The following is a 54730-nucleotide window of genomic DNA, read 5'->3' on the forward strand; positions in this document are numbered from 1 at the left end:
CTCACACCGCGCCTGTTGGCGTATTCAAAACCGCCGGGGCTCTAGTCGCCGCTGGATGAAAGTTCAGTGGCAGGTCACCTGCGCCCAATAGCTGACATAGGGGTCCAGCAGTGCACATGCGTAATTATACTTTGTTATGGCGTTTGAGGTAGCTGACGGTAGCGTCAATTAGTCTGCTCAAGGTTTCCACACCAGAGGAGGTGTTAAACGCATGATCCATGGCAGCCTCCCAAACAATGTGCTCGCCTCGATGAGCTGCGGCGAACTTTTTCGCCGTACCATGTGGTATGACGTCGTCAACCGTACCCTCTGCAATAAAAGCGGGTCCGGCATATTGAGACAGCTCTGTAAGAGGATCGAAACCCGAGACTTCTACGAAGAATGGCTGCCCCAAAGTCACGGACGCTCCCCAAGGCAAGGTCAGCGTCGTTGGTTCCGGGCTGTTCAGGCCATAGAGATAGGCATTTTTGCCGACCAAACCGGGGAAAGACACCTTAGGTTCTCCCACGGCGGCCCAAAGTGCCACCCCTGATGGCCGGTTAGTTCGACCAGCAGCGGCTGCTGCAACCAGTCCGCCCTGGCTCCAGCCGAGTAGGATGACCTCGCCATTTCCAAGATCGGGCTGGGTGGCGATAAATCCATCGCTGCCAAACAATCATCAATCTGCGTGGAATTGCTAGATCCTTCGATGGAACCATCACTGTCTCCCCAGCCATGAAAGTCTATTCGAAGCGAAGAGTGGCCGAGATCAGCCAACCTGGCAGCGACGTATTCAAATATCCCCATTCCTAGAGAGGGGATCGCGAGTTCATTTCGAGTACCGCCGAAACCGTGAAGGAGCAAAAACGTTGAGTTTTTGTGGCCTTTCGCATCACGAACTGTTCCAACGATGGTATGCGCACCAGATTTGAATGAAACTATTTTCTCTACTGCCACTGGATTCATCCTCCGTAATCTGAGTGAGGAACAGGCTAGAGAACCCCGCAGCAACTAGGCGGGGTGTTGGTGAGCGAACTAACTACTGCTCATCACAACTGCACCACCCGAAGGCAGTGCGAACAATGCACTGAACAAATGCTTTCTCATCCATACAAGCAACTTCCATTTTGAAGGCTCAAGAGTCAATAAGCCTCAGTCTGAGATGTCTTCCTTAATTGTCCGCGAGACGAAAGTCGTCGTTCGGCTGCCACCCCATCGCGGAGACTTGCAAAGCGGTCTTGACAATCAGCTTCGGGCCGAGAGGCGTCTGCCGCTCAGCGCCAGAAGCGGACTTTGCGAGCACCACGAAACGATCTATTAAAGTTGGATAATGCGCTTATCTGATATCATCATCGCGACCCTCGCCATCGCACTTTCTGCAACATGGGCAGACGACGCTCAATCGTCTCGCCAAAGCTTCGTCGTACCGACAGGTAGCGGTGGAGTTCTGGTCGAAAGCTTCGGAGATTGCGCAAGGGCGGTTTGCCCCGCTGCTGTGATCTTGAGCGGCAGCAAGGGCTTCGGCGCACCCGTTTACAACGACATCGGGCAGACGTTCCAGGCGGCGGGTTTAAGCGCCTATCTCGTTCATGTCCTTTCGCAGGCGGACCTTGACGCTATCGCTGCCGCGGACAGCGCGAAAGCACGCCTCGCGTATTACGCAAAGCGGTTGCCGGACTGGACTTCCAGCGTTCATCGGGTGATTTCCCATCTTGACGGACAACCGCGCCACGGCGGCAGGGTTGGCGTCCTCGGAATCTCCCTTGGCGCGCAGATCGCTTCAGCGGCGTCCGTTGGGCGAACCGATGTCGACGCTCTGGTGCTGGTCGATGGTGGGTTCCCAAATGGCTATTCCCACACTGCACACTCATTTCCGCCCTTGCATTTGATTTGGGGCAGTGCCGACCGGACCTTTCCTTTGTCTATTGGGCGGGAGTTGCAACGGAAGGCGCAACGCCTTGGCAGGCCTGCTAGCCTTGATGTTTATGAGGGAGGCGCACACGACTTCTTCCTGAGATCAAGAACCTGGAACGCTGATACAGCTCACCAGAGCGCCGCCAATTTTCTGTCGTCGACTTTGTTGCAACGATGACCTCTTAGGGCCGCAAGCGGACCGTAGCTGTGTCAGCCGCATCAGGCGTATGTTTCGCTTGAAAGGAAGGCTTCGACCCGCTGGATAACTTGCCAAGGCAGAGCGGACCAGCTCACCCGTGCACGATCGTTCAAGACGCGGCGTCATCTGCTGTGTCACAACAATTTCGCGGCTGCCGTAATTTCGCTTCTTCTTCGCGGTCGAACAATGAGGAATCACTGATGAAATCAATCAATCTCGCTGAGAAACTCAACCAGTTTTCGAGCCACTGGGACCCTCACGTCATCGCGGACTACAACGAAAATGACGTGATGGTTGTCCGGTTTATTGGTGAATATCCTTTCCACAAGCATGACACGACTGATGACTTCTTCTACGTCCTCGAGGGTGAAATGGAAATGGATATTGAAGGAGAGCCGCCTCGCACCGTCAAAGCTGGCGAATTGTTTATCGTTCCTAAAGGTGTTGTGCATCGTCCTCGGGCCAGAAATGAAGTCAAAGTGCTCCTGATCGAACCGAAAGGCGAACCAAATTCGGGTGACTCAGATCGTGAACCAGGTCCCAAGCCGCGCATCTGACAGGTCTGCTTTGAGCCAAGAGCGGAAAACGTTTCCGCTCTACACTTCCATACCGGTCGTTCACGCCACCCGCAGTCGCTCCTGAAAGTTGCCGGTCTGGTGTTCGAGCGGTCACGCCCGGACCGCGAGGATTGGTGACTTCGGCATGATATAACGCCAATCCTTGCGCCTTGGGAAAACCCAATTGCCTCGCAAGCATCCGTGGGACGAGCGTTTCGCACCAGTCGTTTTGGCATCGGTGCGCCTGTCCCCATCGACTTCCGCATTTCGCAGCGGTGTAATGACGACAGGTGGTTCACTTCACGTTTTGAATTGAGCGGTCACCGAAAATGAGTTCCCATCCGGTGACTATGCGGTCATGTCTTCGTTCAGATCGTATGAGCCATTGCTCGACGATACGCGAAGCAAAGAGTTGACAGTATGGAAAATCCGGTTGCACTGAATCGCCTTTCCGAAAACACGGTCTTCCGTGAGGGCGATGTTTTTGTACTCTTCGGCGAACTGTTCGGTCGCGGATATGCCACCGGCTTGCTAGACGAAGCCAGACGGGCTGGAATGGAGATTGTGGGGATCACCGTCGGGCGGCGCGACGAGAATAACGCGCTGCGGCCGCTCGACACCGAGGAACTGTCTTTGGCGGAGGCCCGGCTGGGCGGCAGGATCATCAACATCCCTCTTATGGCGGGATTCGATCTCGATGCGCCCGCAGGCGGCCCAACTCCCACCGATCTCCTGGCAACAATGACGCTTGAGAGCTGGCAACATGACAAGCTCGACTGGGATTATGTCGGGCAATGCCGCGACATCGCCACTGAACGTTTCAAGGCGTCGCTTTCGAAGGTCATGACCGTTCTTGACGGAATGATCGCAGATGGCCGCAATGTTTTCTTCGCGCACACAATGGCTGGCGGCATTCCGAAGGCGAAGGCATTCCTGGTCGTCGCCAATCGCATCTACAAGGGAACCGGCACTCGCCACATGTCGTCACAGACCCTGCTCGACAGCGACATGGGAAAACTCATTCTGCAGAATTTTGAAGACGTCTCAGCAAACACCTTTCGCCATCTCATTGATTTCAGCACGGCGATCCGCGAGCGCGTCGAAGCCTCGGGCGGACAAGTGCGATATACGGCCTATGGTTATCACGGATCGGCGGTCCTGATCGACGGGAGCTATCGTTGGCAGACCTATACCAACTACACCCAGGGATATGCGAAGATGCGGCTTGAAGGTATCGCGGAGGATGCCTGGTCGAAAGGGATCACGGCAACCGTCTACAATTGCCCTGAAATCCGCACCAATTCGTCCGATGTGTTCACGGGTATCGAGCTGCCCCTGATCCCGTTGCTGCTTGCGTTAAAGAAGGAAAACGGGAGCGAATGGGCCGATAAACAGTGGGAGGCCTGCGAGACGCTGCTGGTGGATGGCTTAACCATGAAGGATGTTTTCAGGAAGATCACCGACATGCAGGCCAGCGAGGTCATGCGTCCGTTCTATGACTTTTCGGCATGGCCCATGGCAAACAGCCAGGCACAGGCCGATCTGACCATTGGCACGTCAAACGAGATCACCCGGATGCATCGGGATGGCAAGGTGATGATCAGTGACCTTCTCAGCAGTCTCGTTGTGACGGCGACAGGGGAGCTGATCTTTGGTGAATCGTCGGAACCCGCGGGTCCCGTACTGTGGCTCAACCACGATATTGTGGCCCGGCGACTGAACGCTTCACATCCGCCTTCAAGATCTTCTGCGCCGCTTGTCGCGCAGGGGAAGGAATTCTCACACCTTGAGACGGCGTGACGGCTTCCGAGCCTGGCTTCGAAGCCGGTTGTTTTGGCCACGGAGCGACAAAATCCTGTTACAGGAACTGACCTCCAGTGAGGTCATGTGAGCGAAAGCGGCCCATATCGGAGAGCGGATGTGGCTTGCGGCGAGGCCCCCCGTCGCCTGTGCGCCGACAGGAGACATGGTGGCTGCCGCTCATGGGTCAGCTTCCGCAAACAGCCTCTCAGTCAGGAAATCGATGAAGACGCGTAGCCTCGGCGCAACGAACCGCGCCGATGGCCAAAGTATCGAGAAATGGCCAGGTGCCGCCAGGCTCTCGCTCAGCACCGTTTCCAGCAGACCATCGCGAATGGCGTCGGCAGCCAGGAATTCGGGCATATATGCGAGCCCCATGCCATCAATCGCGGCGGCTCTGATCGCCTCCATGTTTCCACATGTGAGCGCAACCGACATGTTTTGCAGGCGATCGCTTCCGTCTTTGAGACGCCATTCCTGGAACTTGCCCGATGTCGGAAACCGAAAACGTAACGCCTCGTGCTTTCGCAGATCGTCAGAATGTGAAGGTTTTCCCATTCGCCTGAAGTAATCCGGCGATCCGCAGACCAGGAAGCGAAATGGCCCCAGTCGTCTGGCCATCAGGCTGGAGTCGCGCAGGTCACCGCTGCGAATGGCCACATCAAATCCACCTTCGATCAGATTGACCTGCCTGTCATTGAAATCGAGCTCAAGATCGATACGTGGATAGCGTTTGCGAAATTCGGGGAGAACAGGAAGGAGAAAGCGGTAGCCGATTGTTGGCAGTGTCACATACAAACTGCCACTTGGCGAATCGCGATCAGCCTTGACCGCCTCATGCGTGTCGCGCAGGTCAGCCAGTATGGCTCGATAACGCTCGAACAACATCGCGCCTTCTTCCGTCAGCGAGACTTGCCGTGTTGTTCTCTGAAAAAGCCGTACATTCAGGGAGGCTTCCAGTCGACCAACGCTTTTTCCAACCGCAGACGGGGATAGCCCGAGACTCTGGCCAGCCTTGGCAAAGTTCAGGCGTTCCGCCACCCGGACGAAAGCCGCGATTTCGCTCAATTTATCCATTCACGCAGATTAGAGAATTTTGGTCCGCAATGAAACGACAAAAAGAGGAATTATCGACCCATACGCTTTTGCTGCAGGCTTGGCCAACACGGTGCCCGATCACCGGCGGCATTTTTTGCACTGGAGCTTCCATGACCGATATATCCCGAAAAACACCGACCTCCCGCCACTCGGTACTGGCGGCAGTTTGTCTGGCAGCGTTGACGTTGCCTCTCAGCTTCTCCGCTGGCGCAGTCGCAACACCCGCAATCGCGCAAGACCTCGGCGGCTCGCCTGAGGCTTTGACCTGGATAACGAACGCTTTCATGCTGACGTTCGGCAGTCTGCTCATGGCTGCAGGCGCTCTGGCCGACAAATTTGGAAGACGTCGTGTCTTTCTGACCGGCTTGTTGGTCTTCGTCGGATTTTCATGCGCCCTTGGGTTGGCGAATGCGGTCTGGCTCATAGACACTCTCCGCGCGTGTCAGGGTGTGGGAGCAGCCGCAGCCCTGGCAGGCGGGACTGCCGCCCTTGCCCAGGAGTTCGACGGCCACGCCAGAACAAGAGCCTTTGGTCTGCTTGGAACAACGTTCGGCGTAGGTCTTGCATTGGGTCCACTCGTCACAGGAGTCCTGATCGAGACCGTGGGATGGCGCTCGATATTCCTCGCCGGAGGACTGATCGGCCTCCTGGCGCTTGTCCTCGGACCGCCGCGTATGCGCGAAACGGTCGACCCCGAAGCGGCACGCCTCGATTGGATGGGTACGGCTTGCTTCACCCTGATGCTGACGCTGTTCACCGTCGCGATGATAGAATTGCCTTCCCTCGACGCGGCCGAACTTGCGATCTTGAGCTTGGGATTCGTCATCTCGCTGGCAGCGTTTATCCTCGTTGAAATCCGGGCCCCTCGGCCGATGCTGGACTTGTCCCTCTTCCGGTATCCACGTTTCATCGGTGTGCAACTGTTCCCTGTGGCCACCTGCGCTTGCTTCGTCGTTCTGCTTGTCATTATCCCGCTGCGCCTCATTGGCGTTGAAAAGTACGACGTGATCACGGCGGGCGTCCTGATGCTTGGCTTGTCAGCCCCGATGTTGATTATGCCTTTCATAGCAACAATATTGGCCCGCCAGATATCGCCAGGCATCCTTTCTGCCACCGGTCTCCTGATCGCTGCCGCCGGCCTTGTCTGGCTCGCCGACATCGCCGGAAACGCCGGAAGTCTGCTTGTTCTGCCAATGATTATGATCGGCATCGGTGCTGGACTGCCATGGGGACTGATGGATGGCTTGTCAGTCAGTGTCGTGCCCGTGGAGCGCGCAGGAATGGCAACCGGCATATTCAGCACCGTGCGGGTTGCCGGAGAGGGTATCGCTCTCGCGATTGTTAGCGCGACGTTGTCCGGGCTCGTCGCGACAGAGCTTGGTCGAGCGACGGGGCTGTCGTCCGAGGTTTTGAAAGATATAGGACAGCGGCTAGCCGTCGGCGACCTTGTTTCGGCGGGTGCTTTATCTCCGGAAATACGAACGAGCAATCTGCAGGATGCTTATCAGGCTGCGTTCACGACGCTGTGCTGGTGGCTTGCCGCCATAACATCGATTTGTGCCATCGCGATCGCTGTTCTATTGCCCAGACGTCCCGGTATCACGGGTAATGTGGCCCAACAGGAGGCAGCAAGGTTTGAAGGCGGTTCGTCGAAGTAGGCTATCTTGTCCCGAACGGACTACAGCGGAAAGGATGTCCGCTTCGCGCCTTTATTTCTGTCATCCATCTTGCTGCCACCCCTAATCAGAAGCGGACATCCGTTAGAGCAAGCTGATCAGTTCCGGTGGAGGCGAAAAATGGATCGTAACTGTTTCTGCCTCAGATCGTGCTAGCCTTCGGGTTGTCGCTCGCAAGCAGGCGTGCCATCGCGTCGGTGATGGTGAGGTCGTCATAGGGCTTCGAAAAGTAGCGGCTTCCAACCGGCAACATGCTTTCTTCGACAATGGCCGCACCGGATGCGACGATCAGCTTCAGTGGTGGCCATCGGTCGCGGATGTAGTGGGACAGCTTGATACCGTCCATCGTTCCTGGCATCTGGACATCGGTAAACACGAGATCGATGTCATCTCGTGCTTCAAGGATGCGGATCGCCTCGTCGGCGTCGCCAGCTTCCAGCGCTTGATAACCCGCCGACAGGACGAGATCGACTGCGCTCATACGTATTAGTGGACTGTCTTCCACGATCAGGACGACCGGTTTGCCATTCTTCATTATTCACTCCCTGTATGAGTATGGCTGCAAAAACGCGCCGCAGGGCTTCGGGGGCCGGTTCGTTTCTTAAGCCGCCGGCGAAACTTCGGTCAGCAGACCGGGCGTTTGCCTGCGGGTGACCGTCACCACCGTGCCCGGGTCAGCGTCAGTCAGCGTGATCTCGCCTTCGAGGTTCTTCACGAGTGCTTCCACGATGCCGGTGCCCAAGCGTGCCTTAGGCGCGTCGCTGCCGACTGGCATTCCAATTCCATTATCCGTAATTGAAAGCGTCCAGTCTTGACCCGAGGATTGATAGTCGATCTCGATCAACCCGGTTCGCTCATCGGTAAAGGCGTGCTTGAGGGCATTGATCACGAGTTCTGTGACGATGAGACCCAAGCTGATGGACACATCTGCAGGGACCGAGCTGTCATCCACCGTCACCCGGATCGATAACCTCTCGGGGTCCGCGATCATCGATGCACCGAGACTTTGGCAGAGCTGCGTAAGATAGGTACGCAGCTCGACGTTTCCGCCGGCAGATGTTGAAAGTTGTCGTTGCAGCGCTGCGATCGACATGATGCGGTGGCGGGCGTCATGCAGATGCCCACGTGCCTCTTCCGATTGAACGCGGCGGGCGCTTTGCATCAGCACGCTGGCAATGATCTGCAGGCTGTTGGCAACCCGGTGTTGGACCTCCTGCAGAAGGATGGCCTTGTCGCGAACCAGGTCGTCTTTCAGACGAGCCTCCGCGCGCATGTCGGTGACGTCGGTTATGGCGACAAGCAGGCGAATATGCTCGAGGTCGCCGTCGTCGAGCGTTCGCGCGTTGATAATCAACTGTCGCGTTTTCTGGTCCGGTCGCTTCAGGTCGATCTCATAGGCATCGATGTTGGCACTGCCGGTGACGGTCGCCGTCAACAGGGACTCGAGCTTGGCCATTGCCCATTCGCCGTGCCCGAGTTCTGCGAGACGCTTGCCTCTTACGGAGGCCGGGGGGATCTCGAATGCCCGGCAGAAGGATGCACTCGCTGCGATGATCTTCAGATCATCGGACAGGAATAGCAACGGTTCGTTGGATGACATCACCATGGCAAGTGTGCTTGGCGCTTCGAAATGCACGATCGGTGTCTGTGACATAATGAGGCCCTCATGGGCCGAAGACTCACGGCGCAAGTCATGACTCGGCAGGAGTGTGGGACAAGGCGCTGAAAGCCATGTCCGACATGAGCACTGTAACAGATATCATTCGTGGAGCTGCATTAATTCTGCCGGGCGGGTCTGAGCGCGTTTAACTGAATTTGCAATGGCTCATTGGGGCGTTTACTGGTAAGCGGTTAGCCGATGGCGTCAGGCTTGAAGTTCCATGGCATAAGTGCCTCGAGTTCGGATACTGGCCAGCCTTTCGCGATGCGGGTCAAGGTCTGGGAAAGCCATTCGAGCGGATCGACTTTGTTCATATGTGAACCTTCCCCCCAACGCGGAGAGCGACGGGGGCAACGGAGTGATCCACATGGGACTTTTAAATATCATCCGTCGGATGGCGCTGCGCGAGAAGCAGTCGATCCGCGAGATCAGCCGGCACTTTGTTTTCCTTCGAATTGTTTGTTCACACCGGGAGAGGCCGGCTCGTTGAAACAACTGGAGGCTTCAAAGCTGTTCCATGTGATTGGAGTCTTTTTGTTGTACGCGGACGCTCTCACAATGCGCGGCGAAGCAGTACCGTCACCTATCGGAACAACCGCCGCAGGCCATATTCTTTGAACCTGTCATAAGGTGCAAAGCTGTCCTCCGCCTTCATGCGGACCAGGGCACCTTCGTAGGCTTCGATCAGGAAGGCAGCGGCCGCATCAGCCGTGACACCAGGAGCCAGCGCATCGGCATCCTCGGCCTCGCGAAGAACTCCGCGCAGGTTGGACTCCCAAAGTGCAAAGCATTTTTGCAGTGCCATGCGAAGCGCCGGGCTGCGAGTGGCAAGGGTCTGCGCCACAACGCCATAGAGGCAGCCACCGAGCGGCTGCTCGCGACGCAACTCCTGCTCCAGCGTGGCGAAGTAAGTTTCCAACCGCTGTCGAGGGCGTTGCGTCTGATCAGTCAGAAGGATAACCAGAGTCTGGCGATAGTGTTCGGAATAGGCGTCCAGCACGGCACAGGCGAATGCCTCCTTGCTGGGGAAGAAATGATAAAAGGACCCCTTCGGCACGCCGGCCTCGGCCAGGATCGGACCGATACCTACACCATCGTAGCCGTTCGCCAGCAGGGCTTTTAGCCCCACCTTGATCAGCTCTTTACGCGTTTCGTTTTCTACCATACAGTTCAGAGTAGACCGGTCGTCTAGCGCGGTCAAGACCGGACTGGATGACAGGAGAGCAACATGGACGCCAGTGTAAGTGAGGACCGAATGGATGCGGGCGAAGGCCCTCTACGGCACAAGGAACGATGGCTGTACGGGGCGCTGCTCATCACCGCCTCGACTCTGATGTGGAGCAGCGCCGGCTTCTTTGTCCGGGCGCTTGACCTCGACGTCTGGACCATGGTGGCCTGGCGCTCGCTGTTCGCCTGCCTCTCCCTTGTGCCACTGGCTTTCATGCTGCGCGGGAGAGCGCTTCTCCAACTGCGCCGGAGCGTCGGAACCGGCGGGGCGGTAGCGATACCCGTCATGGCCGTGGCCATGTTCAGCTACGTCGCAGCACTGAAGCTGACCAGCGTCGCCAACGTCATGGTCGTCTATGCCACCGTACCCTTCCTTGCAGCCGGTCTGGCCTTCCTGCTGCTAAGCGAACGGCCCGGCCTGCGCGCGCTCTGCGCCGCCGGCGTGGCCTTTCTCGGGGTGATCATCATGGCTGGCTCGGCCACCGCCGCGACGGATATTGCCGGCAACGGCTTTGCGCTGTTGATGACGATGGGGTTTGCCGCCTCCGTCGTTATCGCCCGGCGCTGGACCAGCTACGACGCGACATTGGTGACGGGGCTGGCCAGCGGGCTCTGTGCGCTGGCCTGCTTCGCGGTAGCATTCGCCTTATTGCCGACGTTGCCCGTTCCGAGCCTGCCACAATTCGGCATTCTCTTCCTGTTCAGTCTGGCTACGCAGAGCCTCAGCTATCTGTTCTTCCTGTTGGGCAGCCGCCATGTGCCGTCAGCGGAAGCGGGGCTGATAGCTTTGCTCGACGTCGTTCTAGGGCCGCTTTGGGTGTGGCTGGTCTTCGCCGAAGCACCTGGCACGCCGGCCCTGATTGGTGGCGCGCTCGTGCTGCTGGCCGTGGTGGGCTACCTCACGCTGCCGCGCCTACTGCGAGCCTAGTGGAGACGCGTATGAGGTCGGTCCCTTCCCTGTGACCGAGGCGCTCATAAGGTGTCTGCTGCCATCCGTTCTCCGACGACAATGCCGGTGAAGCACCCACGTGGCCTCTCCTCGGGGCTGGTCTGACGCCGGGCCGGCCTTGGTCTGCAACGGCTTCGCCGACCTTTCTCCCCTGGCTCGCAAGGGGCGGCTTCGGACAAACAGTCAGGAGATACCAGAATGGCTCAGATCGGCACCTTCACCCGCGACTAAAACGGCAACTTCGCCGGGACCATCCGAACCCTCGCACTCAGCGTCAAGGCCACCATCAAGCCCTGCGACCGCGACAACGACAAGGCACCCGACTACCGCGTCAGCATGAAGCGGCCGGGTTCCTCGCAAAACCCGGCCTGTGGTTCCGCCGCATCTCCGGCGTTGCCATTCGTGTCATCTAACAAACAATTTCAAGCGTCAACCCACTCAGGGCGCAAACACGGGGGCAACACGCTTTGCGCTGTCGAAGTCGGCACAATCGGCGATGGCTTCACACCCGCCTTCTCTCAAGTGTCCATAAATTGTGAAGAACGAAGCGTCGTTGCGAGAATATCCATCCTCAGCAATCGACGCAGCGATTGCTCCGAGCGCATTGCGGATGGTTGACAGGCGGGGGGGTCATTGAAACTTCCATGCGGCTTCGTCAAAGAATATCCGCTATCTCCGTCTATGCGACATTGACAAGCGCGCGCCATCCGACCCCGGCAACGATCGTGCGGCCAGCACGCAAGTGATGTCTCCACTGTGATCCCGCGTGGCCAGCACGTTCGAAGCAGACGCCTTGTGTCGATCTCGAAGCGGCGGGTCGTCCTCACCCGGATGCACGATTGCAACGGGTAGCCCGGAAATTTTGCACTGCATTTGTTCGGTCTCTCACGGCTCGCGGCACTACGCTCTTTCATGGGACTGATAACAAAGTGAAATTCCAGTTTCACGGAAACTGGCATGAAATCTGCTTCTTCTTTTTGCCGGGCAGAGACCTGGCGGCAAACAAGAAGAGGGAACAGCATGATGCAGATATCCGGGAAGACGCCTCCGATGCTCAAAGGCCTGCGGATAGCAACGCTGGCGGGCGTCGCCATAGTCTCGCTGATGGCGGGGAATGCGTCAGAAGCCCTGGCAGCCGGGACGCTTCGTATCGGCATGACCGCCTCCGATATACCGCTCACCACAGGTCAAACGGATCAGGGTGGCGAAGGCCAGCGTTTCATGGGCTATACGCTTTACAATGCATTGATCGAATGGGACCTCTCGAGCGCAGACAAACCCTCGGCACTGATCCCGGCGCTTGCGACCTCCTGGGAGGTCGATCCCGCCGACAAGACAAAGTGGACGTTCAAACTGCGTGATGGCGTCAAATTCCATGACGGCAGCACATTCGATGCCGCCGCAGTGGTCTGGAACCTCGACAAGTTGCTGGTGAGCGATGCACCGCAGTTCGACAAGCGCCAGTCGGCACAGGGCAAGTCCCGCATTCCGGCAGTTGCCTCCTACAAGGTCATCGATCCGTTGACGGTAGAGATCGTCACCAAGACCCCCGACGCTACACTTCCCTACCAGTTGAGCTGGGTTCTGATGTCCTCCCCGGCGAATTGGGAAGCGCAAGGCAAGAACTGGGATGCAGTTGCCCAGAAGCCTTCCGGCACAGGCCCATGGAAAATGGAAAGCGGTTTTACACCGCGTGAACGGGCTGAGCTGACGGCCAACAAGGACTATTGGGACAAGGCGCGGGTGCCGAAGCTCGACAAGCTGGTTCTTGTGCCGCTTCCCGAACCCAATACACGCGTGGCAGCCCTGCGGTCCGGTCAGGTGGACTGGATCGAGGCACCGGCGCCGGATTCGGTCAAGTCTTTGAAGGATGCCGGTTTCAGTATCGTCACCAATTCCTATCCGCATAACTGGACGTGGCATCTGTCGCGCGTCGAAGGCTCACCGTGGAACGATATCCGCGTTCGCAAGGCTGCCAACCTTGCGGTTGACCGCGAAGGCCTCAATGAACTGCTCGGCGGTCTCTCCGTCCCGGCTCAGGGTTATTTGCCACCCGGGCATCAATGGTTCGGCAAGCCGACTTTCAAGCTTGAGTATAATGTCGAGGAAGCAAAAAAGCTGATGGCCGAAGCTGGATACGGCCCGGACAAGCCCATCTCCACAAAGGTTGTGATCTCTTCATCCGGTTCGGGTCAGATGCTGCCGCTCGCCATGAACGAATACATCCAGCAGACCCTGTCGGAAATCGGCATCAATGTCGAATATGAGGTTGCCGACTGGAACACGGTTATCAACATCTGGCGCGCCGGTGCCAAAGACCCGAGCGCAAAGGGTGCCAGCGCCATCAACTACAGCTACTTCATCCAGGACCCTTTTACGGCATTGATCCGCCAGTCACAGTGCAATCTGGCGCCGCCAAACGGCACCAACTGGGGTTTTTACTGTGACCAGGAAATGGATGCCCTGTTCAGTCAGGTGCGCAACACCTTCGATGCGGCTGAGCAAGACAAGGTACTCCAGAAGATTCATGAGAAATATGTCAATGACGCGCTCTTCCTGATGGTGACGCATGACGTCAACCCGCGCGCCATGTCCACCAAGGTCAAGGGCTTTGTTCAGGCACAGAACTGGTTCCAGGACTTTTCGACGATCTCCATGGATCCCTGATTTTTGCACAGCGACAGGGCGGGAATGACCCCGCCCTGTCATTGCCGATGCCCGATCTGACTCTCACGAGGACATCATGCTGCTCTACGCCATAAAACGACTGTTGCATGTCATTCCCGTCGCGATCGGCGTGAGCATTGTGTGCTTCATGCTGATCCATATCGCCCCTGGTGATCCGCTTGCCGCGATTTTGCCGTCGGATGCCTCTGCGGAAATGCAGGCCCAGATGCGGGCGTTTTACGGCCTCGACCGTCCCTTGCCGGCGCAATATGCCCTTTGGGTGTGGCATGCCGTGCAGGGTGATCTTGGGACGTCGATAGCGACAGGGCGTCCCGTTCTCGCCGATATCATTGATGCGTCGATCAATTCGATCATTCTTGCCCTGTCTGCGGCGGTGATCGGTTTTGTTGGCGGAGCAACATTGGGATTTCTTGCCGGTGTCTTTCGCGGTGGATGGGTCGATCGTCTGTCATCGGGAATATCGATGCTTGGCGTCAGCGTGCCGCATTACTGGCTCGGCATGGTGCTGGTCATCACCTTTTCGGTCACGCTGGGCTGGTTGCCGGCGATGGGGGGCGGCCCTGGAGGGTCTTCCGGTCGAAGCTTCGGCTGGGAATATCTCCAGTATCTTGTTCTGCCGGCAGTCACGATGTCGGTCATTCCGATGGGGATTATCGCCCGCACGATCCGTTCGCTGGTAGCAGACATTCTTGCCCAGGATTTCACCCAGGCGCTTGCGGCCAAGGGGCTGATGCGAGGTCATATCCTGCGCCATGTCGTGCGCAACGCCGCGCCCACTGCACTTTCCGTCATGGGCCTGCAACTGGGATATCTTCTCGGCGGGTCAATTCTGATCGAGACGGTATTTTCCTGGCCCGGTACCGGCTTTCTTCTGAACGGTGCAATCTTCACCCGTGATTTGCCGATCCTGCAAGGCACCATCCTGGTGCTCGCGATGTTCTTCGTTGTCCTCAATCTTTTGGTCGACGTGTTGCAGAGCGCCATCGATCCCCGCATCCAGAGGAGCTGACAATGGCTGCCATCACCATAGCGTCCGAAATTCCCATCGAGAAAATTACCAAGTCTCCCGGCTTCTGGAGCGGCGTTTTGAGACGTCTCAGTCGCGATCCGGTCGCGATGGTGGCGCTGGCACTCCTCGTTCTTCTCATCCTTATTGCCATTTTCGCCCCTTATCTTGCGCCTTACGACCCGGCAAAGGGCAGTGTGATCCGCCGCCTGAAACCGATTGGAACGGAAGGATATATTCTCGGAACCGACGAACTCGGTCGCGATATGCTGTCACGTTTGATCTATGGGGCACGGCTGTCGCTGATCATGGGGGTCGTGCCGGTGCCTATCGCGTTTGTTATCGGCTCGGCAATCGGCATCATTGCCGGTTATACCGGCGGCTTAATCAACACCCTGATTATGCGCACGGTCGATGTTTTCTACGCTTTTCCGTCGGTTCTGCTTGCCGTCGCGCTGTCAGGAGCACTTGGGTCCGGCCTCACCAACGCGCTGGTGTCTTTGACGGTGGTGTTCATTCCGCAGATCGCCCGTATCGCCGAAAGCGTGACAACGCAGGTGCGAAAGCTGGATTACGTTGATGCGGCACGCGCATCGGGTGCCCCGGCCTTCACCATCATTCGTGTTCATATCCTTGGAAACGTGCTTGGCCCGATTTTTGTCTTCGCCACAAGCCTGATTTCGGTGTCGATGATCCTTGCATCAGGCCTGTCGTTCCTGGGGCTGGGTGTACGCCCGCCCGACGCAGAATGGGGGCTGATGCTCAATACGCTGCGCACGGCGATTTACACCAATCCCTTCGTCGCGGCTCTGCCCGGCGCGATGATCTTCATCACTTCGATCTGCTTCAACCTTTTCTCAGACGGGCTGCGCACAGCCATGGACGTGAAGTCATGATCAACATCGTTGGAAAACCGGCTTTCGAACTGCCTGTTGGTGAACGGGGTGGCCCTGCCCAGCCGTTGATCTCCGCTCGCGGGCTGCTCAAGCATTTCCCGGTCAAGGGCAGCGGCTTTCTCAAGCCGAAGAAAGTGGTGCGCGCTGTAGACGGGGTCGATTTCGATATTCTGAAAGGAGAGACGTTGGGTGTGGTCGGTGAAAGCGGCTGCGGCAAGTCGACGACGGCACGACTTTTGATGCAACTGATCGAACCGGACCAGGGCGAAATTCTCTTCGACGGTGAAACGGTTGGAAGCGCACTGCCGCTTTCGGCCTATCGCCGTCAGGTGCAGATGGTTTTTCAGGATAGTTATGCTTCCCTCAATCCGAGACTGACGATCGAGCAATCCATAGCATTTGCTCCACAGGTTCATGGAACGCCAGCCGCAAAGGCCATTGCGAGAGCACATGATCTGCTTCAACGCGTAGGTCTGGAGCCGTCGCGTTTTGCAGGCCGTTATCCTCATGAATTGTCCGGCGGCCAGAGGCAGCGCGTCAATATTGCCCGGGCGCTGGCGCTTGAGCCAAGGCTGGTCATTCTGGACGAGGCGGTCTCGGCCCTCGACAAGTCTGTGGAGGCGCAGGTTCTCAACCTGCTTCTCGACCTCAAACGCGATTTCGGCCTGACCTATCTGTTCATCTCACACGATCTCAATGTCGTGCGCTTCATGTGCGACAGGGTCATGGTCATGTATCTCGGCAAGGTAGCGGAAGTGGGCAGTCGCGATGCGATTTACGGCAATACGATTCACCCCTATTCGGCGGCACTTTTGGCCTCTATGCCGAAGATGGACCCGGCCGAGCGAACCGAAGCGCCGCCGTTGACGGGTGATCCGCCAAACCCGATCGATCCGCCCTCCGGTTGTCGCTTCCACACCCGCTGCAGTTTTGCGGAGGATGTCTGCCACCGGACATTGCCACCGTTGACCGGCATTTCCAGTGATCAGGCCGCAGCCTGTCTCATGGCGGTACCTGGTTCCGGCCATAGCCGCGCCCCTGTAATGATGGAGGCATGACCATGCAGAATGATGCGATGATCGATATCAGCAATCTTTCGGTAACGTTTCGGCGTGGCGGAAAGGCGGTAAAGGCCGTCAACGGTGTCAGCCTTTCCGTGAAGCCTGGAGAAGTGGTCGCCCTGCTCGGTGAATCCGGTTCGGGCAAAAGCGTGACGATGCGCTCATTGTTGCGGCTTCACCCCAAGGGAACCTTGATCGAAGGCGGCATGACGGTTGACGGGCATGATATCATGTCGCTTTCCAACCGTGCGCTTTCCGATCTGCGCGGGGCTGTCGTCTCCATGGTTTTTCAGGAGCCGCGTCTGGCGCTTGATCCCGTCTATACCGTTGGTCGGCAAATCGAGGAAACCATCATGCGGCATGAAAAGGTGTCGCGCGGTTTAGCTGCCGAACGGGCGCTTGCCTTGTTCCAGAAAGTCCGTATTCCCTCGCCAGAGCGACGCCTTTCCAATTATCCTCACGAAATGTCGGGCGGTATGCTTCAGCGCGCCATGATCGCGATGGCGCTTGCGTGCAATCCCAAAGTTTTATTGGCCGACGAACCGACGACAGCACTGGATGCCACAGTCCAGATTCAGATCCTGCTGCTCATTCGCGAGCTGCAGCGGGAATATGGTCTGTCAGTCATCTTTGTCACCCATGACATCGGCGTGGCGGCCGAGGTGGCTGACCGTATTGCAGTCATGTATGCAGGTCGTATCGTCGAGGAGGGGCTGGTTGGCGATATCATCCGGAATCCGCGTCATCCCTATACAAAAGGCTTGCTTGGCGCGCGCGTCGAACTGGCCGAAGGACGCGACCGACTGGTCACCATTCCAGGCGCCCCACCCGATCTGGCGGCAATGCCACCGGGTTGCGCTTTCGCGCCGCGATGCGTGCAGGTGAGCGATCTTTGCCAAAAGCAAATCCCGCCACTCCTTCCGCTTTCCGGCGGTGCGGGTGTTGCCTGCCTTTTTCCCGATTGAACACCCTTGAATCCAGGCGCTACCCATAACAACCGAGCAGGACAAACAAACCCTCGTGGTCATGCAGGAACGATGAAACGCATAGGATTGATCAACCCGAATACCTCGCAAGCGACGACCGCGATGATGACAGATATCGCCCGTAGCTACCTTCCGGAGGGGTTTGCAATCGAAGGGCACACCGCGGCACATGGTGTACCCATGATCCTCAACGACGTCGAACTGGCCGCTGCCGCCGACAGCGTCGTGGAGACAGGGCGCAAGCTGGCCCGCCGGAACGACGGCCTCATTGTCTGCGCTTTCGGCGATCCAGGGCTGGAGCGCCTCGCTGTTACATCCGGCGTTCCCACCGTCGGCATCTGTCAGGCCAGCATGATGGAAGCCGCGGCCGGTGATCGTCGTTTCGGGATCGCCACCGTGACCCCCGATTTGGTGGGTAGTTTTGCTGCAAAGGCGCAAACACTCGGCGTGGTGTCGCTTTTTACCGGTACACGACTAACCAGGGGAGATCCACAGCACCTGGCTTCAGACCCGGCAGCATTGCAGACAGCGCTGGAAATCGCTGTTCGGGAGTGTTTCGAGCGAGACGGCGCCGATGTCGTCATCATAGGTGGTGGCCCACTGGGACAAGCGGCTGACAACCTGCAGCGTATCGTGTCCATGCCAATTATTGCACCAATCCGGTCAGCTGTGGAGCTGCTCATCCGCACAATGGAGCTTGATGGAGGGACAAACCCCGCGCAACGGTAACGCATATCGGCTTGCCAGTCATGCAAACTGTCGCTTTTTCTATTGCAAGCCGCACCAGGGCGACTGAAGATTGTGGCGTTGAGATTTCACCGGAGCATCGTGTGCCCAAGGAAAGATCATTCCTGTTCCGCGTTAGGCAATCCCTGCCGGATCTTCACCCCGCAGAAAAGCGGATTGGAGAATTCGTTTGCGATTTTCCCGGCGAACTCGCCAGTTATTCTGCCCAGGAGCTTGCAGCACTGGCGCATGTTTCCAAGGCAACCGTGACACGTTTCATCCGGCGGCTTGGCTACGAAAATTATGAGGAAGCCAGACGACACGCCAGGGCGGAGAAGCAGACGGGTTCGAGGCTCTTTCTGGCGCGGGCTGCCGATGCTGGAGCCAGACAATCGATCAAGGCGCATGTCGCACAGGCTCTCCTCAATATCGAAGCCACATTTTTCGGAATTTCGGAAAACCAGATCGACGGTGCCGTCACAGCACTACTTCTTGCACGCAAGGTCTGGGTGATAGGCTTCCGCAGCAGCTACCCCTTTGCAGCCTATCTCCAATGGCAGCTTACTCAGGTCATCGAAAGCATTATCGTTATCCCGGGTGCCGGGCAGACCATGGGCGAGCATCTGGTCAGCATTGGTGAAAATGACGTCGTGATTTTCTTCGGACTGCGTCGAAGAACCAGCCAATCCGATGGGATCGTCGATCAGGTGAGACACTCGAAGGCAAAGCTTCTTTACGTGACCGACGAGGGCGCTCCCTTTGAGACGAAGGCGACGTGGCACTTTCAGTGCCAGACGCTCGCGCCAGGACCGCTCTTTAATCATACGGCGGTGATGGCTCTCTGCCATCTTCTCATAACCCGTTGCCTTGAAAAGGCGGGGGCGACCGGTCGCACCCGCCTGCGCAATATAGAGGCCCTTAACGAAACACTGGACGAACTGTGAGTGACTTGCCTCTTGGCACAGATCGAACAGGCGTGGCTATCCGTCACCGACTTGGTCGGTGGCGTCGCCACCTACCGCACGTTTGGATTTTTGTCGCGAGGCTTCCTGAATGCAACAAGAGAATTGCAGTCAGGGGCAAGTAGGTCATGTTTCTCGGCAAAAGCGACAAAAAGGCTCCGCGCGGTCTCGGCTTCAATTTCATCGGACAACGCTGCCCGGCACGCGTTGACAGCGACAGCGTGCGCTCTGTCTCTGAGGGCCTGCGGCCACTCGCACAGATGCCGGTACGCCTCCGTCACCCCGCGTATCTCGACCGGAAAACCCAGCCCCACAAGAACGGTGACCGGTTCATGAAACATTCCTGGTTTCATTTTTCTCTCCTTCCCAATCCTGACACATTATGGAGAGCCGTCTGAGCGGCTCTCCTGGACAAGGTCCGTTTAAGCTGCCTCCTGCGCGTCGATCTGGACTGATGCAGGCGATGCAAGCGCGGGTGAGTCCGCTCGGATCTCGATTTTTCGCGGCTTGAGCGCTTCCGGTATCTCCCTGACAAGACTGATTGTCAGGAGACCGTTTCGGAGATCGGCGCTGCTGACCCTGACATGGTCGGCAAGCTCAAAGCGATGCTCGAACGGACGGCCTGCGATGCCGCGGTGCAGATAGCCGTTCCCGGCGTTTTCCTGCCTCCTCCCGCTGACCTTCAAGAGATTTGACTGAAAGGTAATTTCGAGCTCATCGGGTGAAAAACCGGCTACCGCAAGTGCGATGCTGTAGGTTTCTTCGCCAGTCTTTAGAATGTCGTAGGGCGGCCAGTCGTTGAGCTGGCGCGCGCGCTGTGCATTTTCAAGCAGATTGAACACCCTGTCGAAGCCGATCGTCGACCGGAATAACGGTGCATAGTCAAAAGAGGTCGTCATAGCCATATTCTCCTTGAAGCAACATGGGCATGGAAGCGCCGTAAGACAGCGCCTCCATTCGGCCGGTCCAACTTTCAGCAACCGGCGCATAACGATTTGGTTTTCAGATCCCGTTGTTCAAGAGGGAAAATAAAAAAATCCGAGCCGGGCGAATGAGCGCGCATCTCGGCGTCATAAAGCGCTCGAAAAATGACGACTAGCGGCCAGCGGGCTGTGAGGTTTCCGTTCCCAAGAGAGGGAATGGCGTAGAATCGAAGCGCCGGCGCGCGGTAATCTGGGACACTTAACTTCTTCCAGGTGTTGGTAGAGCCCGTCGTATCAGTGAGACGGACGGAATGGAGCATGCACGGTTCACGGACGAGCAGATCATCGGGATACTGAAACACCAAGAGCGGCCTGAGGACGGCCGTGATCGCGACCTCAGAGCCTCCGCAATGGCTACGACGCAACGGGAAGCACGTTCTCGCTCGGCCCTTGTCATTCCCACGGAGCTTTCCCGACCGTATGATGACCTATTTTTTGTGGTTGCCCGAAAGAGCAGCCGTCATGCCAAGACCGATATACACGAAACCACTGACCCAGCGTTCAGCTTTCAGGTAGACAGGACTACGCTTCAGCCAGTTGCCCGCCGTGCCGGCAGCAAGTGCATAGGCGCCATCCGTGAGCACGCCGATCGCTGTGTAGAGAATCCCGAGGAATGCGACCTGCATTGCCACATGGCCACGGTCGACCTCAACGAACTGCGGCAGGAATGCCAGAAAGAACAGCGCGGTCTTCGGATTGAGGAGGTTGACTATGAAACCCTCACGAAAGATGCGCATGCGGCTACGCGCTGGCACCATCCCTTCTATGTCCGGAAGATCCGATGGGCCGAAGAGCTTCTTGAGACCAAGCCAGATCAGATAGGCCGCGCCCGCATACTTTACCACGCTGAAGGCGAGAGCAGACGACGCCAGAAGCGCCGACAGCCCCACAGCGGCTGCGACGACATGAACCAGCGTGGCCGAATGTATGCCGAGAATCGAAACGAGACCGGCGGAACGACCTTGCTCGACGGAGCGCGCGAAGATGTAAAGAACCGCCGGTCCCGGCACGAGAAGCAGCACCAGCGTGGCGCTGACGAACAGGCTGAGATTGGCGGTGCTGGGAATTATCAAGTCCATGGTTGTCCTACTCCCCTCTTTGCTACAATAGAGATAGCATCGGACCGTGTCCGATGCGAGATCAGCTTGCTGTGTCGTCGCCGGGAATTTCCGCGATCGAGCCGCCTGGATTTTTTCACTGTAGCTGGGTCTCGCCAACCCCGTCCAGAGAATTGTCCGGATCTTCCGGCGCGTTGGCGGGACCTGGCGCTATGGCGCCCAGGCCTTCGCGGATGGAACGTCCCGCTTCCTTATCCGGAGGAACGCACCATCCCTTTTAATGGAGCTGATGGGTTCGACACGCTACTGGCAACGTCTCGCTGCAACATCAGCGTGAGGATCCACAACGACGTATCGGTGTGCCGCCGGCGTCAAATACCGGTCTCGCGGCATATCACCACACGCCAGCCGTCAGGATCCTGATAGGTGAAGCTGCGCTCGAGCCAGTATGGATTTTCCGGTTCCAGGGGCGCATAACCCATTCCTTGCATCCGCTCGTTGAGGCGATCATAAGCATCAGGCTCGGTGATGTATAGCACCAGCAGATTATCGAAGCTTGGAGCGGGACACGAACTGCCCTCTGCGTGTCGGGTAAATTCAAGATGCACAGACTTGCCGGGTAGGCCGAGCATGATGCCATCGTAGCCGGCGTGAGCTTCGAATCGGGCGAGCTCCGGCAGGCCCAGGCCACCGCGATAAAACGCGACTACGTCCTCAAGCTTGTCGGTCGGCCTGGCAATGCGCACCTGCACCGGTACAGCGTCACCGCCCAGCGAATATACGCTCGGGAAGGTTCTGTCGTGATTATCCATGGTATTTCTCCTGCTGGTCAGGATTGAGTGGGAAGTTGCGACACCTGGCACACCGTTCGCCAAAGAACTGGGCTCTGCATGACCAGGACACCGGCGACAACCAGCAGCGCTCCTGCGAGACGATATCCGGAAATCGGCCTTGCCGTAAAACCGACAATACCGAAATAGTCGATCGTGATCGAAGCGAGGATCTGGCCCGCAATGACTGCCGTCATGAAGCCCGCAGCCCCGAGCTTCGTGGCAAGAAGGAGCGCCACCGTGATGTAGGTCACTCCGGCAATGCCTCCGATCCAGATCCACTTCGGCTGGACGGAGAGATTTGCGATCGTCGGCGCGGAAACGCGCAACGCAATCATCAAGGGTACGACGAGGATGGCGCTTGTCACAAGCGATACCACTGTCGCCCAGAGGGGGTGGCCAAGAGCGCGGCCGAGCGCCGCATTCGCGCCGGCCTGGAAGGGGACAAGAGCGCCAGAGATCAGCGCTGCAACGAGGAAAGCCAAAGGCTGCATGAGAAGATGTCCTTTCGCGACTTGAACAGGCTCTTCTTCTAATTATGCATCTGGACTATGTGAAATTCAGATTACGGCGGGTATCATGCACAGCATGAATAATCTTCGCGGTGTGGACCTCAACCTTCTGGTAGTACTCGATGCGTTGCTATCCGAGCGCCACGTATCACGCGCGGCGCTGCGACTGAACATGAGTCAGCCGGCGGTCAGCCACGCGCTGGCGAGATTGCGCGTGCTTCTTGAAGATCCTCTCTTTACGCGCCACAGCGGCGGTCTGTCACCGACCATCCGCGCGCTCGAACTCTCACAGCCGGTGAAGGAAGCGCTTGCCCAGATACGCGCGGTGCTTGGGCCCGGCGGGTTCGATCCGGCGCGAGGCCGGCACGTTTTCAGGTTGGCAATGTCGGATTACGGCGCCAGCATCATCCTGCCCGAACTGATGTCGCTGATAGGGCGATCGGCGCCGGGCATAGATCTGTCAATCACTCAGCTGAGCCGGGAAGGAATGGTCGCCGGGGTGGTCGACGGAGATATAGATCTGGGCCTTGGCGTGTTTCCGCACCTGCCTGCCCAGATTCACTCCGAGTTATTGTTTTCGGACCAGTATGTCTGCCTTGTAGATCGCGCTACTCTTCCGCCATTGGCCGACCGGATTGACCTGGATGCCTATCTCGCCCGCCCCCATGCGCTGGTCGCCGTTCATGGTGAGGCATCGACAGAGATTGATGAGACCATTCACACGGCAGGATTCAGTCGCCGGGTGGCGCTGGTGCTCCCGCACTGGAGCGTCGCGCCAAATACAATTATCGGGACCGACCTCATTCTCACAGTCGCCGCGAAAAGCCTGGAGACGCTTCGGCGCCACAAGAGATTGGTCATACTGCCTTCGCCAATCGAGTTCCCTCCGGTCCCGTTCACGCTGATCTCGCACAAGAGGCGACAGGCCGATCCCGCACTCCGATGGATCCGGGCCGCGATCAGTGCGATTGCGCATCCAGTTTCGCCGGGCAATAATCAAAGAAGTCGACCTAGAGCCAGATTTCTGGCGATCCGAGATGTCCGTTCGACCTTGACGTGCGATTGAACTACTGTTGTTCCGACCCCGAAAGGACGTCGGCGCATATAAGTTCTGAGTGAAGGGTGGGGCGGGAGTTCGAGGGGCGGGGCGTCAGGGGAGCCACCTCGAAGGTGGCCAGGTTCCTCGCAAAATCCGGTCTGTGGTTTCACCGCATCTCCCGGCGTTGCCATTGGTGGCATCTAGCAAACAATTTCAAGCGTCAATCCACTCAGGGCGCAAAGTTGTGAGGCAACACGACTGGCGCTGTTAGAATCAGGGCAATCCGTGATGGCTTCGCAACCACCCTCTTTGAGGCGCCCATAAATTGTGAAGAACGAAGCCTCTTTGGGAGAATATCCGCCCTCGATACAGTCCGCACCCTCGTCAGCAGCTTCAAGAGTTGTGAACCTGCTCCAATCCGTCTCCTTCAAAGCCGTGCAGCAATTGAACAGCTCCGCCGAAAAGAGTGACGAGGCGGGGCGCATCAATGTGCACCCTTCAGCCTGGCCTTCTCGGCTCCAAGGAGCCAGAGCGCCTTGTTGAGCTTGATGTCCTGATCGATGCCGGTAAACGGCGCGGGATGTGACACGCCGGCGGCGGCCATGAATTGGCCGGAAGCGCTCTGATCTGCTTTCGTGTGCCTACGTTGCGAAGATCGATGGCGCGGTCTTGCGCAGTTCGTCTTCGGTCAAGGCGCGGCCGGTGTCGAAACATGCGGTGCTGGGGTATACGGTCATGACAGGCTCTCCGTTGTTGCCACAGTTCAGGAGCAAGCCCCGCAGTGGGTGAAGCCTTTACCCACCGTTCCGGTGGATGTGCTCTCACATCCTCCGGAACGAAGGGGGAGGGCGAAGTCCGCTCCCCGGTGATCGGTGGGGCTGGTCGTGGGTCCGGCGACTGAAAACCGGTTTTATGATGAACGGACAGGCGCGAGCCTGCTTGCCCATTGGCGAGATCAACCGAGCATCGTAGGGCGGGAAGACAGGAATGGGCAATGCGCCTTGTGGGATGGACGGCCTGGGCAGTCCTGTTCAAACGCGGCAATCAGGGCGGCCTTGGGCCGCCCGGCAATCCATTAGCCCGTCAGACGCAGACGCGCGTTTTCAAACGGATAGCCATCATCGTCGACAGGACGGCGTGAGAGCTCCCTGAAACCCAGTCCGGTATAGAAGGACATTGCCTGCCGGTTTTCGATGTAAACATCGAGAGAAAGTTCTCCCCTGAGACCGAGAGCATGAGCAATGAGCCGGCGTCCGATTCCACGGCCCTGACGGTTTGGAGAAACAAATATTCCTCCGACGAATGTGTCGAGCAGGCTGATGAAGCCGCAGGGCAGATCGTGAATGGTCGCCACCCAGGTTTCGGCGCTGGGCAGATATTGATTTTCAATGAGCGCTCGCTGCTCGACCAAACGCGCTTCGCCTATAAACGGATGGACCACGCGTGACGCCTCCAGCCAGATGAGTGAGAGCTCTTGTGTGTCCTTTGCCGGCGCATAAGGCCGGATCAATACATCATGGTTCTTCATGAGAACTCCGAAGAAAAATATGCCAAGAGGTCCGGCAACCTCTACGGTGCCGGGCAAGACCGCTACGTGCGGCTACAATGGCTGCCTCTGCGCATAATCCTCCTTCTGCTGATGAGCTCTTCTAGAGCCCTGAAAGATGATGGTCAATTTCCATGTCGGGTCGCCGGATCGACACCGCCAGCAGTCCTCGTGATGAGTCACCACAACCCGGGCCGGGGAGAACCGACAATATCAGGCGAAGGCACTGGCCAGATCAACAATCGTTGTCGCCGCAAAACGGGTTCGAAGGGTGTGTTCGGCGTCTGTCATCGCCTCGCCCAGAAACATATTCACAGCACCCTCGACAGGACAGGCGCTATGGTCGTTCGAAAGGGCAATCGAAAACGCCGATCCGATCGTCAGCGCATCGTGGACCTGCTCGACGGTAATCTGGTCGGCTCCCCTTGCAAACCGCCAGCCACCGCTTCGCCCTCCCGCTGATTTCACGATCCCGTACTCCTTCAGGGCAGCCATTGTCCTGCGCACCACGACCGGATTGGTGTTCAGCATTTTCGCGATTGTTTCGGAAGTTTCACTCCCGCCGAGCAGATGCATGTGAACAAGTACGTGAAGCATGCGGGAAAGTCGGGTGTCTGACATTTCGTAACTTTCCTTGTTTCGGAAACTTGACGTGAAGTTTTCCGTAACATAAATTGTTTCGGAATAACAGAGGAGCTCGCCATGCCGTCTCGCAAGCTGGTCGCCAACGGACTCAGGATGCATGTTGAGGAGGAGGGGGAAGGACCGGTTGTCCTTTTGGCTCACGGATTTCCCGAAACCTCCTACGCCTGGAGACACCAGCTTGTCGCACTGGCAAGAGCTGGCTTTCGCGCCGTCGCACCTGATATGCGGGGCTATGGAGAAACAGAAAGTCCAACGTCACTCAGCAGGTATTCCATTTTTGACCTAGTGGGCGATCTTGTGGGCCTGCTCGATGCACTGAACTGCGACAGGGCTGTCATTGTGGGCAACGACTGGGGAAGTACAGTGGCCTGGCAGGCAGCCCTTATGCGCCCGGACCGCTTCAGAGGCGTTGTTGCAATAGGCGTTCCCATGATGGGCTCCCCGCCGGTACCGCCGACAAGTCTCTTTCCACAATCCGACACCGAATTGTTCTACACCCTTTATTTTCAGGAGCCCGGGATCGCCGAAGCTGAATTTGAGCGGGATATCGGCGCGACGCTTCGCAAGATTTTGTTTTCCGCATCGCGGGAGGCGGGAGCACGCGAGGAAGGCGACGGGACGCCTGATCCGTTCGGCATGGTATCGCCCATGAAAGGGATGCTCGCGCCCTTGCCGGCGCCCGACATCCTGCCGCAATGGTTGAGCGAGACTGATTTCGCCCATTATGTCGACGCCTTTGGCCAAACCGGTTTCAGCGGCGGGCTTAACTACTATCGCAACCTCGACGCCAACTGGAACCTGCAACGTTCGCTTCACGGTCTGAAAGTGGAGGTTCCGGCGGTCTATATGGTGGGAGAGCAGGATCCGGGATTGAGCATGCCTGCCATGCGACAGATCATTGACGCCATGCCCGAGCTTGTTCCCAACCTGACGCGGAGCTTCATAATACCGGATTGCGGACACTGGGCACCTCAGGAGAAACCGCATGAGGTTAGTGAAGCGATCATTGCATTTGCGAGGTCCTTGCAAAATTGCAAATAACGATGCCGCCCAAACCCGTTGGCCCTTTGCGCCAGGACCTCACCCGGTGCAACAGGTGATGACTGCAGCCGCCAGCAAAGCGCGGAGGGATTGGGTGGGAGACGCTGGCCGTCACCAGTTCTTCCGACGGCTCGCTAAACCCACGCGCCGGCACCCCTCAGCCGATCGCAATATGACCGGTCGGGGTTAACGCCCGTGACCAGGAACACCCCGCCCGAAGATGGCACGATGCTGTGTCCGGTCACTCATCCGGCCTCTTGCTGCTTCGTCCTTTCGTGCGATCTGTCGCGGTGGAAACCCAGCCGGTTCAGTCCGGCTATGACTTCCGGCGCGTTCATGAACAGTTCCCAAATCAGACCGCTCCGGTCGTTCTCCATCATGGCGACGACTGGCCCCTGATTGATCGCAAGATGCGTTTTGGAGACCCAGCCTGTTGATGGCTGAAAAGAATCCATCAGGCCAAAGCGGCCGACGAGCGCCCCGCCATGCCATCGCAGAAAGCGCAGCGCCGCCTGGCGTGCACGCTGCGGCAGGAACGGCATGCTTGAGAGGGCAGCCGTTGTTGCGATGATGCCATGATCATCGGTTGGAGAGTTCACGAGATAACCTTTCGGCCCGTCACAGGCGGACAAGCCCCATCCTGCTTCACCTGCATAGCGCGTGCGACAGTACCGGTAATTGATCAGGCAATGTGCGTGAACCTGTTCCAGATAGTCGCTGCAATAGGCATCACCGAGACCTCTCGGATCAAGCGTGCAGAACGAATAGTGCGACAGGAAGAGCGGACCTCCAAAAGGCTCGCCAAGCGGGAGCCGCACACCGAAATATGACGATCCGTTCCTGATTGCGCCATCGCGTGCCCACCCGGAATGATAAGTTTCCCGGCCGACCGGATGCGCCGTTGAACCTGCCGCCAGCACATAACAAACCAGAGCCTCGTTCCAGCCGGCGATCGGCAGATTTTTCGACCATGCATATCGCGGGCTCCAGTGCCAGAAAAGCGGCCCGGTCTTACCCCTGGTAAACCAGCTCCACTCCACCGTTTCGACGATTTCTTCAATGGATCGGCGAAGCTTGATCTCGGCGGATGTCTGCCCGCCAAAGAACTCACGCACGCAGATCAGCGCCTGAACCAGAAGCGCGGTTTCAACGAGATCACCGCCGTCGTCGAATTTCGCGAAGGGAAGCGTCTTTCCGCTGGACGCGTTGACGAAGTGAGGAAAAGCGCCATGGAACCGCTTGACCGCAGCCAGCGATTCCAGCATGCGGCCGGCCCGCGCAATAGCATCCCGGCGTGTTATCCAGGTACGATGAACGCCAACGATGAGCGACAGGAAACCAAACCCCACCCCGGAGATTGATGTGATCTCATGGATCGGCAAACCGTCGGCTCGCATCCGGTCCCTTGGCAGCCCGCTTTCGGGATGGCTTCCGGACCAGAAATAGTCGAAGGTACTGCGATGCAAGCTGTCAAGTTGACTGGATAATTCGTCTGTCACTTCCGACCTCGGGAGAACCCTGTGATCGAGGGCAATACTCGGCCAAGGCTTATCCGACTCGGCCTCTGTTTCCAACCGGAGGCAGATTGAGCGGGTATGCACATCGGAATAGAACCTGGGAGAACCTTGGCAGCTCCACGGGAACACCGGAAATTTTGCGTGGTGAAATGGGCAGGGCGAACAAGAGACAGAAGACCAATGATCCTCTCAATGTCCAACATCAGGAAGTCCTATCAGACAGCGGAAGGCAACGTCCCGGTGCTGAAGGGCGTTGATCTTTCGCTACAGGCCGGCGAAAGCCTGGCCCTGACAGGAGAATCCGGCAGCGGCAAGAGTACACTTCTGCATCTGGCCGGCGGACTCGATCTGCCGGACAGCGGCACTATTGCGGTGAGCGGCAGGTCTGTCAGCGGCCTCGATGATGCAGGTCGCGCAAGTTTCCGGCGCCGGGAGGTCGGGCTTATCTTCCAGCAGTTTAATCTCATCCCGAGCCTTAATGTCAGCTCGAACGTCTCGTTCCACGCGAGACTGGCAGGGCGGTTCGACCCGTCATGGCAGGAAGAACTCGTCGGGGTACTGGGAATCGGAGAGTTGCTCGGGCGTTACCCCGAGCAACTCTCCGGCGGTCAGCAGCAGCGGGTTGCAATCGCACGCACACTTGCGGCAAGACCGTCCCTCATCCTCGCCGATGAGCCGACCGGCAATCTCGATGAGGCGACGGCTGACCTCGTCATAGAAATCATGCTGAGCCTGACAAGATCAGCAAGGATCGCGCTTCTCCTCGTTACCCATTCAAATCGCCTGGCGGCAAAACTCGATCGGCGCATCATCCTCAGCGGCGGGAAGGTTTTGCCATGAACCATACCGCCTTCCGGGCGCTGCTCTCCCACTGGCGCTACAGGCCGCTCCAGTTTTTCACCCTCATTCTGGGTGTTGCGCTGGCGACCGGCCTTTGGTCGGCCGTCCAGGCAATCAACGCCGAAGCGCGGGCAAGTTATGACCGGGCAGCCTCGGTCCTGGCACAGAACCAGCTTGATCAGCTTGTGGCGAAGGACGGCGGGAAGATTCCGTTGCAGACATATGTCCGGCTTCGCAGGGCGGGTCTGGATGTCTCCCCGGTGATCGAAGGCGAGTACAGGTTTGGTACGACGCGTCTCAGGCTCGTCGGTATCGATCCATTGACAATGCCCTCGGGGCAAATCGTTCTTCCGCCCTCCGACCCGTCGGCTCTGATTGATTTCATGCGGGAGCCCGGCCAGATGATTGTCTCGCCGGCAACGGCTGCCAGACTCAACGATACCTCCGGCCTTTTAATCAGGACGGCGAAAGACATCCCGGACGATGCAGCTTTTGTCGATATTTCAACGGCGGACCGACTGTTGAAACGAAATGGCGACCTGAGCAGGATCGTCATTGTCGCTTCGCGAAACGCCGATTATCAGACGCCCGGGCCCCTTCCGCCCGACCTTTCCCTGAGAAAAGCCGGCAGCCGGTCCGATATCGCAAGGCTGACCGACAGCTTTCATCTCAGTCTCACAGCATTTGGATTTCTTGCCTTTGTTGTCGGTCTTTTCATCGTCTATTCCGCGACAGGCCTCTCGTTCGAACAGCGGCGCGGTACATTCAGAACCATGAGATCGCTTGGGGTTTCGCACAGTTCCCTCATGGTGATGCTCGTGATCGAGACAACGTTTTTTGCGCTGGTGTCGGGTGCCCTTGGTGTTGTGCTCGGTTATGTCGTTGCGTCGGCACTTTTGCCGGGTGTTGCCGCGAGCTTGCGCGGCCTTTACGGCGCAACTGTCGCCGGCTCATTGTCATTCCGTCCGGAATGGTGGCTGGCGGGAATTGTCATTGCATTGATCGGGACGCTGCTATCCTCGCTTCAACATTTCTGGCACGTCTGGCGCATGCCGCTTTTGTCGGCGGCACAGAGCAGGGCCTGGACCATGGCATCTACCCGAGGGCTGACGTTTCAGGCAGGCGCTGGAATGTTGCTGCTTATTTTGTCCGGCGTGCTTGCATCGCTGGGACACGGGCTCGTTTCAGGTTTTGCGGTATTGGGGACACTGCTTCTCGGCGCAGCATTCATTCTTCCGGCCCTTTTGGCGCTCGGACTGAAAGTCGGCGAAGATGTATCCCGACATGTGTTGGCGGGGTGGTTTTTTGCCGATACACGCCAGCAACTGCCCGGGCTTTCTCTCGCCCTGATGGCATTGCTGCTGGCGTTGTCAGCCAATATCGGCGTCGGGACCATGGTTTCCAGTTTCCGGCAAACATTCCTGGGCTGGCTCGACCAGCGCCTGGCGGCGGAAGTCTATGTGACGGCGCGCGACGAGGGCGAAGCGGCACGCCTGCGGCAATGGTTTCCGGACCACACAAGAGCGGTTTTGCCTGTCTGGAGCACGAAAGGTGAAATCTCCGGGCAACAGGTCCAGATTTTCGGCGTGGCTGATGACGCTACATACAGGGATCACTGGCCGTTGATCCTGGGCTCCGCCGCGACCTGGGACGAAATCGCGGCAGGACGAGGCGCACTGGTCAACGAGCAGTTCTGGAGGACAGGGAAGGCCTCGCTCGGCGAACAAATCGAATTGCCCGGAGGCTGGAGCGCTACGGTCGTTGGTATCTTTTCCGACTACGGCAACCCGACAGGCCAGGTTATCATCGGTATCGATGCTTTGGTTCAGCATTATCCGGACATCGAAAAACTTCGATACGGCCTCCGCATGGAACCGGGAATGGTCGAGGATTTCAGGCGCCGCCTGATGAAGGATTTCGGCCTGCCGGACGCGAACATTGTCGATCAGGCTTCGCTGAAACGTCAGTCAGCCGCGATCTTCGAACAGACATTTGCGGTTACCGGCGCGCTCAACGTCCTGACGCTTGCGGTGGCGGGTTTCGCCATGTTTTCGAGCCTGCTGACGCTTGCCTCGCTCCGCCTGCCCCAGCTTGCCCCTGTCTGGGCGCTTGGCCTTCGTCGTCGCCATCTTGCCATGCTTGAGGTCCTGCGAACGCTTGCCTTGTGGCTGGCCACCTTTGTCGCGTCCATCCCGGTCGGGCTGGGACTGGCCTGGGTTCTGCTGGCGATCATTAATGTAGAGGCCTTCGGATGGCGATTGCCCCTGATCCTGTTTCCGCTGGACTGGCTCAGGCTCGGCTTCACCGCTCTGCTTGCGGCCTTTGTTTCGGTTCTGATACCGGTCCGCCGGCTGGCCAAGACGGAACCGGCCGACCTTCTGAGGATATTCGCCAGTGAACGCTAAAATTCTCCTTCTGCTCCTTTCCGCAAACTGCATTTTGGCGCCGACCGGCATACTGGCCCAAGGCTTTGCGGGCCTGGGGTCGAATGCCGAAGGCTTCAGTATTCCGAAACGCGGGGTGCCGCTTGTTTTTCCAGGAGATCACGGGGCGCATCCTGATTTCAGGATCGAATGGTGGTATGTTACCGCAAATCTCCAGAAGGCAGATGGACAACGGATGGGCGCTCAATGGACGCTCTTTCGTTCCGCGCTTCAACCAACCGAACGCGCGGGGTGGACCGATCCGCACATATGGATCGGGCACGCAGCCGTCACCACTGCCAGTGGTCACTACCTTACCGAAAGGCTGGCAAGGGGAGGGGTCGGCCAGGCGGGTGTCGACGTTGAACCCTTCGAAGCCTGGATTGACAACTGGCAAATGAAATCGACGGGTACGGATCTCCACGACCCACTCGACCAACTGGAACTCAACGCTGACGGCAACCACTTCCAATATAACCTGAAGCTTCGGGCGCTCGGGCCGCTGATACGCCAGGGAGACGGTGGATACTCCGTGAAATCGGCGGAAGGGCACGCAAGCTATTATTATTCTCAACCCTTCTACGATGTCAGCGGCAGCGTTCGTGTCGACGGCGATATTCAAAAGGTAACCGGCAAGGCATGGCTCGATCGGGAGTGGTCGTCCCAGCCACTTGCTGCCAATCAGACGGGCTGGGACTGGTTTTCGCTCCACCTGACGTCAGGCGAAAAACTCATGGCATTCCGGCTGCGCGATGACAATGGCGGCTATATTTCCGCCAACTGGATTTCAGCAGATGGCAAGACGACAACCATCGATCCGGGGGACATCATCCTCACCCCTTTGCGGACCGCTGACGTGAAGGGCAAGGCAGTCCCGGTCGAGTGGAGCATCAGGATACCGGGGCGCGGCCTCGACATTAAAACACTGCCCCTTAACGAGCAGGCATGGATGGCGACATCGACACCCTACTGGGAAGGACCGATAGAGTTTAAAGGGAGCATTTCGGGACAAGGCTATCTGGAGATGACCGGTTATTAAACCTCACGACCTCCCGGGAGATGATGGTCTTCGTTTTGAGCGATGCCTCCGGTGCGAATGCCGTATGCGGGACAGATAGCGGCGGGGCCAGAAAAAGGGAAAAGTGTTGTGTGGGGAGGTTCGTTGGTCGCCGCCAGGCCCGCGTCCAGCGCGTGCACCGGTTCCCGGCCCCGCGGAAAAGTCCGACACGTTTCAGCCCGCTTTTCATTGTTTTCGGAACATTGGGCGCCGATGCTGGTTAGATGATTCCCGCATGGCGATCCGGTCAAAGCCCAAACATGGTCAGGCCGGGGAAGTCTCTGCCGGGAGCAAACTTTAACGGAGGTTGAATTGAACAAATTTCTCGTCATCGGATGCGTAGGACTGTGTCTGACAGCTTGCGCATCGACAGAAAAAGGTGCCGGGATTGGCGCTGCAACAGGCGCCGTCGTCGGTGGCGTAGCCACAGGCAACGTTCGCGGCGCCGCAGTCGGTGCTGCTATCGGTGGCGTATCCGGCGCCTTGATCGGAAACGTAGCAGGACAGCCCGGCCGTTGTTACTATCGCGACAGCGACGGAAACCGCTACGTTGATCGATGCTGATCTGTCCGGCCTCTATCATCGAACATAGCTGACGGTCGGCTACGAAGCCGCGCCGTATGACAGCGGCTTGTAGCCTTGATTTTTATATCTGTTGGCTTCAATCCCCGGCCTGATGGGTGCTTCGGAGTAAGCTGGTGTGGGCGTGCTCGTCGATACCGGAATGGCACCAATCGACCGGCCCGGGGGCAACGCCATAGAGCGTGCCAGTGACCCGCATGCGCTGTGACGGCAAAGGACGCATCGCTGTCTTTCGGTGAATGCTTGCTGGATCGTCTGACAAAGGTTCAGCTGGCGGCAAGATTCTCTGCTGAACCATTCTCCTTGCTCCTCAGATTTGTCAAATCCTCATCCAGTTCGCTAAGCCGCATCATATGTGCCGCGACCTGCAAGGAGATAGTACGCGGATCATCTGGCGAGAAACGTTGCCAACTCTTGAGACTGTCGACGACCTCAATGAGATCGCGGCGTTCTTTTTCAAGCTTCCTCAGGTCCCAGATCATTGTTACTCGCCTCCCGTTTCCACGTGGTTGAACGTAGCACGGCAGGATCAGTCCAAATCCCTAAGATTTAGCGTAAATTTTATCTAAATTGCCACTCCCGCCGGAGACTGGGTTCGGGCCCGTATATCGGCAGTTGCGCTCGGCCTGTTGAAGGAGGCCCGAAAGAGGTCCTTTATGCTCGGTCCTGCTGAAACTCGCCTGTTTCACCGGAGCGGTGACGGAACCTGTCACACCCGGCAAATCGATGCCATTCGATCCGCTCACCTGACTGCCGGAGGTTTCCGCACCGCCAGTGCTTGTCGGCTGCTTTCGCAGACTTGAACCGTTTGCACAACCGGTTACCAACATGCCTGCGGCAAGTATGCAAACGAGGGCTGGAGACCGCATTCGACGTTCCACTTTCACGCGAGGAGTACAAGCAACGTGCCAGAACGCGAAACGAAATCGTGGCCTTGGTGCGCCGGGGGTCAAGCTCGGCTCATGAGTCATAACTAGGCCAACATGGTTAACAGTTGGTTAATTGCCAAACCCGGATCTGGTGTTCCTTCCTCGGATCAGCGCCGCGCCCCCGCAGTTACCTGATAACAATATTGACCTGTGAGATTGAGACCCTAGAATCGCCAGCAGATTCTTTTGAGGTGTCGTTTTGCCAAAGCTCGAGCTTGTTTTTGTTATAGGCGCTTTTTTGGCTTTGGGGACATGGCTTTACTCGGACGAGTATCGGGCGCATGGCGCTCTTGTGACAATAATCCTTCTCGCGGTCGCATCAATCTATATCCTCTTGACGTCCAAGGAGAGAGTGTACCGGTTATATGCATGTATATCGCTGACCGTAATTTCCGCGGCAATCGGGGTCGTATTGCTGCGATTGTCAGGAATGCTTGGCTGATTCCGCGACGCAGGAATCAATATGCCATCGCGAACTGACGCGTCACGACAATGGGCGGGCATGAGACCTCTGCCGGGCCTCCTTCAGCCTTTTCCTTTCCTGCAAACGCCGGCACAGCGATAGCTCGTGCGCCGGATTTGGAAAATACGACCGTTCAATGGTCGATTTAGCAGCATAAAAATGTGGCGGCAGCGACGATGGCGTTCCGGGGCTATGGATTTGCGAGAGCAACTGCGGGCGTTCGATGCGATCCGCACGGTCAAAAAAATCGAAGCAAATACGGCAATCAGCGACCTGCGGTGTGAAGGAACTGGTCAGCGAAACCGGTTGCTCGCTAGAATCTGGTTTCGATTTTTATGCGGACCGCATGGTCCCGGGTCCCGGAATCATCGAAGCCGGTCCGGTACTCCAGGCCAGCGGACCACACATTGAAGATCGCATCAAGCGTAAGCCCGATGTTGCCATAACCGGAGATCTCATCCTTTCTGTCGAGCGCATAGGGAAGCCCGCCAGATGCGGCATAACCCATTATGGCACGGCCGGAATCCTTGAGGTCGAGTGCATATTCAGCCCTGACGCCTGGGATCAGCCTGCCCCATTCATAGTCGAACGCGTAACTGGCGCGCAAGCCCAGAACGCCCGCTACATTGTCGACCGTCTGGTCACCGTAAGTGAGGCGATAGGTGCTGTCACCTGCTTCGGAAAAGCCCTGAAGCCAGGATCGTGACATCTCCACCCGGCCGTAGGGCGATACCAGCCACGATTCGTTACGGAACTCGTAAGCGGCCGTCAGTGAACCAAACAACTGACTGCCGTTACGTCTTCCGCTTGTGAAATTGCTGTCGGCCGCAATGAACCGTACCGAATTGAAATCCAGGACGCTACCGCCGAGAAGCGCGTCAATAAACAGATTCTCGAACGGTGTATAGCTGCCATAGAAAGCGGCGCTGTAGGCGTTGGCACGACTTTGCGTGCCATTGTTGCCAACATCTGTGCTATCACGTCCATAGCCGACGCCAACACCTGCGATGAGCTCTTCCGAGAAACGGTAGTCAATGCCACCGCTGACGCCCGCAAGCGTGTAATCGAGATCGAGCCTGCCATCTTCCCGCTCACCGAAATTGACGAAGCCGCTCGTCCAGACAGCGAAAGGACCGGGGTCAAAATCTCGCTCCGGGAATTGATATTCCCCGGGAGCGACGACTTTCTCAGGAAGCCCTTGCTTGTTCTCGGTCGCATAACCGAGCGATGCAATGCCGGCGCCACCCGGATCCGGCTCGGGCTCCACGGGCAAACCGGAACCGCCGCCCTTCGACTGTCTCCCAAAACGTATACCGAAACTCGACTTTCTGCGCTCGCCCTCGTTATGAAGTCGCTCAAGCCGATTTTGGAAATTGCGTATCTGAACCTGCGCAAAACGTCCTGCGGCGCTCGTCTGCGCGTTGAGCAAACCAACAACGTCGGCGTCCATTGTTGGATCCGGAAAAACCAGTTTCTCCCTGTTGACGGAGATCGTGTAGGAACGTGCAGCTCCGTTTTGCGCCGTCACCAGCACGGATACGGTGTTTATACCCACGGCCAGTTCGATGGGCGGGCTCATATTCCCCGATGAGATCACATTGCCATGTATCGTGACGGCAGCGAAAGGGTCGGCGGCTGTCGGCATCACCTGAAGCGTAGCGGTGTCGAAAGGAAGGGAAAGCATATAATTAGCGACGCCCGGCGAAAATGCCGGTTCAAGACTTCCGACCGACGTGACCAGCGCAGCAAGACTTGTATTTCCGGACTGAGCGCGGACGATATTGACGCGGTATGTATTTGTGCTTACCCCGTCCCGGGCCGTGACGGTTATGTCGGCCGCATTGTTGCCGATGGCGAGTGGTATTGCCGGGCTCGGAAGACCGCCCGGGACGGGCGACCCGTTCAGCGTGATTGTTGCTGCGGCGTCGGCAGCAACGGCTGTCAGGGAAACACGCTCTATATCGCTTCCGACACTCACGACATAAGAGGTTATGGATGCCGAGAAGGATGGGGTGAGGGTGCCGGCGCTCGGTCTGATGTCTTGCAAATCCGCATTTATCGAAGAGCCGACTCGCCAGGTCAGAGTGTTGGACGCGAGGTTGCCATTTCCGCCCGTGTTGATTGCGGAATTTGCCGGCAAGCGAAGACTGAAAGTACCCGCACCGGAGGTGTAAAATACCAGAACGTCGTAGGTAATATTATCGTCGGTTCGAAGCCCCGTAACAGAACCGACCGCCGACCCGGTCGGGATCAAACTGAAATCCCCCTGCGTCAGTCCGGTAACCGCTTCCGAAAACGTGACTGTTATACGGCGAATGGAATCATCAGGGGAGGAAGAGGTAGAAAGAGTGACCGTTGGGGAATTTGCATTGACGAGTATCTGGCCCGTCGGGGGAACGCTGTTCAGGGCAAGTTCGGCTGGCTCGCCAACGGAATTTGCAATTGTGCCACCATTTAATGCGATGGATGTGCCAAGAGCAATTCCGTCCATATCCACATCGCCGGACTGGACAGTATATGAAAATGTGAGGACGCTGGAGCCGGTACCGGATCGATAGGCGGCTTGCCGGGTGGTCGCGCCGATGATGAGTTGAATAGCGGGAGTACCGGTGATCCAAACACTCTGGTCCATGTGAACGTGGAAACTCAATGTTTGACCGGCGTTGTAGTGTCCGTTCGCCGGCACGTCGACGGTTCGCACCCCCGGCGCGACAGCGGAAAGGACCGTCAAGGACGCCGGAGCGGAGTAAACGGTGCTACCTGCCAGCGTTGCCGCAACTCGATAATAGGTGCCGCTGTCAGAAAGCCTGACGTTCGGCAAGTGGAGTTCCGCTCCGTTGCCGTTGCTGACATTGGAAAACTGCCCGCTCGGGCTATAGGCCTTTTGCCATTGTATCGAGGTGGCGGCGTCCTGAACCTCGACGCTGAAAATGGCGCCCCGGCCTTCCGAAACGGAAACCGCGACCGGATGTCGGGTGACAACGGGCACCTGTGCCCAGGCGGCAACTGCCGTCAGAATGCTTATGAAAGCGGTCAGTATTACGATTGACAAATACCGGCGCGTTCCATCCAGCGTAAGTGTAGACCTAAAAAATGGCGGCATAGGTCAGAACTTTATGCCTGGGCCAACCCTGACCGTGTGCTGGCCGGTATCGACAGCGACGCCCTGAAGGGACTTGTCTCCATAATCAGTATAACGGTATTCGATACGACTGAACATATTGTCGGTGAAGGCATAGTCCAGCCCGGCGCCGATCGTGTAACCGCTGAATGTCTTTTCCTGTTTGTCCAATTCCGGCGCGTCCACATAGGCCCGCGTTCCGGCCCATCCCGCCGTAGCGTACGCAAGGACGTTGTTAAAGGTGTAACCGACACGGCCACGCAGCGCCCCAGCCCAGTCCAGACCGAAAACAGCGCCAAAGACTTCCTGTTCATTCCAGTGGCGTTCAATATCGCCCTCTACGGCGACAACAACATTGTCGCCGGGCTGGTAATGGTAGCCTGCAAATCCACCGAAGAGACTGCCATTGGCGTTTTCAGTTCCGGCGACACCGAAGCCTGAAAACGCGCCGTTGGCCCAACCTCCACCGGCATGAACTCCGAAATAGGTTCCGGACCAGGTGAACTCCGGTTTCTCCGCAACGGGCTGCGCGGTGTCCTCAATGGTGACATCCGCCGCAATCGCTGCGGATACGGTCAATGCTAGAGCGGCAGGCAGAAAGAATATTTTCATGGTGTGAAGCCTGATTGGAGACGACGATGTGGCGCTCGTTGAAACTCCGCTCTGCGCCGCCGACGCCCTGAATTGACGGCGCGCCGGAAACGCCTGGTGTGTGCGCCCACAGTGCAGACAATCGAAATTTCACAGGGGATAGAAGAGTTTTCGGACCGGCAGTGGCAAATCTATCCCTGCGCGCAAATGGCACTGGATAAAACAATCATTAAACGCAAATCCTGCAGACCGCGGATTGCGGTTATCGTCCCCATCTAGAGGCGTGATCGAACCAGGTTTGTGACTCGCCCTGTCTCGCCAGCGCGTTTTGCTGCGCAAGGGCACGCATCTCGCGCGGGCTCAATCCGTAGATACGCTGGAACGCGCGCGTAAAATTATGCGCGTACAGGAAACCGTGTTCCAAACCGATATCGGCGATGGACCTGGAGCTGTACGCCGGATCGCGAAGCACCTTGCGCGCCATTTCCAGCCGCCGTTTCAGAATATAGGAAGCCACACCGCCGTCATCGGAAAAGAGGTAGGTCAGTTTACGTATCGATATACCGAAGGTTGCCGCAATTCCGACAGGGGACAATTCCGGGCTTAGCAGCTTCGCATCAATATGGCGGCGGATTTCCTCACGCTGCACGTGAACGAGGCCCTTGGCCAAATCCTCTCTCGGAGCCCCGTTAAGGGTGGCAGCGACGAGTTCGATCGTCGGCTGAACCAAAGCCGCGGCCTGTCTTTGATTCAGAAGTGGAAGAGTGTGAAAGATATTATCGATGTGTTTGCGAAGCAGTACCACCATCGGCTGATGCGCTGAAAGGACCCTCATATTCTGCTCGTCGGGATGGTTTAACAACCCCACCAGCATCTGGCGAGGAATGAAGAGAGTAATATTGGAAAAATCGTTCGCTGATCCGGCATGGGCCTGGGCCGTATCATGAACGATCAGATCTCCGGGAGCGGCCTCGGCTTCCGCACGACCGTCCTGTCGCCGCCACCATCCACTGGTGAAAAACTGCACTTCGAAATGTTCGTAACCATCCGCAGCAATCCGATAGCTGGACCGGCTGAGCGTCTGTCCGACACTCTCGCAGTGGGTGAGCAGAAGGTCGCCCAGACGAAACGTAAGATGCCGGGTGTAAAAGCCGCTCGGATCGGTGAGTTTGAAATCATACAACGAACCTGCCGATTCCTCCCAGAAGGCGAGAGCCTTTTTAAGAGTGGTGCGGCGCGTATCCGTTTTGAACAGGAGCGTCGGCGGGTTGATTTTTATTACATCGCGTGCAGGGTCGACGGTCATATCATCTTCTTTTGTCGGATTGGGGCCTGATACGCACGTTTGCCCACCTGCGTGTGAGTAAAAGACTGTCAGGGTGTTTTCGACAACCGGGAGGCATCACCTCGCCAAGCGAAGACAACGCCTGCTGTGGCCGGAAGCCCGTCGTTCCATAAACTGGTTGCCGGCACTGAACCTGATTTGCCTGAAACATCCTCAAAAAAATCCCCGGTGCGCGGTAAGAGAAGGCAATAAGAGCTGCGAACTACGCGGCCAGATTGGGAACCTGCCATCGCGAAATTCGTTAGCGCCCAAGGGCCCCACGAAACCATATCAGGAATTTCGCAATGCCAAGGTACTTTTTCCATGTGCGTGACGCGCAGGGGCTCTCCGTGGATATGGAAGGAGCTGTCCTTTCTACGGATGAGCAAGCAAGGCGTGAAGCCGTTCAGGCAGCGAAGGAAATGTTAGCCGAGAAAATTCTCAAAGACGAAATTCTGGATGGCAGCGCGTTTGAAGTGGTGCGTAGTGATGGACTTCTAGTCGCAAAAATTCCGCTAAAATCCGTAATCCGGTTCAAGTAGTTGGAATACGACCTACGTTCCTGCATTTATCCTCGACCTAGAGGCGGTCACGAGCGGCGGTCAGCCGGATGACCAAGCCGTCAGAATTCCAGTCTCGATGAATTTCTCCGCCAAGCTGACTACCAACGGTTGCGCGGCCGAGAATTGTCCCAAAACCTTCCCCGTCGGACGTCCGCTTGACCGGCGGCCCACCTTTCTCGGCCCAGATGAGGGTGAACAGCTTGTCGTCGCTTTGACATGTGATTTCAACACGTCCTTGCTCGGTTGACAACGAGCCGTATTTTGCTGCGTTGGTCGCGAATTCGTGTAGCAGAAGCGCATAACTCGTCAGAGAACCGCCGGTAATTGTGATATCTGGACCACTAATTATCACGTGAGGAGCCGCACCCTGACCATAAGGGGCGAGGATTGTTTCAAGCAATGCATGAAGTGTTGTCGCCCGAGCAAGGCGATCTGATTCTTCGGAGGTGTGCGGAACTGTCAACGTATGTGCCCGCGAAAGAGCGCCGAGCCTGTCACGCACTGCGGCTGCGAGCTCGGCCGGCGTATTTGCCGTTCTTGCACTGAGAGAAACTATGCTGCTCGCCACAGTGAAGAGGTTTTTTACCCGATGGTTCATTTCGTGGATCAACAGATGTTGTTGCTCCTCAGCGCGCCGGCGTTCCGTTATGTCGCGTGCGATCTTGGAAGCACCTATGACCTGACCTGACCGGTTTCTGATTGGCGAAACAGACAGGGAAATATCAACACGTGTGCCGTCCTTGCGCTGGCGGACCGTTTCATAGTGATCGATCTTCTCGCCGCGCCGAAGGCGCGCAAGAATGCTGGGCTCCTCATCGGTTCGATCCGGCGGGATCAACATCGTGACGGAGCGGCCAACGGCTTCTTCTGCAGTGTAGCCAAACAACTGTTCGGCGCCTCGATTCCAGTCCGTGATAATGCCGTTCAGATCTTTTGCCAGAATCGCGTCATCCGAGGACTGGATTATGGCCCTCATACGTTGTGTGATCTCGTTATCGAATTGATCATCGGGTTCTTCGACAAGCATGTTGATCCCGCCGGAGATGGCGCCCCCGGCATCGAATATCGGTGTAGCGAACGCACGCACCGGAACCTGGCTTCCATCGGCTCGCTCTACAAGCATCCGATAATCTCGCACCGCTTGCTTCTCGCGCAGGGCCATCGCCATCGGGCTCTCTGCGTGGGGCAATGGCTTGCCATCGGGTGTGCGAAGCCTGAGGGATCCGCAGTATCTGATTTCCTTTAGACGGGGCTTGAGCCCCCATATGTCGGTAGCCAACTCGTTGTAAAATGTGAGGATGCCGGCGTTGTCGGTGAGATAACCCGCAATCGGCGAAACCTCCAGAAAGTCGCGCGACGCCAGATGTCCGTCCAACATCTCGCTCAGCGACCCGCGAACGAGATTGGAACGAAACGCTCGATTATCATCATCGTCGGTGTGTCCGGACACTTGATACCTCTGACTCGCTCGTGTTGATCCGGGAGGATGGCATATAGCTTCGCTTACGTTGGAGTCCTGTTGTCAAGGGACAGGAAGCTATCTTGTGGGAGACGACCTGACAACCCGGAACATGGCCGCTCCCTTGATCCCGTTGGTCTTCACCCACGTGGCCGCCCGGGCTTCGTGCAGTCAACCGCTGAGATTGTCGCGTTGCCCGCAGCGTCAAGCGCTTGGCTGCGGAGATGCAGCGGCGGCGACCTCGGGCCGCTCTCGAAACGGCGACAGCTCCATTGTCTGGAGATCAGCCCCATCGAAGGACTGAAGCTCGTGACGTGTATGGATGCAATATCAGCCCTCAGTGCAGCGAGGATTTGTGTTCATTAAAAGAAGCATGGCCTCTATCTGCTGTGAGGCCTCGCTCAATATTTTATTCAGTTCAGTTTCTGCATGCCGGTCACGCCCGGTTTCAGCCCCGGCGCGGCTTGTCCTCATCCAAACTGTCACAAATACTGGGCCTGTTTCTCAAGCCGGGTAGCAAGTTCGGAAATGCTCATATTCGTCGCGCATAAATGAATCGCACATTCCAGGAATTGCAGGGACGAACGCCTGAGAAAGTCCTGCTGCTGCTCATACGCTATTCTGGCGATGCGATCGGATTTGCTGGATTTGTCCGTCATCTTCTGTTCCCTCGGATTGAATTTTCTCACGCGCCTAACCCGGGGAGCGCGCAATTGTTTCGAAAAAAGTTCCCCTGCTGCCGTTGTCTCGCGGAACATCGTCGCCTCAGATCGGTTGGGTAAGTCGAAACCCAATTGGAGGCAGTGATGACCAGTAATTCTCCACGAGATGGCACTCCCGGCACCACCGACCAGTCGCCCCGCTGGGAGGGGCCAAAGGAAAACCGGCCCAGAGGCTACATGAAACCCACCGACGACCCCGAGCACGATCGGGATGCTGTTGGGGAGAACCTCAAAGACCCCCGCAAAAAACGTATTTCTGACGCGATGAAGACGCGCGACGACCAATAATCCGGCAGGTTATCGACGCCATCCGGTAACAAGAGAAAACAGGCCACGTCCACAAAAACGTCGGCCAGCACCCGTCAGGGAGGGCCGGACGCATCACATGAAAACGCGAAGGCGCCTTTGGAAACCAAAAAACCCGCTGGGGACATGACGAGCGTTGGAAGAGCAGGGTTTCCGGGGGAGGTGGTGAGCCTGACAGTCACCACACCCATGACCCCGACCGAAATTAATGATCCGCCAGCAAGAACGATGAAAAAGGCGAAAAAGGAAAAGATCGTCGCAAAAGGTGACCAGGAAAAGCGATGCGCTTGATCTCGAGAAAGAGGTGTTCACGAGAAGTGAGCCCTCGCAGATCGCACGGTCTCTAAAAAAGGCTCCGCAGACCAATCTGACAGCCGCAAGGCCAATCCGTTCCGATCTGCAATGTCAATGCGCTGTCAACCGGGCTGGCCGGGTGCTGCCAGAAAGACTCAACGTTGTGCTGAAAGACGCGAAGGGGAAGCTTCGCAAGGAGTTTGGCAAACAACGGCAGCGCGCACTTGATTTGTCTTCGTTGCGAGGCCTGCGAACCTGCCTTTTGAACTATTCGTCGTTCCTCACGAAATATTAAATCTCGGAACTCCTCTCGTGCCGATTGGTTGGGTTAGGGCATGCCACAGGGCACGCAAGTGACAAATCACCAATATGAGGAGTACATATCATGGCAAATCAAGGTGGTACGCACGAACAGCACGTGAAGGCCGGTCAGCAGAGCCACAAGAACAGCGACAATCGTTCGAAGTCGGCGTCGGCCTCCAACAATAGCGATAATGGTAAAACCCGGGGCGGCACACACGAGCAGCATGTAAAGGCGGGTCAGCAGAGTCACAAAAATTCCTGATGCCAGAAAAATGGGAAATCCCCGCGCGTATCGCGGGGATTTCTTTGTTCTGTTCCCCATGAAACAGGAAAGTTACATGGCCGCTTGCCCGCAGCGCTCTTCGGCATTGACGTAGCGACTTCGCAAGGCCGCAAAGCGCTTCTCCCGCTCCTCGCAGAATTCGGAGATTCGCTTAAAGTGACGTGATGCATGATCGCGTCTGGCCATGCTCCATTGGGTCTGGGGCCTTTTTGGGCGCCGTTCAGTGATAAAATGATTTGCTATAACAATATTTCAAGTGATGGTGAGTTATAGAAAAGGTGGCTATACCTCATGCAATGGAACTGGCAGTTGACAATTGGCTCAAACCTCACACGCCGGACGCGCGTCGATCTCGTTAGTAAATGACGGCACCTTTGTCTTGATCATGCCATCTGTGCGGAATAACCATCTCATTGCGGAGATTGGGGACGCGCCCCCGGCTGTTATGATCCCAACAGACCGGTCGCCAGTCTCCGCAGTCCAATTTTAAATGTTCGGTAGCTGGTCGCGCTTCAAGACTCCTTTTGGCACAAGCGGTGGTCGTCGGGAGGATACTGACCTTTGCTAAATTCGCCTTCATTGACACCAAACATCCCCAGCATCCACCCCACGCCATTCAAGAGTTTTTCAGCTTGATCACTGGTAAGAATGCAGATGACGAGCCAACATAAAACCAGCCTTCGCCAGAACCTCCTTGAGCGACTGTTACCTCTGGAGCGTGGGCAACGCTCGCACCAGAGTATCGGGTCCAGCTGTTTCGCATGATGGGAGAGTGTTACGATCCTGACGTCGGGGCTGCTATGCCGATTTCCTCACTATCAGCGTGCCCGGCAGCGTCACCGTTTCGAGTTCGATCGTTCCCTTGATCATCTTGAGGATCACATCAACCATTTCGTTGCGCGGCTGTTCATAGGTCGTGAGACCATAGGCAAACGATCCGCTCAATTCGTAATTGTCAAAGCCGACGACGGCGATCTCTTCCGGTACTCTAAGGCCGAATTTTCCGCGGATTTCGTCCAAGGCTCCGATTGCCAGAATATCGTTCTCACACATCAGCACATCGACGCGATCTTGCGCTGCGGTCTCGGACAGATAGCGCCTGACAGATACGGCCCCGGCTTCGGCGCTGTATTTCTCGGCGGACAGAAGGGCGATTTCCGTTATTCCCTTCTGCGCCCAGAACTCGGTGAAGTGGTGGCGACGCCGCAATGCCGTTGACAGCGCCGCAGCTCCGCTCATGAAGCCGGGCCGTTTGTAGCCCTTCGCATGGAGATGATCGACGATCTCCCTCAACGCAAGTTCCGCGTCGCAGACGACGGCGGGAACGCCCTCGATCTGGCTGTCGCGCGCAAGTACGAACATCGGGGGTATTCCGTTGCCGTGCTGCAGATCGATTAGGGTCTCATCGCGAAACGCCGTACCGAAGAGCACGATTGCGTCTACCTGCCGCTGGTCGGCATGGAGCAGCGCGTTCACATGGTCGAAATGGTTGTTGATGTTAATGAGCATCACCACCAGTCCCGCAGCCTGAAGTTTCTCCGTCAGTGCTTCCAGGAACGGCAGTTTCTGCGGATTCGAGAAGTCGTCAACGAAGACGGCAACCTGTCCAGTGGTGTTGGTGGCGAGACTGCGGGCCAGCAGGTTAGGGGTGTAATTCAGTGCCGCCGCAATCTCCAGCACCTTGCGTTTGCTCTCTTCGGTGATCGAGGCGCCCGGCGTAAATGCGCGGATCACGGTCCATTTCGATACCCCGGCGGCTTCCGCTACCTGTTTTGCCGTTGCTCTCTTGCGCATAACCTCTCCCGAAATGGAACGTACATTCCATTTCTTGATATCAATGAAATTAATTCTTGCTTTTAACGTATTCTGACATAGGATGCACCTGCTTGCACCCGGTAGCAAGCAACTTTGCACCCGGTAGCATTCGAATTTCCGTCCAGAGGAGTGGATGGTATTGAGGAGGAAAAAATGAAATCGATTTTGAAGTATCTGGCTTCCGCAGCTCTTGCCGTTTCGCTTGCAGGTTCATGGTCGGTTGGTGTGAAGGCTGACGAACAGCCCAGCATCATTGCCGTAACTCACGGTCAGGCGTCGGACCCATTCTGGTCCATCGTCAAGAACGGGATGATGCAGGCCGGTAAGGACATCAATGTTAAGGTTGACTATCGCGCGCCTGAGACCTTCGATATGGTTGCCATGGCGCAACTTATCGAAGCTGCGGTCAATCAGAGCCCGGCGGGCATTGTGATTTCCAATCCCGATCCGGACGCGCTTGGCCCGGCCATCGAGAAGGCCGTTACCGCCGGCATTCCGGTCATTTCCATGAATTCGGGCATTGCCGCCGCTGAAAAGCTCGGCATCAAGCTCCACGTCGGTCAGGACGAACTTCCGGCGGGCGTGAAAGTTGGTGCAAAGCTCAAGTCGCTCGGCCTGAAACATGTTCTCTGCGTCAATCAGGAAGTCGGTAACGCCGCTCTCGACCAGCGCTGCGCCGGCACTGAGAAGGGCTTCGAAGGTGGAAAGGTCACCATTCTGCCGGCGACTGCGGATCCTGCCGAAATCGAGTCCAAGATTCAGGCTGCTCTGACCTCCGATCCGTCCATCGACGTTGTTCTCGGCCTGTCCGCTCCACTCGTGGGTGAGCGCGCGGTGGCTGTCGTTGAGAAGATGGGCAATGGCGACAAGGTCAAGGTTGCTTCCTATGACCTTTCGGCCAATTTTCTGAAGTCTGTATCCGAGGGCAAGGCGCTCTTTGCCGTCGACCAGCAGCCCTATCTTCAGGGCTATCTCCCGGTCACGCTCCTCGCGCTCAATGCCCGCTACGGGACGATCCCGGCCGGCAATGTCGCTTCGGGTCCGAGCTTCGTCGAGAAGGACGCGGCGGCTTCGGTTATCGAGAAATCCTCCCAGGGGGTCCGCTGAGCGGGACCTGCGGCAGCTCCCGCTCTTCCGGCGGGAGCTGCATTCATCGCCCGACATCCGATCCGCGTGACGCGTGAGTGGAAACCGATGGCGCACGGAAAACAACTTAACTCTGAGGTACGACCATGACGCTGGCCAACGAACAGAACGGGTCTTCGGCTCGATCTGACGAACGCCTGAAAAAGGTATCGACCATGACCGCACTCGCCCGGCGTCCGGAACTCGGCGCTGTCGCAGGACTGGTCGTCGTAACGATATTCTTCTTTTCCACTGCCAACCCCGCCATGTTTACGCTTGCCGGCGTGGTCAATTTCATGGCGCCAGCCGCCCAGCTTGGAATTCTGGCGATTGGCGCGGCGCTTCTTATGATCGGCGGCGAGTTCGATCTGTCTATCGGCTCCATGGTTGCCTTTGCGGGCCTCGTCTTCGGCACGGCGCTCGTTGTCCTTGATCTGCCGCTCAGTGTCGCAATCCTGATCGCGCTGGGTTTCGCCGTGGTCATTGGCATTACCAATGCCCAGCTTACAATGCGCACCGGACTGCCGTCATTCATTGTCACACTCGCATTCCTCTTCATTCTCCGCGGCCTCACGCTCGTCGGACTGAAATGGGCAAGCGGCGGCGCAACCCAGCTTCGCGGAATGAAGGAAGCGGTTGTCGACAGCCCGCTCGCTCCGCTGTTCTCCGGTGATGCCTTTCCCGGATTGTTTAAATGGCTTGCCAATGCCGGGATCATCGACACTTTTCCGAACGGCGCGCCCAGGGTTCCGGGTATCCCTGTCGAAATACTCTGGTTCGTCCTTATTGCGCTCGTCGCCACATGGGTCTTGCTTCGGACGCGCTTTGGTAACTGGATCTTCGCATCCGGCGGCGATCCGAAGGCCGCCCGCAAATCCGGCGTGCCTGTCGCCCGTGTGAAAACAACCCTGTTCATCGTCACCGCCATGTGCGCCACACTTGTTGCAATACTAACGGTTCTCGATGCCGGTTCCACCGACGCCCGGCGCGGCTTCCAGAAGGAATTCGAAGCCATCATCGCGGCCGTTATCGGCGGATGTCTTCTGACGGGCGGGTACGGTTCGGCAATCGGCGCCTTCTTCGGCTCCATCATCTTCGGCATGGTGCTGATCGGCTTGACCTACACCTCCATCGATCAGGATTGGTACCTCGTCTTCCTCGGCGGCATGCTTCTAACGGCGGTCATATTCAACAACCTCATTCGCAAGCGCGTGACGGGAGAACGCTGATGAGCAACACTCACACGCCACTCGTCGAGGTCAAGAACCTCGTGAAGCACTTCGGGTCCATCATCGCACTCAACGGCGTTTCCCTGAGCGTCCATGCCGGCGAAGTTCTCTGCCTTCTCGGAGACAATGGAGCAGGCAAGTCCACCCTCATCAACACGCTTTCTGGCGTACACAAGCCGACATCGGGCGACTTTCTGGTCGAAGGAAAACCGCACGCCTTCAACGGTCCGCGCGGTGCGCTCGATGCGGGCATCGCTACCGTCTACCAGGATCTGGCGATGATCCCGCTGATGTCAGTGACCCGCAACTTCTTCATGGGTCGCGAACCGCTCAAGGGTTTCGGTCCGTTCAAATACATGGACATGGAATTTGCGGATCGTGTCACAAGCGAGGAGATGAGAAGGATCGGCATCGATGTCCGCGAGCCCGGGCAGGCCGTCGGCACCCTTTCCGGTGGCGAACGGCAATGTGTGGCGATTGCCCGTGCTGTCTATTTCGGAGCGAAGGTGCTCATTCTCGATGAGCCGACCTCCGCCCTTGGTGTGGCGCAGACCTCGATGGTTCTAAAATATATCGATCAGGTGCGCAGCAAAGGGCTGGGGGTAATCTTCATTACCCATAACGTCCGTCACGCCTATGCGGTGGGAAACCGTTTCACGGCGTTGAACCGGGGCAAAACGCTCGGGACATTCGCTAAGGACGAAATCAATCTCGATGGCCTCCAGAACCTGATGGCTGGCGGCAAGGAACTTCAGTCGATCTCTGCGGAACTCGGCGGAACGATCTGACGCAGCGCGCAAAAACGAAACGCGGCTCGGCGCTCGCGCCGCGCTTCGGACAACCATGTTCCAAAAACCAGGAAACACCCCGATGAGCAATGCCAATAACAACGCGTTTCCACTGGCCGCCTGCGCCGAGATGCTGTGGCGGGACAAGCCGATCGAATGGCGCGCCTCCCGCCTGAAGGAGTTGGGATTCGGCGTTGGCCTCTGGAACTGGCCGGAGCACGATATCGGCAAGCTGGAGGCGACAGGCGCAACCTTCACAATCATGAACGGCTATCTCACGGGCCGTCTCACCGATGACGAGGGTACGGCCGAACTCCTCAGGACAGCCCGCGAAACTGCTCAGATCGGCAAGCGTCTCGGCGTCCAGCGGCTCAATCTTCACGGAACCGGCCTCGGCGACCGTGGGCTTCCCGTTCAGCCGATCGAGGTCGTCACGGGAGCCATGTGGTTGAAGGCGCAGGACGCGCTACGCCGCATCGTTGATCTGGCGGAAGAGGAAAACGTCGTCTTCACGCTCGAAAACCTGAACCTCCCGGTCGACCATCCCGGAGTGCCCTTTGGCCGCGCTGAAGACACGTTGGCTCTGGTATCGAGCATCGACCATCCCCGTCTCCGTCTCAATCTCGACCTCTACCATGCGCAGATCGGCGAGGGGAACCTGATCGAGCTGTGCGGTAAGTGCCTGCCATGGATCGGCGAGATCCAGGTCGCCGACGTTCCCGGTCGCTGCGAGCCGGGCACGGGCGAAGTTAACTGGAACGGCGTCGCCAAGGCATTGAACGCCATGGGCTATTCCGGCCCGATCGGGATGGAAGCCTGGGCGGCCGGAGATTCGGACGCTGCGCTCTCGTCCTTCCGCGAAGTATTCACTCTCTAATTTCATAACAGGACAAAACTTATGGCCAAGGTCAAAACTGTCAATGTCGGTCTCATCGGTGCCGGACGCATCGGCTCCTTCCACGGTGAAAGCGTTGCCAGGAGGATCGTGGACGCCGAACTCGTAGCCATCGCAGATCCTGCGCCCGGTGCGGCTGCGAAGCTTGCTGAAATTCTGGACGTCGATGCTTCCTACACCGATGTCGCTGAGATGCTGGCGCATCCGAGTCTGGATGCCGTCATCATCGCAACCCCCGCGCGCTTCCATACCAACGTTCTGGTACAGGCTGCCGAGGCGGGCAAAGCAGTCTTCTGCGAAAAGCCGATGGCGCTCACCCTTGAAGACGCCGACCGTGGTATCGCTGCGGCCAAAGCTGCGGGCGTTCCGCTTCAGGTCGGTTTCAACCGCCGCTGGGACCAGGCCTTCGCTGAAGGCCGCGCGGCCATCGACGCAGGGAAAGTGGGCGCACCGCAACTCATCCGCTCGCTGACCCGCGACCCGGGTCCATTCGGGGCCGATCCAGACAGGATTCCCCTATGGACGGTCTTTTACGAAACGTTGATCCATGACTTCGACACGCTGCTGTGGCTGAACCCCGGCGCGAAACCCGTCGAAGTCTTCGCGATGGCGGATGCGCTTGTCCGTCCGGACGCCCGCGATAAGGGATTTCTCGATACGGCAGTTGTCAACATCCGCTTTGACAATGGTTCCATCGCCGTCGCCGAGGCAAATTTCTGCGCGATGTACGGCTACGATATCCGTGGCGAAGTCTTCGGTTCGGGCGGCATGATCACCATGGGCGACGTTCGCCGCTCCAGCATGACGCTCTTCGACAAGGACGGTGTCTCCAACGACACCTGGCGTCGTGACACGGACCATTTCGTTCAGGGCTATACGGCCCAGCTCGCGTCATTCGTCGAGGCTGTCCGCGACGGTGAGATCAAGGATGCACCGACAGGCGCCGACGCCCGCAACGCTCTGGCGATCGCACTTGCTGCGATCGAGTCCGTGTCGAAGAAACAGCCGTTCCGCATGGGTTGATATGGCTTGTGGCGGGGACGGCGCGCGAATATCCCTCCCGCCGGCAAACCGATATTCCGAAAAGGAGGTGCGGTTGCACAGTATCGAAGCCGACGTGACGTCACGGAGACAGGCTCAAAAACAGGAGAGAATTTTCCATGGGCCATAACACGACATTGCCCCTGTCAAAAGCCCGCCTTGCGGTAAGCCCTCTTTCGTGGGCGAACGATGTCCTGGAGGATCTGGGGGCCGAGATCTCGCTGCAGACCTGTCTGTCCGAGGCCGCATCGAACGGTTATGCGGGCATCGAACTCGGCCGGAAATTTCCGCGCGATGCATCGGTGTTAAGGCCATTGCTTGAAAATCAAGGTCTTGCCCTGGCATCAGGATGGCATTCGGGACAGCTTGCGGAAAGGTCGGTCGAGGACGAGATCGCCTCTGTCGGGGATCACGCCGCGCTGCTGAAAGCGATGGGATGCAGCGTTCTCGTCTATGGCGAAGTTGCGATGATGACGCCGGGGGCGCCGTTCGATGCCCCGATGTCCCGCCGTCTTGTCATGCCGACTGCGGACAGGGCCGCCTATTCCGCACGCCTGACCGACTTTGGCAAGCGTCTCTTCGACGCTTACGGCCTGAAGCTTGCTTATCATCATCACCTGATGATGGTCGCAGAAACCTTCGAGGAGGTTTCCGCCGTCATAGGTAAAGCCGGGCCGGAGGCCGGTCTTCTTCTCGATACCGGACACGCCGCCGCAGCGGGCTTTGACTATGCAAAGCTGATCAAGCGCTTCGGGGACCGTATCGTCCACATCCACCTGAAGGACATCCGCATGGCAGTCCACGATGATGTGCGTTCGAAGGATCTCAGCTTCAACGATGGTGTGCGGAATGGTCTGTTCACCGTCCCCGGCGATGGCGTCGTTGATTTCGATCCGGTCGTCCGTTTCGTCAAGGACAGCGCTTACACCGGATGGCTGGTTATCGAGGCGGAACAGGACCCGGCGAACGCACCGCCTAAGGAATATACTGCGAAAGCATTCGAATTCATTCAAATGAAGTTCAGGGGCTCGCCTGTGGAAGCGGGCTAACCTTCGAGACTGCGCACCGTCTTGGGATAACCATCATGAGAAACGATATCGTTATCGCAAAACCGACGACTTTTGCCGAACTCAAGGGCATGATTGCAGAGGCCCATGTCAGGCTTTCCAGGGACCAGGAACGGGTGGCGCGGACGGCTGCCGCACATCCCGAAATGGTGGCGTTCGGAACAACTCATTCGCTTGCCGATTATTGTCGCGTTTCGCAATCAACAGTCATGAGGCTGGCAATCTCGCTGGGATTTGGAAGCTTCAGGGAGTTCAGACAAATTTTCCGTCATCACGTTCGAGCGAACGGAGTTAGAGGCTTATGATGGATGCGATCTAGCGCGAACGCCTCAAAAATAAAGCGTTCGCAAGTTTTTCAGTTCCATAATCTATCTTATGCGATTACTGTGTGTAGCCGCAAAGTTAGAATGTCCTGTTTCTGCAAAGTTAGAATGTCACACTCCCCGGATCTGATAGACGTCTGGGAGATGCAGATGGGATTGATCACCATGAGCGAGCGCGATTTGCAGCGGATCGAGGTTTTGTCGAAAGTCGTTGATGGCCGCATGACCATTGTCGCAGCGGCGCATGTACTGGCAATCAGCGTCCGGCATATTCAGAGATTGATTAGTCGTATTGAGGCTGCCGGCGCTGCCTCGATAAGGCATAAAGCGATCGGTCGGCCGTCAAACAATAAAATAGCCACCGGCGTCCGTGATTATGTTTTGATGCTGGTGCGAGAATGCTACCTTGATTTCGGGCCAACGCTGGCGGCCGAGAAGCTCCAGGAAGAGCACGGCGTGACGGTTTCACGCGAGACCTTGCGCAAGTGGATGCAGGATGCCGGTCTATGGCTTTCGAGGAAGCAGCGGCGGACGTTTCATCAGCCGCGGTTGCGACGAGAGGCCTATGGTGAACTGGTTCAGATAGACGGCTCCGAGCATCGTTGGTTTGAGGATCGGGGGCCCGCCTGCTCGCTATTGGTCTTCGTCGACGATGCGACCGGAAAGCTGATGCAGCTGCGGTTTGTTCGGTCGGAGAGCGCTTTCACCTATTTCGAGGCGCTTTCGCTTTACCTTGAAGAGCATGGCGCACCTATCGCCTTTTACTCCGACAAACATTCCGTTTTTCGTGTCGCCCGGAAAGACGCCAAGGGCGGGCAAGGCATGACGCAGTTTGGTCGCGCGCTATCGGAGCTGCACATCGAGATCCTTTGCGCCAATTCCAGCCAGGCCAAGGGACGCGTCGAGCGTATGAACAGGACACTGCAGGATCGGCTGGTCAAGGAATTGAGGCTTGCCAATATCAGTGACATGGAGACCGGCAATGCGTTTCTGCCAGCCTTCATCGAGCGATACAATGACCGCTTTGCGGTGACCCCTACCCGCCCCGACAACCTCCATCGGCCTGTCAATCTGGCGCCAAGCAGGCTGAATGACGTGCTTTGCAAACGCGAGCAAAGACACGTCGGCGCACAGCTTTCATTCTCCTATGAGCGCAAACGCATCATGCTTGAGGAGAACGACGTCACGCGCGGCCTGGTTGGAAAGTATGTCGAGACATACGCTTACGCTGATGGACGACTGGATATTCGATGGAAAGGTCACTCGTTGCCTTACAAGATCTTCGACAAGGACCAGCGCGTCACCCATGCGGCTGTGGTCGAGAACAAGCGTCTCGGCGAAGTGCTGGCCTACATAAAGGAGCAGCAAGATCGAGACCACGCACCTGCGCCAAAGACCAACAGTGAGAAGATCGGCTACAAGCCGAGAGGCCGCAAACCCGGTCCGCGCACGGATTTCATGAATGATCCGGACGTCATTGCGAGACGGCAAAAGGCTCTTGCTCAAATAGATGCGGCTGAATGATCCACTTCCGGCCAAAAGCGGAAGACTGCAGCTGGCCCATTGCTGTCATAAGACGTCGTAATCAAGATTGTTGGAGAGACCATCATATCTGGCCGGACGAGCAATCCGCAGAAATAGCGCATCGCCCACCATATCGCGTGGTCAACAAAGAAGACTCCGTTCATTGCGTCAAACGCAATACACTCGTCAGATTTATTGCAATTTACGAGACAGTCAAACTCGTTCAGTTTCGGGTTCTAAACATTTCTCGAAGGAGCCAACGATGACGAACAAAGCAAACAGACCCCGCGTTGAATCTGCAAACCACGGCGTTGCCTGGGAAAAAGCATTTGGCTACGCACAAGCGGTCAAGGTTAAGGATACGATCTATGTTTCCGGTCAGCTGAGCCACGATAGCCAAGGGAATTTGGTCGCACCTGCCGAAATCGATGCCGCTGGAAAGCCAGTTTCGTTCGACACCATGGAAGCTCAGATTCGCCAAACTTATGAGAACGCCCGCGTCCTCCTACAACAATTCGGCGCAACCTTCGATGACGTGGTTGAAGAGACACTTTACGTACTGGACGTCGATGCAGCCTTCGGCCCCGCCTCTGAAATCCGGAAAAAAGTCTACGGTTCCGATCTCCCTCAGCTGGCTAGCAACATCATTGGTGTGACGCGCCTCGCCTTTCCCCAACAGCTCGTTGAGATCACGTTCCGAGCGGTCGTGGACCGTTAAATGGCGGTGCGGGTTCTCAGATAGAAAAGCACGGTTTGTCAAAAAGATCGCGCAAGTCTATGCCTTATACGGCAGCGTGGTTACTTCCTCGATCGTCTCCCTCTGGGGTGACGATCGAAGGAAGCTAAAGCCGAAGGGGGAGTTCCATCACCCGCCCCCTCCCTACCCTTGCAACCCGGCCCAGCCGGTCCGGTCGGGGGCTGATTGTTTGAGCCAGTGTCGCATTTCTAACGGGCTGGCAGAACCGCAGATGACATTTCAACTTTGCGAAATCCGCGACATTTCAACCTTGCTGCCACATTGTTCGTGGGTTGGTACATTCTATTTCCAAGTGCGACATGCCAGTGATTTCAATGGCTTCACTTTGGAGATTTTCGCATGTCCGGATGT

The 54730-nt window shown here is 57.3% G+C and carries 53 protein-coding genes and 2 pseudogenes; 33 read left to right on the plus strand and 22 right to left on the minus strand.

The window, feature by feature from the left end; translation table 11 throughout:
• Positions 1 to 124: 124 nt before the first annotated feature.
• Positions 125 to 655 carry an alpha/beta hydrolase family protein gene (locus V6R85_RS24515; protein ID WP_336377322.1) on the minus strand — a complete coding sequence of 177 codons (531 nt, stop codon included), beginning with the start codon at positions 653 to 655 and terminating at the stop codon, positions 125 to 127.
• 654 nt (positions 656 to 1309) lie between these two features.
• On the opposite strand from V6R85_RS24515, the gene V6R85_RS24520 reads away from it, so the two are divergent.
• The 3 genes from V6R85_RS24520 (at position 1310) to V6R85_RS24530 (ending at position 4449) form a co-directional block, all read left to right on the plus strand.
• Positions 1310 to 2071 carry a dienelactone hydrolase family protein gene (locus V6R85_RS24520; protein ID WP_020808201.1) on the plus strand — a complete coding sequence of 254 codons (762 nt, stop codon included), beginning with the start codon at positions 1310 to 1312 and terminating at the stop codon, positions 2069 to 2071.
• 221 nt (positions 2072 to 2292) lie between these two features.
• Positions 2293 to 2649 carry a cupin domain-containing protein gene (locus tag V6R85_RS24525; RefSeq protein WP_020808200.1) on the plus strand — a complete coding sequence of 119 codons (357 nt, stop codon included), beginning with the start codon at positions 2293 to 2295 and terminating at the stop codon, positions 2647 to 2649.
• 420 nt (positions 2650 to 3069) lie between these two features.
• Positions 3070 to 4449, plus strand: coding sequence for an enoyl ACP reductase FabMG family protein (locus tag V6R85_RS24530; protein ID WP_336377323.1), 1380 nt, complete (start codon positions 3070 to 3072; stop codon positions 4447 to 4449).
• A 180-nt stretch (positions 4450 to 4629) separates the two neighbouring features.
• On the opposite strand, the gene V6R85_RS24535 is transcribed toward V6R85_RS24530, so the two are convergent.
• On the minus strand, positions 4630 to 5526 hold the full coding sequence (locus V6R85_RS24535) for a LysR family transcriptional regulator (protein WP_336377324.1): 897 nt from the start codon (positions 5524 to 5526) through the stop codon (positions 4630 to 4632).
• Between the two features lie 131 nt (positions 5527 to 5657).
• Between V6R85_RS24535 and V6R85_RS24540 the strand changes: the two genes are divergently transcribed.
• The gene (locus tag V6R85_RS24540; protein WP_336377325.1) at positions 5658 to 7205 is read left to right on the plus strand and encodes an MFS transporter; all 1548 of its coding nucleotides are present in this window, start codon (positions 5658 to 5660) and stop codon (positions 7203 to 7205) included.
• A 160-nt stretch (positions 7206 to 7365) separates the two neighbouring features.
• Here the strand turns inward: V6R85_RS24540 and V6R85_RS24545 are convergent, their stop codons facing one another.
• From V6R85_RS24545 to V6R85_RS24560, 4 genes and pseudogenes are all read right to left on the minus strand, one after another.
• Complete coding sequence (locus V6R85_RS24545; protein ID WP_020808197.1) at positions 7366 to 7758, minus strand: response regulator; 393 nt, start codon at positions 7756 to 7758, stop codon at positions 7366 to 7368.
• A gap of 66 nt (positions 7759 to 7824) precedes the next feature.
• Positions 7825 to 8877, minus strand: coding sequence for a sensor histidine kinase (locus tag V6R85_RS24550; RefSeq protein ID WP_336377326.1), 1053 nt, complete (start codon positions 8875 to 8877; stop codon positions 7825 to 7827).
• A 197-nt stretch (positions 8878 to 9074) separates the two neighbouring features.
• A pseudogene (locus V6R85_RS24555) lies at positions 9075 to 9197 on the minus strand (transposase domain-containing protein); the annotation flags it as partial.
• A gap of 269 nt (positions 9198 to 9466) precedes the next feature.
• Positions 9467 to 10048: a TetR/AcrR family transcriptional regulator gene (locus tag V6R85_RS24560; RefSeq protein WP_087747326.1), complete on the minus strand. Its 582-nt coding sequence runs from the start codon at positions 10046 to 10048 to the stop codon at positions 9467 to 9469.
• A 63-nt stretch (positions 10049 to 10111) separates the two neighbouring features.
• Between V6R85_RS24560 and V6R85_RS24565 the strand changes: the two genes are divergently transcribed.
• The 9 genes from V6R85_RS24565 (at position 10112) to V6R85_RS24605 (ending at position 19366) form a co-directional block, all read left to right on the plus strand.
• On the plus strand, positions 10112 to 11038 hold the full coding sequence (locus tag V6R85_RS24565) for a DMT family transporter (protein WP_031233243.1): 927 nt from the start codon (positions 10112 to 10114) through the stop codon (positions 11036 to 11038).
• A 306-nt stretch (positions 11039 to 11344) separates the two neighbouring features.
• A complete protein-coding gene (locus tag V6R85_RS24570; protein WP_336377331.1) occupies positions 11345 to 11677 on the plus strand; it encodes a hypothetical protein in 333 nt (110 codons plus the stop codon).
• A 486-nt stretch (positions 11678 to 12163) separates the two neighbouring features.
• A complete protein-coding gene (locus tag V6R85_RS24575) occupies positions 12164 to 13726 on the plus strand; it encodes an ABC transporter substrate-binding protein (RefSeq protein ID WP_336377332.1) in 1563 nt (520 codons plus the stop codon).
• A 76-nt stretch (positions 13727 to 13802) separates the two neighbouring features.
• Complete coding sequence (locus V6R85_RS24580; RefSeq protein WP_020808191.1) at positions 13803 to 14756, plus strand: ABC transporter permease; 954 nt, start codon at positions 13803 to 13805, stop codon at positions 14754 to 14756.
• A 2-nt stretch (positions 14757 to 14758) separates the two neighbouring features.
• Positions 14759 to 15649: an ABC transporter permease gene (locus V6R85_RS24585; RefSeq protein WP_087747324.1), complete on the plus strand. Its 891-nt coding sequence runs from the start codon at positions 14759 to 14761 to the stop codon at positions 15647 to 15649.
• Positions 15646 to 16707, plus strand: coding sequence for an ABC transporter ATP-binding protein (locus V6R85_RS24590; RefSeq protein ID WP_111785267.1), 1062 nt, complete (start codon positions 15646 to 15648; stop codon positions 16705 to 16707). Before V6R85_RS24585 ends, V6R85_RS24590 begins: the two co-directional genes overlap by 4 nt.
• Entirely contained in the window at positions 16704 to 17675 is a 972-nt protein-coding gene (locus tag V6R85_RS24595; protein WP_020808188.1) for an ABC transporter ATP-binding protein, read from the plus strand. Before V6R85_RS24590 ends, V6R85_RS24595 begins: the two co-directional genes overlap by 4 nt.
• 72 nt (positions 17676 to 17747) lie before the next feature.
• Positions 17748 to 18425, plus strand: a complete 678-nt coding sequence (locus tag V6R85_RS24600; RefSeq protein ID WP_111785265.1) for an aspartate/glutamate racemase family protein — start codon at positions 17748 to 17750, stop codon at positions 18423 to 18425.
• A gap of 101 nt (positions 18426 to 18526) precedes the next feature.
• Positions 18527 to 19366, plus strand: coding sequence for a MurR/RpiR family transcriptional regulator (locus V6R85_RS24605; RefSeq protein ID WP_020808186.1), 840 nt, complete (start codon positions 18527 to 18529; stop codon positions 19364 to 19366).
• A gap of 71 nt (positions 19367 to 19437) precedes the next feature.
• On the opposite strand, the gene V6R85_RS24610 is transcribed toward V6R85_RS24605, so the two are convergent.
• The 5 genes from V6R85_RS24610 to V6R85_RS24630 form a co-directional block, all read right to left on the minus strand.
• Complete coding sequence (locus V6R85_RS24610; protein WP_020808185.1) at positions 19438 to 19737, minus strand: DUF982 domain-containing protein; 300 nt, start codon at positions 19735 to 19737, stop codon at positions 19438 to 19440.
• 69 nt (positions 19738 to 19806) lie between these two features.
• The gene (locus V6R85_RS24615) at positions 19807 to 20283 is read right to left on the minus strand and encodes an Hsp20 family protein (protein WP_020808184.1); all 477 of its coding nucleotides are present in this window, start codon (positions 20281 to 20283) and stop codon (positions 19807 to 19809) included.
• Between the two features lie 512 nt (positions 20284 to 20795).
• On the minus strand, positions 20796 to 21446 hold the full coding sequence (locus tag V6R85_RS24620; RefSeq protein WP_020808183.1) for a LysE family translocator: 651 nt from the start codon (positions 21444 to 21446) through the stop codon (positions 20796 to 20798).
• 350 nt (positions 21447 to 21796) lie between these two features.
• Entirely contained in the window at positions 21797 to 22237 is a 441-nt protein-coding gene (locus V6R85_RS24625; RefSeq protein ID WP_020808182.1) for a VOC family protein, read from the minus strand.
• Positions 22238 to 22254: 17 nt separating this feature from the next.
• Positions 22255 to 22749, minus strand: coding sequence for a DMT family transporter (locus tag V6R85_RS24630; RefSeq protein ID WP_111792139.1), 495 nt, complete (start codon positions 22747 to 22749; stop codon positions 22255 to 22257).
• A gap of 85 nt (positions 22750 to 22834) precedes the next feature.
• On the opposite strand from V6R85_RS24630, the gene V6R85_RS24635 reads away from it, so the two are divergent.
• Positions 22835 to 23833 (plus strand): LysR family transcriptional regulator, encoded by a 999-nt coding sequence (locus tag V6R85_RS24635; protein ID WP_111785263.1) that lies wholly within the window; start codon positions 22835 to 22837, stop codon positions 23831 to 23833.
• A gap of 614 nt (positions 23834 to 24447) precedes the next feature.
• Here the strand turns inward: V6R85_RS24635 and V6R85_RS24640 are convergent.
• The 3 genes from V6R85_RS24640 to V6R85_RS24650 all read right to left on the minus strand — a co-directional run bounded on the left by V6R85_RS24640 (position 24448) and on the right by V6R85_RS24650 (position 25973).
• On the minus strand, positions 24448 to 24543 hold the full coding sequence (locus tag V6R85_RS24640) for a phosphoribosylamine-glycine ligase (protein ID WP_111785164.1): 96 nt from the start codon (positions 24541 to 24543) through the stop codon (positions 24448 to 24450).
• Between the two features lie 338 nt (positions 24544 to 24881).
• Positions 24882 to 25334 carry a GNAT family N-acetyltransferase gene (locus V6R85_RS24645; RefSeq protein WP_111785165.1) on the minus strand — a complete coding sequence of 151 codons (453 nt, stop codon included), beginning with the start codon at positions 25332 to 25334 and terminating at the stop codon, positions 24882 to 24884.
• A gap of 231 nt (positions 25335 to 25565) precedes the next feature.
• Positions 25566 to 25973 carry an RrF2 family transcriptional regulator gene (locus V6R85_RS24650; RefSeq protein ID WP_020808177.1) on the minus strand — a complete coding sequence of 136 codons (408 nt, stop codon included), beginning with the start codon at positions 25971 to 25973 and terminating at the stop codon, positions 25566 to 25568.
• Positions 25974 to 26054: 81 nt separating this feature from the next.
• Between V6R85_RS24650 and V6R85_RS24655 the strand changes: the two genes are divergently transcribed.
• Entirely contained in the window at positions 26055 to 27038 is a 984-nt protein-coding gene (locus V6R85_RS24655; RefSeq protein ID WP_111785166.1) for an alpha/beta fold hydrolase, read from the plus strand.
• 245 nt (positions 27039 to 27283) lie between these two features.
• On the opposite strand, the gene V6R85_RS24660 is transcribed toward V6R85_RS24655, so the two are convergent.
• On the minus strand, positions 27284 to 28435 hold the full coding sequence (locus V6R85_RS24660; RefSeq protein WP_111785167.1) for a glucoamylase family protein: 1152 nt from the start codon (positions 28433 to 28435) through the stop codon (positions 27284 to 27286).
• A 300-nt stretch (positions 28436 to 28735) separates the two neighbouring features.
• On the opposite strand from V6R85_RS24660, the gene V6R85_RS24665 reads away from it, so the two are divergent.
• From V6R85_RS24665 to V6R85_RS24680, 4 genes are all read left to right on the plus strand, one after another.
• The gene (locus tag V6R85_RS24665) at positions 28736 to 29395 is read left to right on the plus strand and encodes an ABC transporter ATP-binding protein (RefSeq protein WP_087747312.1); all 660 of its coding nucleotides are present in this window, start codon (positions 28736 to 28738) and stop codon (positions 29393 to 29395) included.
• Complete coding sequence (locus V6R85_RS24670) at positions 29392 to 31800, plus strand: ABC transporter permease (protein WP_111785168.1); 2409 nt, start codon at positions 29392 to 29394, stop codon at positions 31798 to 31800. The genes V6R85_RS24665 and V6R85_RS24670 overlap by 4 nt, the downstream gene beginning before the upstream one ends.
• Positions 31790 to 32857 carry a lipocalin-like domain-containing protein gene (locus V6R85_RS24675; protein ID WP_111829597.1) on the plus strand — a complete coding sequence of 356 codons (1068 nt, stop codon included), beginning with the start codon at positions 31790 to 31792 and terminating at the stop codon, positions 32855 to 32857. Before V6R85_RS24670 ends, V6R85_RS24675 begins: the two co-directional genes overlap by 11 nt.
• Positions 32858 to 33187: 330 nt before the next feature.
• On the plus strand, positions 33188 to 33439 hold the full coding sequence (locus V6R85_RS24680; RefSeq protein WP_111785170.1) for a YMGG-like glycine zipper-containing protein: 252 nt from the start codon (positions 33188 to 33190) through the stop codon (positions 33437 to 33439).
• A gap of 284 nt (positions 33440 to 33723) precedes the next feature.
• Here the strand turns inward: V6R85_RS24680 and V6R85_RS24685 are convergent, their stop codons facing one another.
• The 4 genes from V6R85_RS24685 to V6R85_RS24700 all read right to left on the minus strand — a co-directional run bounded on the left by V6R85_RS24685 (position 33724) and on the right by V6R85_RS24700 (position 39867).
• Positions 33724 to 33939 carry a hypothetical protein gene (locus V6R85_RS24685; RefSeq protein WP_080865387.1) on the minus strand — a complete coding sequence of 72 codons (216 nt, stop codon included), beginning with the start codon at positions 33937 to 33939 and terminating at the stop codon, positions 33724 to 33726.
• A gap of 1223 nt (positions 33940 to 35162) precedes the next feature.
• On the minus strand, positions 35163 to 37901 hold the full coding sequence (locus V6R85_RS24690; RefSeq protein WP_162692486.1) for an autotransporter domain-containing protein: 2739 nt from the start codon (positions 37899 to 37901) through the stop codon (positions 35163 to 35165).
• 54 nt (positions 37902 to 37955) lie between these two features.
• On the minus strand, positions 37956 to 38582 hold the full coding sequence (locus V6R85_RS24695) for an outer membrane protein (protein WP_111785172.1): 627 nt from the start codon (positions 38580 to 38582) through the stop codon (positions 37956 to 37958).
• A 241-nt stretch (positions 38583 to 38823) separates the two neighbouring features.
• Complete coding sequence (locus V6R85_RS24700; RefSeq protein ID WP_111829600.1) at positions 38824 to 39867, minus strand: helix-turn-helix domain-containing protein; 1044 nt, start codon at positions 39865 to 39867, stop codon at positions 38824 to 38826.
• A 323-nt stretch (positions 39868 to 40190) separates the two neighbouring features.
• Here V6R85_RS24700 and V6R85_RS24705 point away from each other — a divergent pair, with 323 nt between their 5' ends.
• Positions 40191 to 40427 carry a DUF6894 family protein gene (locus V6R85_RS24705; protein WP_020808165.1) on the plus strand — a complete coding sequence of 79 codons (237 nt, stop codon included), beginning with the start codon at positions 40191 to 40193 and terminating at the stop codon, positions 40425 to 40427.
• Between the two features lie 37 nt (positions 40428 to 40464).
• On the opposite strand, the gene V6R85_RS24710 is transcribed toward V6R85_RS24705, so the two are convergent.
• Together V6R85_RS24710 and V6R85_RS24715 are read right to left on the minus strand one after the other, a co-directional pair.
• The gene (locus tag V6R85_RS24710; protein WP_336377327.1) at positions 40465 to 41898 is read right to left on the minus strand and encodes a PAS domain S-box protein; all 1434 of its coding nucleotides are present in this window, start codon (positions 41896 to 41898) and stop codon (positions 40465 to 40467) included.
• A gap of 491 nt (positions 41899 to 42389) precedes the next feature.
• Complete coding sequence (locus tag V6R85_RS24715) at positions 42390 to 42566, minus strand: hypothetical protein (protein WP_336377328.1); 177 nt, start codon at positions 42564 to 42566, stop codon at positions 42390 to 42392.
• A 147-nt stretch (positions 42567 to 42713) separates the two neighbouring features.
• Here V6R85_RS24715 and V6R85_RS24720 point away from each other — a divergent pair, with 147 nt between their 5' ends.
• The 4 genes and pseudogenes from V6R85_RS24720 (at position 42714) to V6R85_RS24735 (ending at position 43794) form a co-directional block, all read left to right on the plus strand.
• Positions 42714 to 42917, plus strand: coding sequence for a hypothetical protein (locus tag V6R85_RS24720; RefSeq protein ID WP_020808119.1), 204 nt, complete (start codon positions 42714 to 42716; stop codon positions 42915 to 42917).
• 42 nt (positions 42918 to 42959) lie between these two features.
• Positions 42960 to 43144 (plus strand): annotated as a pseudogene (locus V6R85_RS24725) (hypothetical protein); the annotation flags it as partial.
• Positions 43145 to 43239: 95 nt separating this feature from the next.
• Positions 43240 to 43524: a DUF3175 domain-containing protein gene (locus V6R85_RS26085; RefSeq protein WP_442892994.1), complete on the plus strand. Its 285-nt coding sequence runs from the start codon at positions 43240 to 43242 to the stop codon at positions 43522 to 43524.
• Positions 43525 to 43614: 90 nt separating this feature from the next.
• Positions 43615 to 43794, plus strand: a complete 180-nt coding sequence (locus tag V6R85_RS24735) for a hypothetical protein (RefSeq protein WP_077998741.1) — start codon at positions 43615 to 43617, stop codon at positions 43792 to 43794.
• Positions 43795 to 44613: 819 nt separating this feature from the next.
• Here the strand turns inward: V6R85_RS24735 and V6R85_RS24740 are convergent.
• Entirely contained in the window at positions 44614 to 45609 is a 996-nt protein-coding gene (locus V6R85_RS24740) for a LacI family DNA-binding transcriptional regulator (protein ID WP_020808118.1), read from the minus strand.
• 174 nt (positions 45610 to 45783) lie between these two features.
• On the opposite strand from V6R85_RS24740, the gene V6R85_RS24745 reads away from it, so the two are divergent.
• The 9 genes from V6R85_RS24745 to V6R85_RS24785 all read left to right on the plus strand — a co-directional run bounded on the left by V6R85_RS24745 (position 45784) and on the right by V6R85_RS24785 (position 54340).
• On the plus strand, positions 45784 to 46737 hold the full coding sequence (locus V6R85_RS24745; protein ID WP_020808117.1) for a sugar ABC transporter substrate-binding protein: 954 nt from the start codon (positions 45784 to 45786) through the stop codon (positions 46735 to 46737).
• A gap of 125 nt (positions 46738 to 46862) precedes the next feature.
• The gene (locus tag V6R85_RS24750) at positions 46863 to 47984 is read left to right on the plus strand and encodes an ABC transporter permease (protein ID WP_087747263.1); all 1122 of its coding nucleotides are present in this window, start codon (positions 46863 to 46865) and stop codon (positions 47982 to 47984) included.
• Positions 47984 to 48772, plus strand: a complete 789-nt coding sequence (locus V6R85_RS24755; protein WP_020808115.1) for an ATP-binding cassette domain-containing protein — start codon at positions 47984 to 47986, stop codon at positions 48770 to 48772. Before V6R85_RS24750 ends, V6R85_RS24755 begins: the two co-directional genes overlap by 1 nt.
• A gap of 82 nt (positions 48773 to 48854) precedes the next feature.
• Complete coding sequence (locus V6R85_RS24760; protein ID WP_020808114.1) at positions 48855 to 49649, plus strand: TIM barrel protein; 795 nt, start codon at positions 48855 to 48857, stop codon at positions 49647 to 49649.
• Between the two features lie 21 nt (positions 49650 to 49670).
• On the plus strand, positions 49671 to 50690 hold the full coding sequence (locus V6R85_RS24765; RefSeq protein ID WP_020808113.1) for a Gfo/Idh/MocA family oxidoreductase: 1020 nt from the start codon (positions 49671 to 49673) through the stop codon (positions 50688 to 50690).
• 137 nt (positions 50691 to 50827) lie between these two features.
• On the plus strand, positions 50828 to 51757 hold the full coding sequence (gene iolE, locus V6R85_RS24770; RefSeq protein WP_020808112.1) for a myo-inosose-2 dehydratase: 930 nt from the start codon (positions 50828 to 50830) through the stop codon (positions 51755 to 51757).
• A gap of 35 nt (positions 51758 to 51792) precedes the next feature.
• Entirely contained in the window at positions 51793 to 52080 is a 288-nt protein-coding gene (locus V6R85_RS24775; protein WP_077998740.1) for a MurR/RpiR family transcriptional regulator, read from the plus strand.
• Between the two features lie 168 nt (positions 52081 to 52248).
• Positions 52249 to 53622: an ISNCY family transposase gene (locus V6R85_RS24780; RefSeq protein ID WP_336377330.1), complete on the plus strand. Its 1374-nt coding sequence runs from the start codon at positions 52249 to 52251 to the stop codon at positions 53620 to 53622.
• A 262-nt stretch (positions 53623 to 53884) separates the two neighbouring features.
• Entirely contained in the window at positions 53885 to 54340 is a 456-nt protein-coding gene (locus V6R85_RS24785) for a Rid family hydrolase (protein WP_111785186.1), read from the plus strand.
• Positions 54341 to 54730 lie beyond the last annotated feature (390 nt).

Source organism: Agrobacterium sp. CCNWLW32 (assembly GCF_037083425.1).
Classification (GTDB): Bacteria; Pseudomonadota; Alphaproteobacteria; order Rhizobiales; family Rhizobiaceae; genus Agrobacterium; species Agrobacterium radiobacter.

Excerpts from the sequence above, each read along its gene's own strand:
- V6R85_RS24520 (WP_020808201.1), top strand. The coding sequence starts at position 1,310 with ATGCGCTTATCTGATATCATCATCGCGACCCTCGCCATCGCACTTTCT.
- V6R85_RS24525 (WP_020808200.1), top strand. The coding sequence starts at position 2,293 with ATGAAATCAATCAATCTCGCTGAGAAACTCAACCAGTTTTCGAGCCAC.
- V6R85_RS24530 (WP_336377323.1), top strand. The coding sequence starts at position 3,070 with ATGGAAAATCCGGTTGCACTGAATCGCCTTTCCGAAAACACGGTCTTC.
- V6R85_RS24535 (WP_336377324.1), bottom strand. The coding sequence starts at position 5,526 with ATGGATAAATTGAGCGAAATCGCGGCTTTCGTCCGGGTGGCGGAACGC.
- V6R85_RS24540 (WP_336377325.1), top strand. The coding sequence starts at position 5,658 with ATGACCGATATATCCCGAAAAACACCGACCTCCCGCCACTCGGTACTG.
- V6R85_RS24545 (WP_020808197.1), bottom strand. The coding sequence starts at position 7,758 with ATGAAGAATGGCAAACCGGTCGTCCTGATCGTGGAAGACAGTCCACTA.
- V6R85_RS24550 (WP_336377326.1), bottom strand. The coding sequence starts at position 8,877 with ATGTCACAGACACCGATCGTGCATTTCGAAGCGCCAAGCACACTTGCC.
- V6R85_RS24560 (WP_087747326.1), bottom strand. The coding sequence starts at position 10,048 with ATGGTAGAAAACGAAACGCGTAAAGAGCTGATCAAGGTGGGGCTAAAA.
- V6R85_RS24565 (WP_031233243.1), top strand. The coding sequence starts at position 10,112 with ATGGACGCCAGTGTAAGTGAGGACCGAATGGATGCGGGCGAAGGCCCT.
- V6R85_RS24575 (WP_336377332.1), top strand. The coding sequence starts at position 12,164 with ATGGCGGGGAATGCGTCAGAAGCCCTGGCAGCCGGGACGCTTCGTATC.
- V6R85_RS24580 (WP_020808191.1), top strand. The coding sequence starts at position 13,803 with ATGCTGCTCTACGCCATAAAACGACTGTTGCATGTCATTCCCGTCGCG.
- V6R85_RS24585 (WP_087747324.1), top strand. The coding sequence starts at position 14,759 with ATGGCTGCCATCACCATAGCGTCCGAAATTCCCATCGAGAAAATTACC.
- V6R85_RS24590 (WP_111785267.1), top strand. The coding sequence starts at position 15,646 with ATGATCAACATCGTTGGAAAACCGGCTTTCGAACTGCCTGTTGGTGAA.
- V6R85_RS24595 (WP_020808188.1), top strand. The coding sequence starts at position 16,704 with ATGACCATGCAGAATGATGCGATGATCGATATCAGCAATCTTTCGGTA.
- V6R85_RS24600 (WP_111785265.1), top strand. The coding sequence starts at position 17,748 with ATGAAACGCATAGGATTGATCAACCCGAATACCTCGCAAGCGACGACC.
- V6R85_RS24610 (WP_020808185.1), bottom strand. The coding sequence starts at position 19,737 with ATGAAACCAGGAATGTTTCATGAACCGGTCACCGTTCTTGTGGGGCTG.
- V6R85_RS24615 (WP_020808184.1), bottom strand. The coding sequence starts at position 20,283 with ATGACGACCTCTTTTGACTATGCACCGTTATTCCGGTCGACGATCGGC.
- V6R85_RS24620 (WP_020808183.1), bottom strand. The coding sequence starts at position 21,446 with ATGGACTTGATAATTCCCAGCACCGCCAATCTCAGCCTGTTCGTCAGC.
- V6R85_RS24625 (WP_020808182.1), bottom strand. The coding sequence starts at position 22,237 with ATGGATAATCACGACAGAACCTTCCCGAGCGTATATTCGCTGGGCGGT.
- V6R85_RS24630 (WP_111792139.1), bottom strand. The coding sequence starts at position 22,749 with ATGCAGCCTTTGGCTTTCCTCGTTGCAGCGCTGATCTCTGGCGCTCTT.
- V6R85_RS24635 (WP_111785263.1), top strand. The coding sequence starts at position 22,835 with ATGCACAGCATGAATAATCTTCGCGGTGTGGACCTCAACCTTCTGGTA.
- V6R85_RS24640 (WP_111785164.1), bottom strand. The coding sequence starts at position 24,543 with ATGACCGTATACCCCAGCACCGCATGTTTCGACACCGGCCGCGCCTTG.
- V6R85_RS24645 (WP_111785165.1), bottom strand. The coding sequence starts at position 25,334 with ATGAAGAACCATGATGTATTGATCCGGCCTTATGCGCCGGCAAAGGAC.
- V6R85_RS24650 (WP_020808177.1), bottom strand. The coding sequence starts at position 25,973 with ATGTCAGACACCCGACTTTCCCGCATGCTTCACGTACTTGTTCACATG.
- V6R85_RS24655 (WP_111785166.1), top strand. The coding sequence starts at position 26,055 with ATGCCGTCTCGCAAGCTGGTCGCCAACGGACTCAGGATGCATGTTGAG.
- V6R85_RS24660 (WP_111785167.1), bottom strand. The coding sequence starts at position 28,435 with ATGCGAGCCGACGGTTTGCCGATCCATGAGATCACATCAATCTCCGGG.
- V6R85_RS24665 (WP_087747312.1), top strand. The coding sequence starts at position 28,736 with ATGATCCTCTCAATGTCCAACATCAGGAAGTCCTATCAGACAGCGGAA.
- V6R85_RS24670 (WP_111785168.1), top strand. The coding sequence starts at position 29,392 with ATGAACCATACCGCCTTCCGGGCGCTGCTCTCCCACTGGCGCTACAGG.
- V6R85_RS24685 (WP_080865387.1), bottom strand. The coding sequence starts at position 33,939 with ATGATCTGGGACCTGAGGAAGCTTGAAAAAGAACGCCGCGATCTCATT.
- V6R85_RS24695 (WP_111785172.1), bottom strand. The coding sequence starts at position 38,582 with ATGAAAATATTCTTTCTGCCTGCCGCTCTAGCATTGACCGTATCCGCA.
- V6R85_RS24700 (WP_111829600.1), bottom strand. The coding sequence starts at position 39,867 with ATGACCGTCGACCCTGCACGCGATGTAATAAAAATCAACCCGCCGACG.
- V6R85_RS24705 (WP_020808165.1), top strand. The coding sequence starts at position 40,191 with ATGCCAAGGTACTTTTTCCATGTGCGTGACGCGCAGGGGCTCTCCGTG.
- V6R85_RS24715 (WP_336377328.1), bottom strand. The coding sequence starts at position 42,566 with ATGACGGACAAATCCAGCAAATCCGATCGCATCGCCAGAATAGCGTAT.
- V6R85_RS24720 (WP_020808119.1), top strand. The coding sequence starts at position 42,714 with ATGACCAGTAATTCTCCACGAGATGGCACTCCCGGCACCACCGACCAG.
- V6R85_RS24735 (WP_077998741.1), top strand. The coding sequence starts at position 43,615 with ATGGCAAATCAAGGTGGTACGCACGAACAGCACGTGAAGGCCGGTCAG.
- V6R85_RS24740 (WP_020808118.1), bottom strand. The coding sequence starts at position 45,609 with ATGCGCAAGAGAGCAACGGCAAAACAGGTAGCGGAAGCCGCCGGGGTA.
- V6R85_RS24745 (WP_020808117.1), top strand. The coding sequence starts at position 45,784 with ATGAAATCGATTTTGAAGTATCTGGCTTCCGCAGCTCTTGCCGTTTCG.
- V6R85_RS24750 (WP_087747263.1), top strand. The coding sequence starts at position 46,863 with ATGACGCTGGCCAACGAACAGAACGGGTCTTCGGCTCGATCTGACGAA.
- V6R85_RS24755 (WP_020808115.1), top strand. The coding sequence starts at position 47,984 with ATGAGCAACACTCACACGCCACTCGTCGAGGTCAAGAACCTCGTGAAG.
- V6R85_RS24760 (WP_020808114.1), top strand. The coding sequence starts at position 48,855 with ATGAGCAATGCCAATAACAACGCGTTTCCACTGGCCGCCTGCGCCGAG.
- V6R85_RS24765 (WP_020808113.1), top strand. The coding sequence starts at position 49,671 with ATGGCCAAGGTCAAAACTGTCAATGTCGGTCTCATCGGTGCCGGACGC.
- iolE (WP_020808112.1), top strand. The coding sequence starts at position 50,828 with ATGGGCCATAACACGACATTGCCCCTGTCAAAAGCCCGCCTTGCGGTA.
- V6R85_RS24775 (WP_077998740.1), top strand. The coding sequence starts at position 51,793 with ATGAGAAACGATATCGTTATCGCAAAACCGACGACTTTTGCCGAACTC.
- V6R85_RS24780 (WP_336377330.1), top strand. The coding sequence starts at position 52,249 with ATGGGATTGATCACCATGAGCGAGCGCGATTTGCAGCGGATCGAGGTT.
- V6R85_RS24785 (WP_111785186.1), top strand. The coding sequence starts at position 53,885 with ATGACGAACAAAGCAAACAGACCCCGCGTTGAATCTGCAAACCACGGC.